General features: G+C 46.5%; 42 protein-coding genes (1 of these 42 cut by a window edge). 21 read left to right on the top strand and 21 right to left on the bottom strand.

Going from position 1 to position 57,671, the window contains the following annotated elements; translation table 11 throughout:
* Positions 1-44: 44 nt before the first annotated feature.
* Positions 45-3,644 (bottom strand): S-layer homology domain-containing protein, encoded by a 3,600-nt coding sequence (locus MHI38_RS22335; protein WP_341181711.1) that lies wholly within the window; start codon positions 3,642-3,644, stop codon positions 45-47.
* Positions 3,645-4,299: 655 nt separating this feature from the next.
* Positions 4,300-5,805, bottom strand: a complete 1,506-nt coding sequence (gene arfA, locus MHI38_RS22330; RefSeq protein ID WP_341181710.1) for an arabinosylfuranosidase ArfA — start codon at positions 5,803-5,805, stop codon at positions 4,300-4,302.
* 181 nt (positions 5,806-5,986) lie between these two features.
* On the opposite strand from arfA, the gene MHI38_RS22325 reads away from it, so the two are divergent.
* Positions 5,987-6,907: an ArsR/SmtB family transcription factor gene (locus tag MHI38_RS22325; protein ID WP_420874687.1), complete on the top strand. Its 921-nt coding sequence runs from the start codon at positions 5,987-5,989 to the stop codon at positions 6,905-6,907.
* A 77-nt stretch (positions 6,908-6,984) separates the two neighbouring features.
* Here MHI38_RS22325 and MHI38_RS22320 read toward each other — a convergent pair whose 3' ends face one another.
* The 4 genes from MHI38_RS22320 to MHI38_RS22305 form a co-directional block, all read right to left on the bottom strand.
* Complete coding sequence (locus MHI38_RS22320; protein ID WP_341181709.1) at positions 6,985-7,812, bottom strand: C40 family peptidase; 828 nt, start codon at positions 7,810-7,812, stop codon at positions 6,985-6,987.
* Between the two features lie 542 nt (positions 7,813-8,354).
* Positions 8,355-11,630, bottom strand: a complete 3,276-nt coding sequence (locus MHI38_RS22315) for a glycoside hydrolase family 48 protein (protein ID WP_341181708.1) — start codon at positions 11,628-11,630, stop codon at positions 8,355-8,357.
* Between the two features lie 96 nt (positions 11,631-11,726).
* Positions 11,727-14,648 (bottom strand): glycoside hydrolase family 9 protein, encoded by a 2,922-nt coding sequence (locus MHI38_RS22310; RefSeq protein ID WP_341181707.1) that lies wholly within the window; start codon positions 14,646-14,648, stop codon positions 11,727-11,729.
* Between the two features lie 337 nt (positions 14,649-14,985).
* Positions 14,986-16,722: a methyl-accepting chemotaxis protein gene (locus tag MHI38_RS22305; RefSeq protein ID WP_341181706.1), complete on the bottom strand. Its 1,737-nt coding sequence runs from the start codon at positions 16,720-16,722 to the stop codon at positions 14,986-14,988.
* Positions 16,723-17,089: 367 nt separating this feature from the next.
* On the opposite strand from MHI38_RS22305, the gene MHI38_RS22300 reads away from it, so the two are divergent.
* Positions 17,090-18,118, top strand: coding sequence for an LCP family protein (locus MHI38_RS22300; protein ID WP_341181705.1), 1,029 nt, complete (start codon positions 17,090-17,092; stop codon positions 18,116-18,118).
* Between the two features lie 112 nt (positions 18,119-18,230).
* A complete protein-coding gene (locus tag MHI38_RS22295; RefSeq protein WP_341181704.1) occupies positions 18,231-19,472 on the top strand; it encodes an acyltransferase in 1,242 nt (413 codons plus the stop codon).
* Positions 19,473-19,561: 89 nt separating this feature from the next.
* Here the strand turns inward: MHI38_RS22295 and MHI38_RS22290 are convergent, their stop codons facing one another.
* The gene (locus tag MHI38_RS22290; protein ID WP_341181703.1) at positions 19,562-20,296 is read right to left on the bottom strand and encodes a hypothetical protein; all 735 of its coding nucleotides are present in this window, start codon (positions 20,294-20,296) and stop codon (positions 19,562-19,564) included.
* 216 nt (positions 20,297-20,512) lie between these two features.
* On the opposite strand from MHI38_RS22290, the gene MHI38_RS22285 reads away from it, so the two are divergent.
* Positions 20,513-21,490, top strand: coding sequence for a hypothetical protein (locus MHI38_RS22285; protein WP_341181702.1), 978 nt, complete (start codon positions 20,513-20,515; stop codon positions 21,488-21,490).
* Between the two features lie 7 nt (positions 21,491-21,497).
* A complete protein-coding gene (locus MHI38_RS22280) occupies positions 21,498-21,761 on the top strand; it encodes an NHLP leader peptide family RiPP precursor (RefSeq protein WP_253496596.1) in 264 nt (87 codons plus the stop codon).
* Between the two features lie 60 nt (positions 21,762-21,821).
* Here the strand turns inward: MHI38_RS22280 and MHI38_RS22275 are convergent, their stop codons facing one another.
* Together MHI38_RS22275 and MHI38_RS22270 are read right to left on the bottom strand one after the other, a co-directional pair.
* Positions 21,822-23,723 (bottom strand): HAMP domain-containing sensor histidine kinase, encoded by a 1,902-nt coding sequence (locus MHI38_RS22275; protein ID WP_341181701.1) that lies wholly within the window; start codon positions 23,721-23,723, stop codon positions 21,822-21,824.
* Positions 23,724-23,876: 153 nt separating this feature from the next.
* Positions 23,877-24,158, bottom strand: coding sequence for a hypothetical protein (locus MHI38_RS22270; protein ID WP_090917871.1), 282 nt, complete (start codon positions 24,156-24,158; stop codon positions 23,877-23,879).
* A gap of 146 nt (positions 24,159-24,304) precedes the next feature.
* Between MHI38_RS22270 and MHI38_RS22265 the strand changes: the two genes are divergently transcribed.
* The 3 genes from MHI38_RS22265 (at position 24,305) to MHI38_RS22255 (ending at position 25,192) form a co-directional block, all read left to right on the top strand.
* Positions 24,305-24,466 carry a hypothetical protein gene (locus MHI38_RS22265; RefSeq protein WP_017690239.1) on the top strand — a complete coding sequence of 54 codons (162 nt, stop codon included), beginning with the start codon at positions 24,305-24,307 and terminating at the stop codon, positions 24,464-24,466.
* Positions 24,467-24,600: 134 nt separating this feature from the next.
* Positions 24,601-24,972, top strand: coding sequence for a hypothetical protein (locus MHI38_RS22260; RefSeq protein WP_341181700.1), 372 nt, complete (start codon positions 24,601-24,603; stop codon positions 24,970-24,972).
* 43 nt (positions 24,973-25,015) lie between these two features.
* Complete coding sequence (locus MHI38_RS22255) at positions 25,016-25,192, top strand: hypothetical protein (RefSeq protein ID WP_186809741.1); 177 nt, start codon at positions 25,016-25,018, stop codon at positions 25,190-25,192.
* A gap of 255 nt (positions 25,193-25,447) precedes the next feature.
* On the opposite strand, the gene MHI38_RS22250 is transcribed toward MHI38_RS22255, so the two are convergent.
* Positions 25,448-26,659 (bottom strand): MFS transporter, encoded by a 1,212-nt coding sequence (locus MHI38_RS22250; protein ID WP_341181699.1) that lies wholly within the window; start codon positions 26,657-26,659, stop codon positions 25,448-25,450.
* 257 nt (positions 26,660-26,916) lie between these two features.
* On the opposite strand from MHI38_RS22250, the gene MHI38_RS22245 reads away from it, so the two are divergent.
* The 3 genes from MHI38_RS22245 to MHI38_RS22235 all read left to right on the top strand — a co-directional run bounded on the left by MHI38_RS22245 (position 26,917) and on the right by MHI38_RS22235 (position 29,311).
* Positions 26,917-27,579, top strand: a complete 663-nt coding sequence (locus MHI38_RS22245) for a peptidylprolyl isomerase (protein WP_154960560.1) — start codon at positions 26,917-26,919, stop codon at positions 27,577-27,579.
* Positions 27,580-28,012: 433 nt separating this feature from the next.
* The gene (locus MHI38_RS22240) at positions 28,013-28,279 is read left to right on the top strand and encodes a YqkE family protein (protein ID WP_341181698.1); all 267 of its coding nucleotides are present in this window, start codon (positions 28,013-28,015) and stop codon (positions 28,277-28,279) included.
* A 237-nt stretch (positions 28,280-28,516) separates the two neighbouring features.
* Positions 28,517-29,311: an SDR family oxidoreductase gene (locus MHI38_RS22235; RefSeq protein WP_154890757.1), complete on the top strand. Its 795-nt coding sequence runs from the start codon at positions 28,517-28,519 to the stop codon at positions 29,309-29,311.
* A gap of 107 nt (positions 29,312-29,418) precedes the next feature.
* Here MHI38_RS22235 and MHI38_RS22230 read toward each other — a convergent pair whose 3' ends face one another.
* Entirely contained in the window at positions 29,419-30,195 is a 777-nt protein-coding gene (locus tag MHI38_RS22230) for a YwaF family protein (protein WP_341181697.1), read from the bottom strand.
* A gap of 309 nt (positions 30,196-30,504) precedes the next feature.
* Here MHI38_RS22230 and MHI38_RS22225 point away from each other — a divergent pair, with 309 nt between their 5' ends.
* Positions 30,505-31,479 carry a ring-cleaving dioxygenase gene (locus tag MHI38_RS22225; RefSeq protein ID WP_341181696.1) on the top strand — a complete coding sequence of 325 codons (975 nt, stop codon included), beginning with the start codon at positions 30,505-30,507 and terminating at the stop codon, positions 31,477-31,479.
* A gap of 148 nt (positions 31,480-31,627) precedes the next feature.
* Here MHI38_RS22225 and MHI38_RS22220 read toward each other — a convergent pair whose 3' ends face one another.
* The 3 genes from MHI38_RS22220 to MHI38_RS22210 form a co-directional block, all read right to left on the bottom strand.
* The gene (locus MHI38_RS22220) at positions 31,628-32,335 is read right to left on the bottom strand and encodes a stalk domain-containing protein (protein ID WP_154960564.1); all 708 of its coding nucleotides are present in this window, start codon (positions 32,333-32,335) and stop codon (positions 31,628-31,630) included.
* A gap of 244 nt (positions 32,336-32,579) precedes the next feature.
* Entirely contained in the window at positions 32,580-33,425 is an 846-nt protein-coding gene (locus MHI38_RS22215) for a hypothetical protein (protein ID WP_341181695.1), read from the bottom strand.
* Positions 33,426-33,648: 223 nt separating this feature from the next.
* The gene (locus MHI38_RS22210) at positions 33,649-34,926 is read right to left on the bottom strand and encodes a methyl-accepting chemotaxis protein (protein ID WP_341181694.1); all 1,278 of its coding nucleotides are present in this window, start codon (positions 34,924-34,926) and stop codon (positions 33,649-33,651) included.
* Positions 34,927-35,260: 334 nt separating this feature from the next.
* On the opposite strand from MHI38_RS22210, the gene MHI38_RS22205 reads away from it, so the two are divergent.
* On the top strand, positions 35,261-36,694 hold the full coding sequence (locus MHI38_RS22205) for an aspartate ammonia-lyase (protein WP_154960566.1): 1,434 nt from the start codon (positions 35,261-35,263) through the stop codon (positions 36,692-36,694).
* A gap of 155 nt (positions 36,695-36,849) precedes the next feature.
* Here the strand turns inward: MHI38_RS22205 and rpoN are convergent, their stop codons facing one another.
* Both rpoN and pruA read right to left on the bottom strand, forming a co-directional pair.
* Positions 36,850-38,154, bottom strand: coding sequence for an RNA polymerase factor sigma-54 (gene rpoN, locus MHI38_RS22200; RefSeq protein ID WP_154960567.1), 1,305 nt, complete (start codon positions 38,152-38,154; stop codon positions 36,850-36,852).
* A gap of 122 nt (positions 38,155-38,276) precedes the next feature.
* The gene (gene pruA, locus MHI38_RS22195) at positions 38,277-39,824 is read right to left on the bottom strand and encodes an L-glutamate gamma-semialdehyde dehydrogenase (protein WP_341181693.1); all 1,548 of its coding nucleotides are present in this window, start codon (positions 39,822-39,824) and stop codon (positions 38,277-38,279) included.
* A 485-nt stretch (positions 39,825-40,309) separates the two neighbouring features.
* On the opposite strand from pruA, the gene MHI38_RS22190 reads away from it, so the two are divergent.
* On the top strand, positions 40,310-41,233 hold the full coding sequence (locus tag MHI38_RS22190) for a proline dehydrogenase family protein (RefSeq protein WP_090917839.1): 924 nt from the start codon (positions 40,310-40,312) through the stop codon (positions 41,231-41,233).
* Positions 41,234-41,744: 511 nt separating this feature from the next.
* Positions 41,745-43,685 (top strand): sigma-54 interaction domain-containing protein, encoded by a 1,941-nt coding sequence (locus MHI38_RS22185; protein ID WP_341181692.1) that lies wholly within the window; start codon positions 41,745-41,747, stop codon positions 43,683-43,685.
* Between the two features lie 573 nt (positions 43,686-44,258).
* On the opposite strand, the gene MHI38_RS22180 is transcribed toward MHI38_RS22185, so the two are convergent.
* Positions 44,259-46,331, bottom strand: a complete 2,073-nt coding sequence (locus tag MHI38_RS22180; RefSeq protein ID WP_341181691.1) for an nSTAND1 domain-containing NTPase — start codon at positions 46,329-46,331, stop codon at positions 44,259-44,261.
* A gap of 302 nt (positions 46,332-46,633) precedes the next feature.
* On the opposite strand from MHI38_RS22180, the gene MHI38_RS22175 reads away from it, so the two are divergent.
* Complete coding sequence (locus tag MHI38_RS22175) at positions 46,634-46,921, top strand: hypothetical protein (RefSeq protein ID WP_154960572.1); 288 nt, start codon at positions 46,634-46,636, stop codon at positions 46,919-46,921.
* A 55-nt stretch (positions 46,922-46,976) separates the two neighbouring features.
* On the opposite strand, the gene MHI38_RS22170 is transcribed toward MHI38_RS22175, so the two are convergent.
* Complete coding sequence (locus MHI38_RS22170) at positions 46,977-48,647, bottom strand: PucR family transcriptional regulator (RefSeq protein WP_341181690.1); 1,671 nt, start codon at positions 48,645-48,647, stop codon at positions 46,977-46,979.
* 189 nt (positions 48,648-48,836) lie between these two features.
* Here MHI38_RS22170 and ald point away from each other — a divergent pair, with 189 nt between their 5' ends.
* A complete protein-coding gene (gene ald / locus MHI38_RS22165; RefSeq protein WP_154960574.1) occupies positions 48,837-49,970 on the top strand; it encodes an alanine dehydrogenase in 1,134 nt (377 codons plus the stop codon).
* Positions 49,971-50,127: 157 nt separating this feature from the next.
* Here the strand turns inward: ald and MHI38_RS22160 are convergent, their stop codons facing one another.
* Complete coding sequence (locus MHI38_RS22160; RefSeq protein ID WP_090917829.1) at positions 50,128-51,045, bottom strand: RecB family exonuclease; 918 nt, start codon at positions 51,043-51,045, stop codon at positions 50,128-50,130.
* Positions 51,046-51,756: 711 nt separating this feature from the next.
* Here MHI38_RS22160 and MHI38_RS22155 point away from each other — a divergent pair.
* Positions 51,757-52,440, top strand: coding sequence for a serine/threonine protein kinase (locus MHI38_RS22155; protein ID WP_341181689.1), 684 nt, complete (start codon positions 51,757-51,759; stop codon positions 52,438-52,440).
* Positions 52,441-52,587: 147 nt separating this feature from the next.
* On the opposite strand, the gene MHI38_RS22150 is transcribed toward MHI38_RS22155, so the two are convergent.
* The gene (locus MHI38_RS22150) at positions 52,588-53,484 is read right to left on the bottom strand and encodes a helix-turn-helix transcriptional regulator (RefSeq protein WP_341181688.1); all 897 of its coding nucleotides are present in this window, start codon (positions 53,482-53,484) and stop codon (positions 52,588-52,590) included.
* Between the two features lie 130 nt (positions 53,485-53,614).
* Between MHI38_RS22150 and MHI38_RS22145 the strand changes: the two genes are divergently transcribed.
* From MHI38_RS22145 to MHI38_RS22135, 3 genes are all read left to right on the top strand, one after another.
* Positions 53,615-54,502: a sugar phosphate isomerase/epimerase family protein gene (locus MHI38_RS22145; RefSeq protein WP_341181687.1), complete on the top strand. Its 888-nt coding sequence runs from the start codon at positions 53,615-53,617 to the stop codon at positions 54,500-54,502.
* A 151-nt stretch (positions 54,503-54,653) separates the two neighbouring features.
* Positions 54,654-55,721 carry a Gfo/Idh/MocA family protein gene (locus MHI38_RS22140; RefSeq protein ID WP_341181686.1) on the top strand — a complete coding sequence of 356 codons (1,068 nt, stop codon included), beginning with the start codon at positions 54,654-54,656 and terminating at the stop codon, positions 55,719-55,721.
* A 22-nt stretch (positions 55,722-55,743) separates the two neighbouring features.
* Positions 55,744-56,289, top strand: a complete 546-nt coding sequence (locus MHI38_RS22135; RefSeq protein ID WP_341181685.1) for a GNAT family N-acetyltransferase — start codon at positions 55,744-55,746, stop codon at positions 56,287-56,289.
* Positions 56,290-56,352: 63 nt separating this feature from the next.
* Here the strand turns inward: MHI38_RS22135 and MHI38_RS22130 are convergent, their stop codons facing one another.
* Positions 56,353-57,671 carry the 3' portion of a glycoside hydrolase family 125 protein gene (locus MHI38_RS22130; RefSeq protein WP_341181684.1) on the bottom strand. The gene runs 1 nt beyond the window's last position, so 1,319 of the gene's 1,320 nt are visible here — the last part of the coding sequence; the start codon is cut by the window's right edge — 2 of its three bases fall inside, at positions 57,670-57,671; its stop codon occupies positions 56,353-56,355.

Here is a 57,671-nt window from a genome sequence, read left to right as displayed (position 1 = left end):
TAAGTTAAGTTAAGTTAAGTTAATTACTCTGGTTTACATGTTGCTCAAATCAGATTAGCCTTGGCAAGCAAACGTGCGACCATTTGAGCCACCTCGGCACGGGTAACGAATGCATCAGGCGCCAAATCAGTTCTGCCTCGACCAGTGATCACACCTGCTTCAATCATCTGCGCTGCACTCTTGACGGCCCAGGAAGATATGCCTTTTTCAAGCCCGTGATCCGCAAGAATCTGTTGAGCCTGTGCCTCTGATATCGTTGCGGATGGTGTTGCCAGTTCCAATGCTCTGGCTAATAAAACCATAGCTTCTTCCCGGGTCATATTACGATCAGGTTTAAAGCTTCCATCTGCATAACCGTTAACCAGATTATACTCATGGGCGCTACCAATCGCAGCTGAATACCACGCTTTCTGAGGTACATCAGAGAACATATTATTCACGGCTGTTGGTGCAATTCCCAGCGCTCGTGTAATGATCGTGGCAAACTCGGCACGGGTCATTTGCTGATCTGGACTATAGTTTCCATCACCTGTTCCCTCAATGATCATTCTGGAACCCATATCATTTACGGTGTTCTGTCCCCAGTGTCCAACCATATCCTTGAATTGAACGGGATTCAGAATCAGGGCATACGTGCTGTTGCTCAGACTGTTGATTACCGCTACATAGCGTCCGTCTCTGAGCGAAATACGAGTAGGTACATGCCGTACGGTTCCGTCCGGGTTAACAACTACACCTGTAGTAATACCGGAATTGGTTTTACCATTTTCAAGAGTGATTGTTCGCTCGACATACGTGTTAAATTGATGGATATCTACGGATTGATCGCCGTACACTCCCCTCACTGCGAATTCAACGGGTGCACCTTCAACTGTAAATTGATTTTGTTGCGCAGCGCGATTTACAGCATCATTTGCCGCCTGAGCAGGTTTGCCTATCTCCACTTGTACCTTCATGCTCTGCAAGGCAGTTCCCTCGCCAAAACCTTTAACAAGTGAATCAAGTGAAATCTGGCTGACAGGAAGGCTGTATGTTGCAAAATCCGTCTGTAACTTCAGAACCGCGCGGGATGCTTGCATCTCTTGGATCATGGAGCTGTCCAGTTCACCAACCAACACATCTGCGCCAGAAGGCACCAGAATGGTAACTACAGCACCTGAACCTTCGGTAGCCAACTTCTGTTTTAATTTTTCTGGATCCATGCTAACCTTGCTTACAATTTGACCCTCTTTGGTCGTTTGAGTTAAGAAGCCGATCTGTTCGGATACACCATTAACCAAAACATTGATGCCTTGATTGATGCCCGGCTGAGGTGTCGATGATGTACCACCGGTCGTTACCCCACCTGAACCAGAGCTGTTGTCTGAACCACCTCCGCTTGAAGGCAACGCAGGAATAACGGTATTTGAAGGAGTAGATGCGAGACTGCTACCTACTACATTAATCGCTTTAACCGCAAACGTATAACTTACGCCATTGGTCAGACCTGTTATGGTCATTGGGCTTGAAGTTCCTTTTACCTGAATATTATCTGGGGAAGCTGTCACTTCATATTCAGTGATCGGGCTGCCTCCATCCTCACGTGGAACATCAAAGGTGATCGTCGCCTGACCATTGCCTGCGATTGCTTTTACATTCCTTGGCGCATGAGGAACGGTAGGAATCTTCAACCAAGGTGTTGCTTCACTAACCACACCATTTATGCGCTGCACTACGTAATACTCGCCGCCTGCTGGCAGATTGTCAAATCGCATTTTGCCGTCGGATTGCAGTTCAGGCGCATTCGAAACCGGTATACCGTTCGTTAGATATAAGCTGACCGTCGCTCCTTCATAAACCTGATCGACATCCAGATATCCAACACCTACACTCCCTACAGGTTTCCTCAATTGAACACCGACAAAAACGGAATTATCACTTTCTTCACCGTCTATGGTTTGTGTTACATAGTACTCTCTATTATCAGGTATTACATTTTCAAAACGATATGTGCTTCCTGTAACGGGTTCGGAGGTAGCTTTCAATATGCCGTTGCCCTCTACCAGATAGAGCTTCAATACAGCTCCAGTGGTGAATCCGCTTACGTCAATATATTCCGTTCCTGTTACTACTGTCGGACTGCCAGGCTTGGAGATGGAAAGTTCGACGTTGCTGGTGGATTCACTTACTACACCGTTGATCTGCTGTACAGCATAATATTCGGTTCGTTTCTCCAACCCTGTAAAAATTACTTTTTCTGACTGTCCCATGCCTGCTGTCTCTGATGAAACCAATCCCCCAGTTCCTTTGTATAAAGAAACGGTTGCACCTGGATATACATTGCTGACCGTGACCGAAGTGGAATCAGCACTAGCTTGAGGTTTTCGCAAAATAGAATTGGTAAAGTCCGAATTCGTGCTTACCTCTCCGTTAACCGTCTGAGTAATGTAGTATCCTCCTCCGGATTGAGGTACAACGGACTGAAACAGGTATGTGCTCTGTGTTACAGGAGGCGACGTGGCTTCAAGTGAGCCATTCGATGCGCGGTACAGTTTCAGGATCGCTCCGGATGTAAAACCGCTGACCTCAATGCTTTCCTCCTTGCCTTCAGCTACAGGTTGCCCGGGAATATTTGGTGATACGTAAACGACATCAGAATCCCTGACAACTTCATTGATGGTTTGCTTCGCAAAGTAGTAGGAACGACTGTTCAGATTAGAAAAAATAATCGTTCCATCCTGTTCATCAGGTGTGTCAGAAAATAAAGTTCCATCCTGATTGTGCAGCGTAACGGCTGCTCCTGGATAAATGTTGCTGACTTTGATTGAATTAGCATCCACGATGACTTGTGGCTTTCGCAAAATGGAATTCGTAAAATCGGAATTTTTACTTTCTACGTTATTTAACGTTTGCGTTACATAATAGCCTAACTTTTGAGGCACCACGGCCTTAAACGTATACGTAACATCCGTCACGGAAGGTGAAGTAGATATTAATTCACCATTACTCACCTGATACAGCTTTAGAATAGCACCCTCATGAAAGTTGCTGACTACAATCTGTTCGGGTTCCAGTTCCAGTTTGGCTTCCGCTGTAGGCCTTTCTGGAGTTACAGTGACTTGGTTCGAGCCTGTACTAACGACTTCATTAAATTTCTGAACAACATAGTAACCTGTTCCTGCTGTCACGTTTTTGAACAGCACCGTGTTAGGGGATTGTACTTCAGCAGTGATGCCAACAGGTGTCCCGTTGGATTCATACAGTTTCACTTCCGCTCCAGGATAAACATCGGTAACCTTGACTTGCTCCACATCACCTTCCGCTTGAGGGATACGGAGACTGGAATTAACAAATACTGAGCCATCACTTACTGCACCGCCCACCGTTTGAGTGACATAGTACTGCTCATGATCAGGGACGACTTGCTCAAACAAATATGTGCCTGTAACGGGTGGAGACGTAGCTACCAGTCCCCCGCCATTGACCCGGTAGAGCTTCAGTACAGCATCGGCTTCAAAGCCGGTAACCTCAATGCTTTCTACTTTAGAAGTAACTATTGGCGCAGCTGGAGCGGCGAGTACCACAGGCACTCTCCCCCACATCGTCAGAACCAAACTCACAATCAAGCAGATTGCTGTAACCCTCAAAACCAACCTTCGCTCCATAGCATCGCTCTCCCTTTTCACCTGTGTATACTCCGGGACGCTTTAACGCGGAACACCCCCGTATTGCCGATAACGTCTGGAATATAATGCTATACTATCATAGAAAATATAATATAAGTTGATATTTTTCGACTTTATTCGCTAAAAATTTCAATTTCTAATTTATATTAGATAAACCTGATTCTCCGCACTCATCATTTGTATAATGTAACTTAATTGCTGGTCTTTCTAACGATCACAGTAGACCCTATTTGGAGTGTTTTCGCCACTTTAAAATTCTAACGATCACAGTGGACCCTATTTCAGCGAAATGCCCACTTTTCCCTGGAATTTTACCCCTTTTTACTAAAATAACGTCTCTCATGATCGTTAGAATTAAAATGTGGCGTTAAATGCCTAAATAAGGTTTCCTGTGATCGTTAGCGCAATTGGACAGCGAAAAGGGACTCTACTGGGGAACTCTTCTGAAAAAAAACGGTATGCGAATATTCGCATACCGTTTTTTAATGCACGTCGGCCTTACTTACCCACTTCAAACTTACTCTATTTCAGGTTGAGCCTACCGAAAACACTCGTATTGCTTCAACCTTATCTCACGCCAGCCTTAGCATCAATTCAGTGGCTTGCATACCATCATAAAGCCACTGCCTGCCTCTTATTGCACCTTCAAACGAATCACGTTCCAGGATGCTTTCGCCAGACTCGCGGTGATGAGCGTATCGGATACTACTGCTCCTCCACGATTATGCGGAACAACATTGTTAGGCTGTGCAGCTGTGTTAACCGCTTTGAGATCGTCCGCTTCCAGAACGATGTGCTCGATCAGAGTGCATTTGCCAAAACTGCGCAGATCCACTTCAAGCGGCAGAGATTCTTGCAAGTGACGATTGACCGCAAACACAGTTACTTCTCCCTGCTCTTCGTTATGCACCGCAATACCTTCCAGATAAGGAACATCTGTAATTTCTTTCGTATCGTATTTCGGTGATTGAATCAGAGGCACAAGCGCTGTGCCACGGCCATATACAGATGCATGCATGAACGGATAGAAGATGCTCTGTCTCCATGATGCTCCGCCCGTTTCGGTCATAATCGGAGCAATTACGTTAACGAGTTGAGCCAGACACGCCATTTTAACCCGATCCGCATGTTTAAGCATACTGATCAGCATACAACCCACCAAGAGTGCATCCTCGTGATTATAAATATCCTCCAGCTGCGGCGGAGCAATCTGCCATGCGTCCATTTTGGAATCATTCTCATGGGAGTGATACCAGACGTTCCACTCATCAAAGGACAGATACATCGTCTTTTTACTGCGTTTCTTCGCTTTGATATAATCACATGTCGCTTTCACCGTATCGATGAACCGATCCATCTCCAACGAGCGTGCCAGGAAGGTTGGCGTATCATCCTCCGGATTACCATAATACTGGTGCAGAGACAGATACTCCACATGATCATACGTATGATCCAGTACTGTTGCTTCCCAGTCCGGGAAAGAAGGCATGCCCAGGTTCGAGCTCCCACACGCGACGAGTTCAATCGTTGGGTCCGTCCACTTCATGACTTTGGCTGCCTCAACGGCAGTACGTCCATATTCTTCAGCAGTCTTATGCCCAATCTGCCAAGGTCCGTCCATTTCGTTGCCCAGACACCATGTTTTGATCCCGTGAGGTTGCTTGTATCCATGTTTAATCCGAAGATCGCTGTAATACGAACCTTCCGGGTGGTTGCTGTACTCCACGATATTACGGGCAGCATCCGCACCGCGTGTTCCAAGGTTAACCGCCATCATCACTTCGGAGTTAGCCTGTTTAGCCCAATCCACAAATTCGTTAAAACCAAATTCATTGGTTTCAATCGTTCGCCATGCCAGATCCAGCCTGCGCTTCCGCTCAGATACCGGACCTACGCTATCCTCCCAATTGTAACCGGATACAAAATTACCACCTGGATAACGTACAATCGGCACATGAAGCTCCTTCACCATTTCCAGTACATCTGTACGGAACCCCTGCTCATTGGCTGAAGCATGCCCCGGCTCATAAATTCCGCCATATACAGCACGTCCCAGATGCTCAATGAATGAGCCATACAAACGCTTATCCACTTCACCAATTGTAAAATCTTTATCTACCGTCATTTTCGCTTTTTCCATGAATGATCTCATCTCCCTAAGATTAATATAAAAATTAATTGATATTCTATGGATCAACGTTCATATTTATATTAAAATCTATAACAGCACATAATTCAACCCGAAATTTGAAAAATGTTATTCTTTTCGTTGAATTTATGTTTAACTTAATTCTATAAACGAAATTGGAGGAACATCTGTGATTAGAGCAAATACCGATGCCGAATGGCTCCCTTTATATGAAGCACTTGCCAGTGAAGTTCGGCTACAGATTATCCGCCTTGTGGCTGAGACACCAATGAATGTGAAAGATATAGCGGCATCCCTCGGACTGAGTAGCGCAATTGTTACCATGCATGTCCGCAAACTTCAAGATGTCGGCATTATTCAGTCCAAAATGGTACGCAAGGATGGCGGTACACATAAAATGAACAGCCTGGCTGTCGACTGGATTGGCATCTCCATGCCTCAAGAAACCGGAACATCCCGCAAGTTTCACGAGGTTTCCATCCCTGTTGGGCACTACACGCATTTTGACGTATATCCTACCTGCGGTTTAGCGACATCTGACCATGTCATTGGACAATATGATGATCCTCGTTATTTTTTGGACCCGGACCGGATGCATGCTCATATCTTGTGGATGGGACGCGGATTTGTCGAGTATAAAATTCCAAACTACGTGTTAACCGGGCAGCAGATTGACGCCATTGAGCTGTCACTGGAGATCGGTTCAGAAGCCCCTTCCGTTAATCCAAACTGGCCTTCAGATATTACGTTCACATTGAACGGTATTCGTTTAGGGGAATGGACCAGCCCCGGTGACTCCGGCAATGGACGCGGCATATTCACGCCTGACTGGTGGAGTGATATCGTTAATCAGTATGGCATGCTTAAAGTGTTACGCATAACCCATGAAGGCACGTTTATCGATGGACAGCTTCTGTCGAGCATCACACTCGCTGATATTCCAGTGGAACGCAATCAGTGGACGTTGCGCCTTTCTGTGGAGGAAGATGCACGTCACGTCGGCGGAATGACCCTGTATGGTGAAGGATTTGGTAACTACAATCAAGACATTTTGTTCCGATTGTTCTATCACGATGGAATAGCACCTTTGTAAAATAAAGCACAAAAAAACACCTTTCATTTGCCAAAATAACGGTCAAATGAAAGGTGTTTTAATTTTATATCACTGTCCTACAACGCACTGCCTCCGAACAAGAAGCGGGATTCCCAGTGCTTGCCGGCAATATCACTTACTGTCACACCGCCGCCAGCATTGGAGTATGTATGCAGTATTTTACCATTCCCCAAATAAATACCCGTATGTGTAATCGTCGCCTGAGATTTGTTCACGCCACTGTAGGCTGATGCAGAAGTGCCTTTGTAAGACATAAAGTACATCAGATCACCACGTTTCAGGTTTTTCCAATTCGTTGTGACTGTACCTTTCTTCTTCACATAATCTCCTTGTTGGCGTGAGTCTGCCGGAAGTGTAATGCCAAGTCCGTCAATAAAAGCCCGCCTTACAAAGCTGGAACAGTCAAACGTTGCCACACTATCACGATCCGATGCGTATTTGTAAGGTGTCCCCATATACTTCATTCCAGCCGCAATAACCTTCTCTACTGCAACACTTCCCTGACTTGTTGAGCCCTGACTAGAACCCGAGCCACTTGAACCGCTAGTCGTGCCCGTATTGCCTGTTGTTGATCCACCGCTTATCGCTTGTGTGTATTTGGATGAAGACGAGATATAACCTGTCCGATTAGAAGCATCTTTGATTTTATACCAATCCGATCCGGATTGCTCAAGCACAGTTAATGTTTCTCCTTTGGAAACCATACGAATGACTTTACCAGATGACGTTGGTGAGGTTCGAAGGTTTACACCCCAGATGACTTCTACTTTCGATTGATCTGCCGCTGCTGCGGATACCTGTCCTGTGAGCGCTGCCGTTGTAAGACTTCCCATCAGCATTGCTGCTGTTACACTTGCCGTAACAATGGTATTCTTCCAGTTCATGATGTCGTGTCCCTCCGGATATTACAAAATTTTAACCAAGAAGCCATCTTCCCGGCTCGCCTTATTGTAAACGGGCATTCTCTAACGTTCATCAGCCCAAAGTCCTGCAAGGGTTGAGACAAGTGTGAGCACTAAGGATCAGGGAAAACGTTCTTCGGCTGGAAAAATAGAGCATGTCCTACACGGAATGAACGGTTAATTTTTTGTAACTAATTGATACACCTTAGATTTCCACGTTTTGGTCAGGCAGACCTTTGCTACATGCGCATGCAACCTATGCACTAGATTTTAATATTTCTCCTCATCTAACTGGAAAACATTACTACGTTTCATTTCGTTTCAATCTGGAATCCTTCTTTCACAAATGAAAATAAATGGATTTAAATCGATATGCACGTGAAAAAACCGGAGATTTCTCCCCGGCCTTTCATCGGAAGTATAATCAACAGCAGATTGGAATAAAAGATCAGGCTTTCCGTTCCCGGCCCCAATTCCTGAAACTAACCCTTTCCCTTCATTCCATGCTCTGCTTGCTGATTCAATTATGGCTCCATTCCCCATACCTTCACGCCATCCTGGTATGCTGTTACTTTTGTCCATGCACCAAATGCGGTTTGTGTAGCGTCGAAGGAGTAATCATTCGATTGATCAAAATTCGTCCAGTTGTTTTTGGAGGAACGTGTTTGAATGATTCCTGTCTCAGCCCCAGCGGCCAGACTACCTGCCCCGGCAGTGAAGCTGATCTCCAGATACGTATCTGCCGTACCTTTTGCCGGCTCCACAGCTACAAATTTGCCCTGCACATTGGCACTGCCAACCTGTGCATAGTCACACCAGAAGCTCAGATCAGCGGCACTATCTTTCGTAAAGTAATAACGAAGTTTCACTTTGCTCAGATCGACGGCCGTCGTACCTGTATTCTTCACATTGAATTGTGGTGTAAGCGAGTTGCCTGAAGCACCCGAGCCTCCATTGCGATACTGCACTTCAAGTGTTCCGGTTGAAATTGGAGCAGCCATCGGTGTCACCACAACCACATTCGAGTTCGTCTGTCCATCGGCATTGATGGCAACCACTCTGTAGTTATAGGCCGTACCATTCACTGCTGTTGCATCGGTATACGTCAGTGCCGTCAGCCCTGTCGCAAGATTGGCATACGCACCTGTACCTGTGGAACGCTGCACGTTATAGGTTGCCGCTCCGGTTGAAGCCGTCCAGTTCAGCACAGCTTTTGCATCCCCTGCTGTTCCACTCAGGGTAAAGGCTCCTGGTATAGCTACTCCAGCCTGCGGTGTTGCTGTAACCTGCGCAGATGGCGCGGACTCACCAGCACTATTTACAGCAGTAATGACATAATAGTATGCTTTTCCATTCGTCAGTCCGGTGTCTGTAAACGTAGAACCGCTAACGCCAGTTGCTACAGAAGTGTACGGGCCACCGTTCACTTCAGCACGTTTTACGGTATAGGAAGTTGCTCTCGCCGCAGCATTCCAGTTCAAGACCACTTGTTTGTCACCGCCTGCAGCAGTTACACCTGCAGGAGCGGCAGGTGCTTCCACGCCTGGTGTTTCGCTGTCACCAAGGAGACGGTCGAACTCTCCATAAGCGGTGGCCATATCAACCTGTGACCAGAAACGGTGATACGTAAAGGTCGGTGCACCATTTTCCCACTGCTTCGTGGTCGGGTTGTAAGATGTTTTGTACTTGTTCTCCAGATAAGCCCAAGCCGGATCTTGCTTGATTGCAGGACGCAGATCGGAGTATCCGATGTACACGCCATTCCCGCCTTTTGCCGGATCGGAAGGTACACCTGCGGTGCCTGGAATCGTATTACCTTGACCGAACGTACCCGTCCAGTTCGCCGGCAGATAGATCTCTTTCGCGAAGTAACGGAAGTAATCTTTACGCTCTTCCTCTGTCACAATACCTACACCATCATTGTAATCCCAAGCTGTATCGAGCAACGTCTGAGCCAAGTCTTTGGCTTCCTGACCTTTCACACTGAGCGTACCGTTCTCTGCCTCAGTTCCAGCTGCGAAGAACGTCAATGCTTTGATATAACTTCCCAGTACCCCTGTATCCTGTACTGGATCTTTAGTAATGGCATGGAAGTTTGGATTATTTGTATAGGTGCTGAATCCATTCCATTTATCCGGCTGTCCTTGCCATTCCTGACCACCTGGAATCCAGAACTCGCCTGGAGCCGGAGTTGTTGCTACCTGAACATTTTTTCCACCGAGAATACGCTGTCCTGCAGCATTCAAATAGTAGCCTTGAGCATCCGTTACAGGGCGCTCACCAGCAAACACATAATCTTTGGTCCAGTCCACCCATTTTGTAATGACCTGTTTAGCCATTTTGAAGTTCTCAGAGGTCAAGTCACCGCTCTCTGCCAAGATGTAATACATCTCCGCCACACGCTCCAGCGGCCATGCCTGGAATCCGAACCACGTGTTGGAGTCCGGGTCGCGATATACTGGTGCTTCCTGATAAGCCATATCATAGAACGTGCTCACACCTGCCGGGTAAGATGCGTAGGAACCACCAATGCTGTTGGTTGCCCCGCCGCCAACTGCACCTTCATGGGATTGCAGCCATGTGTAGAATTCGAGCTGACGTTTTAACGTCGCATTCCAGTCCGCTTTGGCTGTAGGTGACTCTGGAATCAAGCCGCCTGCCGGATCAGACAGGGCATATGCTGCAACCGGGTTTTGATAGGCTTGGTGCGTGTGACTTGCCCCAATACGCCATGCCCAATCCCCGCCTTGACCCAATCCACCGCCCCATGACGTATACCAAGCCATGAGATACATGTTGGAGTCTTTACCTGTACCTGGGGTTGGTGTACCGTTCTTCGCACTTCCAACCTTCTGGAAATACTTGTCGTACATCCCGTACCGCAGATAATCACCCATCTTTTTGGCTTTATCAAGATACTCCGTATTGTTATAGCCCATCTCTTTCGCCCAGTACAGTACCTGTACTGCACGCGCATCCGCATCCGTTGCATTGGTATAACGCCACTGTGCCGATGGTGCCTGATTTTCCTTCGTAAACAGACTCATGAACCCTTCGCCTGCTTTACCAAATGATTTATCATCCTGGGATGGATGAGGAACAGCCTCCCACACGGACTCCTGCTCCCCACGCTGGAACGTATTCACATACGTTGTTGTATGAGAAGGATTCAGCAGATTTCCGTATCCATACCAGTCATCCACGTCGATCAGCCAGTGCATCAGATATGTCTGATTATTACCATAGGTTGCCTTGAGCTCGGCATCGAGTGGGTCCTTACCTGCTGCATACTGACCATTCAGATTGGAAGGATACTGGTCAGGGAATGGTTTTTCCGCTGCATATGTTGCAGGACTGTTTGGATTATAGAAACTCATCGTTGGTTGCTCTTCCTTGCCGTCCCCTTCATTCACCGGAATAATGTACTTCTCCATGTTATCCCAGGCTGCTTCCAGTTTGCTCCAATCGCCCGTGTAGTGACCATACATCGTTTCTAGCCACAACCAGTAACTGTACGCCTCCGACGTAGACATATGTCCATAATCCGGTGCCTCACTCAGCAACGTTTCAATGGAGTGATAAGGAATCCCTTCTGGAGAAAAGTATCCGTTCGCCGGGTCTTTTAATTGACCGTATAATTGCAAAAAGCGAGCTTCATTCACTCCATCGGCCTGAATTTCAATCGCCTGATCGGCAGCATGTGCCGTTTCAGGACCAGCCCAGAGTCCCGTGTATCCCGTCAGCATGACGGTTCCTGCCAGCATGGCAGTTAAACTCTTTTTTGCAGCTGTTTTCAACATGAATATATACCTCCCTGGAATAGTGGAAATTTAATATCGATGCTGCTGGTCTGCCCATGCTGTTCTTTGGCCTCTTGCCTGTCAAAGTTCTTTGATTTACGGCTCCAGCCCCCATACTTGGGTACTGCCTTGATACGCGGTCACTTTGTTCCATGCAGCAAAAGCAGTCTTGGAACCATCATAGGAGTAGTCATTGCTCTGATCGAAGTTACTCCAGTTATTTTTTGAAAAACGTCCCTGAATCACGCCCGTTTCTGCTCCGGCTGCCAAACTTCCCGCTCCAGAGGTAAAACTGATCTCCAGGTACGTATCCGCCGTTCCTTTTGCCGGATTCACGTTCACAAACTTGCCTTGCACATTGGCTGTACCCACCACGGCGTAATCACACCAGAAGGTCAGATCCTCTGTGCCATCTTTGGTAAAGTAGTACCGGATTTTCACCGTGCTCAAATCAATAGGCTGTGTGCCTGTGTTCTTCACATTAAACTGAGGGGTTACCGCATTGCTGGAATTCCCGGACCCTCCACTTCGATACTGCACTTCCAGCGTACCCGTTGACACAGGCGGTCCCGAAGGTGTCAGTACAACCACGTTAGATAACGATTGCCCACTTGCGTTTACGGCAACAACCCGGTAATTATACGAAGTTCCATTAAGCGCTGTCGTGTCCGTGTAGGTCAACACAGTCAGCCCGGTCGCTACATCCGCAAACGTACCATTGGCAGCGGCACGTTGTACCTTATAGCTGGCAGCTCCAGATGCCGCTGTCCATGACAACACCGTTTGATTGTTGCCAGCTGTTCCACTTAAAGTAAGAGCTCCTGGCACAGTTGAACCGGCCTGCGGCGTCCCGAGCACTTGAACAGAAGCTGGCGATTCGCCGGCTGCGTTTACAGCGGTCACCACGTAATAATACGCCTTGCCATTCGTCAATCCTGTGTTGGTGTAAGTCAATCCATTCACACCTGTCGCAACGGTTGTGTACGGGCCACCACTAACCTCGGCACGCTTCACCGTGTATGATACAGCCCCAGCGGAGGCAGTCCAGCTCAGCGTCACCTGATTGTTGCCAGGCGAAGCTTGCACTCCAGTAGGAGCGACTGGCACGGTCACGGGTGTAACACCCGGCTCCTGTCCATATACCTTCACTCCAGCATCATATACAGGAATGTGTGCACTTTTTACCGGAGTTCCTGTCGTCAGGTTCTGGTAGGAAGGATCATTCGCCGGATTCCATGCCCCTTGCGGTCCGGTAATCCGGAACTGAACTTCCTTGCGATAATTCCCCTCTCCGCCTGGATAAATTTTGGTATTACTGAAGTCTGCTGTAACGGCGTAGATCCGCTTGGCGGCATCCACGACGACAGGTTGAGAAACGGTTGCACCTTCAGTAGAGGATACTGTGACTTGAACATCGGATACGGTGCGTCCCGCAGCATACACTTCACTCAAATCGAGGAAATATTTGAAGGAAAGCTTATCTCCCATCCGTGCAGGCCAACCTGAGCGGTTGTTAAGCAATGCACGGATTTCCGTATAATTGGAGCCTGATGACCGCACGGCAGCCTCTACAAAGTACTCGTCACCTTTGACTTCAGGAGCAGGGAAATTCGCCAGAGGTTGATGATTCTGTCCATAGAGCAGATTCATCTTGGCGAGTGCACCCGTGAAGCCCGCATTATAATCCGTCGCCACCTCATTGCTCACATAGTCCGAGATATCGTCCGTATACTGATCTGACGCATTTGGTCCTCCCACCATGGCGCCGTATAAAATATGACGGTGATTTGCCGGAATATCTTCATTGTTCATCCATGAACTATGAGCGGTACGATGATGCGGATGCTGTGGCGGATTTTTTCCGTATCCGACAACATAGCTGCTCTGACGAGGATTATCTCCTAAAATGTAATTCATCTGTGAAGTCGCAAAATTTTGATATCTGGATTTTTTCACAGGGTCACTAACCCAATCGGAGTACACGAATGCAATGAATGCTGCATTGGCTGTATATCGGAGTGAACCCCACTGATCCAGCCAGGCCAATCCGCCTGGGGTGTAAGTCACACGCCCTCCATTCGTGCCAACCGTCCAGTAATCGAGATTGCGCTCGGTTGATTGGATGAACTTTGTTGCCTCCGGCATATTCAAACTGGAGGTAATCCGGGCCAGCAGAATCTGGGCACCGTAATGTTTACTATCCCAGCCCTGTGTCCAGGTATAGGGCCAGTTCGCCGAGCCTCCGCTTGTAGACCACCGGTCTGCAGCTGCCATCGCCTTGGACAAGTAAGCGTTGTCATTAGTAGCTAAATAAAGCCATGCTCCGCCCCATGCAAGCTCATCCTCATATCCCGTCCACGAATTATAAAATGCAGCAGCATCGGTAATACAATCGGTGTATTTTCCCCGATATGTATCTGCGAAGTTGTACAGTTCTTTCGCGTGCTGAAGCATCTTCGCCGAGTAGGTTGGATCATCATCCGCAAATACGATGGACGCCGCCGCCAGTGCAGCAGCTGTTTCTGCTGCCAGATCACTTCCCGGACAGGAAGCATCGATCTTGAAGGAAGGCCGGTTCATCTGCATCACCTCTGCAGGTCCCCACCAAGCATGATCGATATTGCCACCCCCGACTTGCCCCCATAATTCATTTGGCTTCGTATGCGCTTTCATAAAATAGTCGGTTGCCCACCGGATATTGTCCTTGATCTCCTCTAATTGCCCAGCTTGCTCATAGCCATCGGCATACTCGACGACAGACCATGCCAGCATCGTTGCAGAAGCTGCCATTGGAAAACCGAATTTCACATGATCTCCGGCATCATACCAGCCTCCAGTGAGATCCACACCGACATCGGCGCCATCCTGCATCCCCGAGTCGCCCCGCCATTCAACCCGGTTATTGGCAGGCAACGGGCCTGAGCGTTGCGCTTCATAGAAATATATGGCCTTCTGTAGTGCTTCGGCATAGTTATGATCTCCGGCGGCCGCATCCGCCTGACGTAATCCTGTATTCATAGAAAAGCTCCCTGCGAGAAGTCCTGCCGATAACGTTACCATAGCAACGCGTCTCCACCAGCGCCCTTTCATAAATCATGTTCATCTCCTTTTCTCGAAAGTTCCAGATGAATGCTTCCCAATATTCTGAGTGACCTCGCTCCTCTCCATGGTGGTAACTCGATGTAATTTCCACCATTAATTACCATTATAGTCGTTTGTTTGACTTGAAATATCAACATTGGTGACTTCTGAAATAACATTGTTGTGACTTGATCAGCGTGATATGACAAAAAAGCTGTTTCTACACCGGACATGCCGGGAAGAAACAGCCTTTTTGACGATCTGCTTTTGCAATCTATACTTTGAATTTGTTCACTTGTCCCTGCAATTCCTCCGCCATTTTGGATAATAATCCAGCCGAAGAAGCAATCTCTTCCATCGAAGCCAGTTGCTCTTCGGTTGCAGCAGATACGTTGTGTACAGAACCCGCGGCTTCCGAAGCAATATTGGAGATTTGACCCACGTAACTTACAACCTCATTTGTGCTAGCTGACATCTCCTCAGAACCGGCAGATACTTCTTGAATCTCACCAGCGACCTTGTTGGCAGCGTCCGAAATCTGTTCGAAGGCTTGACCCGCTGCAGCAACCAGTTCAATGCCGGTTTCTGTTTCATTACTGTTTACTTTTACAGCTTGTACTGCATGATCCGTATCTTGCTGAATCAGTTGTACAATCTGTGTGATTTGCTGTGCAGAAGCGGAGGATTCTTCCGCCAGCTTGCGCACCTCTCCTGCAACGACAGCAAAGCCTCTACCGTGCTCCCCTGCTCTTGCGGCTTCAATCGCTGCATTCAAAGCGAGCAAATTGGTTTGACGGGCGATGTTATTGATCACTTCAGTGATCGTGCCAATCTCGGCAGAACGTTCGCCGAGTCCTGTAACCAGTTCTCTCAAGGAAGCGATGGAGTTACGAACCGATCCCATCTGTTCAACCGCTTGCTGAATGATTTTGTTTCCTTCCGATGATTGATTCGCCGCATCCACAGCGGATACGGATACACTTTGAGCCAGTTCGGCAATCTGTTCTGAACCCAAAGCCATCTCATTCATCGCCTGCGAAGAACGCTTCACGATATCAACCTGATTCGATGTTCCTACAGACAACTCTTCCACGGTTTCAGTAATTTGCTCTGAAGCTTTTGCGTTTTGCTCTGCACTTGCGAGAAGCTCTTCCGATGATGCCGCAACTTGCTCCGAGGTTTCGGATACGGATTGAATCATCGAACGCAGATTTTGACTCATTGTATTGAAGGAGCCTGCCAGGACACCAAGCTCATCTCTATTTTTAAGTGTAATCGCCTCACCCGTCAGATCACCTTCAGCGATCGCCGAAGCAGCTTCACTCATCTTTTTAACCGGACGAGAGATCATACTCGCGATGAAAAGTGCAATGAATAAGGATAACAACGTTGCAACGATCGCTACAATTAAAATGATTGTAAATGCGTTCTCAGCAAGCTTGACAGATCCGGCAGAAATTTCTTTCGCCCCCGCATTACCTAGATCGATTAATTTCACAATATTATCGTTAGCTGTATACCACAATGGATAGGCTGCCGTATGTAGCTTGCTAGACGTTTCATAATCATTTTTGAGACCATATTCGATGAATTCAGGCATTTTTTGCAAATAAGAATCATAATTCGTAGAAAACTGTTCGTACAGTTGCTCTGCTTCAGGATTACCCTTGATTAAAGTAAGCAATTGTTTGCGCTCATCTTCCATTTTAGCAAGCAGTACTTTTAAAGCTTCATTCAGTTTCTCCGTTTCACTTGGGTTCTGTTCTACTATGATCGCTAGTCCCAGTCTTTCGACATCAGATATATCACCGTTCATAATTCCAAGCAAGGTTACACTTGGCATCCAAGTCTTATCAATCTGTCTTGATTTGTCAGCCATCGTAAATACTTGCGTTAGCGTGTACACGCTAACAAAGATAAGCAAAGCCAAAACAATCAAAAAGCCGGTTAATAATTTGCTACGAATTGAAAATTTCACTTTCCCCGATGCGTTCCTTCGCATTTTTCCCATGTTCCCACTCCTCCAACTTTCCCCAATAAACTAGTACATCTATATAATATATCGACATAGATATTCTTCGAGTGAATATATGAAATCTTAGTTTTAAGGAAATTTCTCTTAACAATGAAATAAGTATATTTAACAAACCATAATTTCAATTAGTTGATGGAAGTCGATATCCATTGCCTGTGGAAGGTCGTAAATTTTTCAAGGAGAGTGGCGAAACTTCTTAATGAGTGTACCAACCTCAACAAGCAAACTATTCGTAAAACAATATTGAATTTAAATGTATTTTCGGAATCAATGAGGACATTTCACTTTCTTTTTGTTAAACTAGTTTGGGGATCTATCAGTTCTACATAAGAAAGGTGAGATTATGTTTAAAAAATGGTTATGGGGTACAGCCCTGACCTTGGCACTTGTGGTAACAGGAGTCATTGTCTACTACGGATATTCAATCGTTCATTTTGCCAATAGCATTTCGACCGCCGCATCCGGCGATTCACCTGCTTCAAACCTTGATTCAAGCCACACGGAAAGCTCGGATACACCCAAGGTCGTCATTCCGAAATGGGATGGCAAAGAGAGAGTAAATATCTTGTTAATTGGCGGTGACTCCAGAGGGGATGACGCAGGACGTTCAGATTCGGTGATGGTCGCTTCGATTGATCCGGTTTCCAAAAAGGCCCACCTGTTCTCCGTACTTCGTGACACATATGTTGCGATTCCAGGCCATGGCAAAAGCCGCCTTAACGCCGCCTATTCCTTCGGGGGAGCCGAATTAACCAAACAGACGGTCAGCGATCTGCTCGGTATACCGATTCAGCATTATGTCTACACGGACTTTACAGGCTTCATGGCTCTCGTTGATGCGCTGGATGGTATCGATATTGATGTGGAAAAAGATATGTACTACACAAGCAAAGCGGATAAACACATGTATGATATTGATTTAAAAAAAGGGCTGCAACATATGGATGGCAAGACAGCCCTCCAGTATGTTCGTTTCCGGCATGATGCAACCTCCGATTTCACACGTACAGAGCGGCAGCGCATCTTTATGACCGACCTTGCCAAGAAGATGCAGAGCACCACTTCGCTCTTTAAAATCCCTGAGATGCTGGAAGCCATTGCTCCTTATATCAAAACAGATCTAAGCCCAACCCAAATGCTGAAGCTCGCTTCACTTGGCTTTGATATTCGTGTGAACGAGATTGATCAGCAACAGATTCCACCGAACAAGTTGCTTACAAATGAGCGGGCTGGATCTGCTCAGGTATTAGGTGTGAATGTGCCCAAGCTTCAAGCTTACATTCAGAAGTTATTTGAAGAAGATAACCAGTCTTCCTCTGATAGCTCAGTAACTGGAGAATCAAATGAGGAACTATCACATAATCACCAGTAAAAAGACGGCTTAGGCCGTCTTTTTTGATTCCTTTTTTCGCCATTTAATGCAGCCTTAATGTTTGGAGGGTAGTCTTATATGATGACCCTGGCTACATAAGGGAGGAATGGAAATGAAAAAGCCGAAAATAGCCGAATGGACCGAACTTCGCGGATTAGCTTTTCTGGCTATCGTCATGCAGCATAACATTGCTGAATACATCTATCGGCCAGATATTGAGCAACCTGATTCCGTGATGCTGACCATGATTTATCATTTGACAAGGTTTGGCACACCTACTTTTGTATTTCTGTCGGGTGTGTTGTTGTTCTATCACCATCGCCATACGAAGCCGGATTATCCCCGCTTCATCGGGAAGCGATTTGGTGATATTTATATGCCTTTCTTCATATGGACGCTCATCTACTGGTTAGCTGTACGTGTGTTTACTCCTACGTTCTGGACTTCCGGTATGCCGGATCTGGGAAGCTTTGTACATGAGTTATTTATACCGCAGACAGGATATCACCTGTGGTTTGTGCTGATGGTGTTCCAATTTTATATCCTGTTTCCTTTATTTCTCGCGGTGGCTCATGCTGTTCGTAAAAGGCTCGATAACCTCAAGCGTTTTACGCCGAAACAGGTGACGTTAACCATCATACTCGTTGCAGCACTATTTTATCTCTGGCTTATGAAATGGTCTTATTATGATATGGCTGACTGGACACAATGGTGGCCAGAGCCCTGGTCTAGCATGCTGGAATATCGTTCATATTCATGGCTCATGTATTGGTTCTACTTTTTCCTTGGCGCGGTATGCGCCTGGACGGTGGAAAGCTGGAGGAATTGGACGATGAGAATGCTCCCTTGCATGATTGCGGTCTTTGTCGCGATGTATATCTGGATGGGGTACGCTGTACTGCGCGGGTCAGAAGATACGATGAACCTCAATATCTCTACGTACCTAAAACCTAGTACGTTCATCAGTATTATGGCTCAGATGTTAATGCTCTACGGTTTCCTTGTTCTGCTACATGGTAAAAACCTATGGTTTCAGCGTCTTCTCACTTGGATTGGACGCTACTCCTTCGGCGGTTATCTAGTCCATGCCTTGGTGATTTATGCCATCGCATATGTTACCAGACCATTACACCTTAGCGGGTGGCATCTGCCTGTAACGATAATCTCATTCATAGTCACCGTTGTGACCGCTCTTGGCATTAGCTGGACACTGTCTAAATTGCCAGGATCTCGTTTCATGGTTGGATTGACACGTAGCAAGGCTCGGCAAGCTTCTGCTTTTAGTGATCCATTAGCGGGTTCTGGAAGACGCACCCCGAATCAAAATTCGCCCCTTAGGCCCTCAGACGTGTAAAACAAAGAGCGTTCTCCCCTGCGGAGGACGCTCTTGAATTTCTTCCTCATATTGCTCAGTAGATCAGTCATCTTGTTCTATGAAGTTGATCATTTCACTTCGGTTGAGGTGGATCGGCCAGGCACGTGTCCCGGATGAACTGGAATGGAATGACTGTCCCGTTTTTGATGAACGAACCTTTGCAGATCACCTGTTAATTGTTCTTTTAACTGATTCACCAGCTGTGTTTCACTGATGCCCTTCGCTTGCGCAATTTCAACCAAAGACTTACCCGCATGCAGTTGTTCTTGCAATTGTTCAGGTGTAATCCCGATATATTTCGCTATTGCCCCTTTATCTACCATCGGATGTTTTCCATGGTGCGTAAATTCACGTCGTAATTCGGCAAGCGGGGTATTCACTACTTTTTTTAACTTCACATCCATATTGGCTTTCGCTGCTGCAGCTTGTTCCTTGGTGAGACAACCTTCTTTCACGGCCAGATCCAAGCGCTCTGACAGCGTGGGCTTTAATTTTTGCAGTAACTGTTCCTCACTGAATCCTTTGCGTTCCTTCGCGATCTGGGTTAAGGTCTTGCCAAGTTGCATCTGCTGCTTCAAATCACGGAGTCCAATTCCGAGCAAATCGGCTGTTTCTCCGATCATAAACAGGCCATGGCCTGCCTGCATACAAGGCTTTTGGTTTCCACCGGCAGATTCAGCCAGGTTTTCATCTTGCTGCTCCGCAGGAGAAGCGGGATCAGCTAAAGCCATCTGGCCTGGTGCAACAGCAAAAATGATAACAGCCGCGCTGGCAGCCAGCCATGATTTCCAATTTATCTTCATTCTTTATCCACCTTTCTTTGTCTCGATATCCTCTGCCTTCTTAGTCTGAACCCAAATTGCAACTTTTTATGCTATAAAATCCAAAATGTCATCAAATTTCTCACAAATGATCACAAAAAATCCTATTTTTTTCAACTAACTTAAGCTATACTGTATTTAACTTCTTGATCTTACTGCATATTCCAACATTTAATGCAGGAGGGACGTTTTCATATCATGCATCGAGAATGGCTAGATCCGTATATGCTTGACGTGAAGGCCGTGTTTGATTCCGTTGAAGAGCGTCTTCGGCAATACCCTGATTCACTGGCAGGGCATGCGCTTGAACAACTCCGTTTGCTCAACCCCTTCAGGGGAGAGCCGGGACACAGTTGCATCGGTTACATCACTCCGCTATGGATGCAGTACACAGAGGGACTCCCGTCCGATCAAGCTCATCAACTTAGCACAGCTTGCCTGTTACACATGATGTATTTTCTTAATCTGGATGATGTCATGGATGAGCCAACTGAGGATGCGGTGCTGAAGTTATCTCTTGGGAATCTTTGCTATGTGGATGCCCTTCAAGTCTATAACGCATTATTTGAACCCTCTTCTGTCTTCTGGAACCATTTCAGACACGTTATTCAGGACTGGGCAGTAAGCGTAAATGGTGAATTACGTGTGGATTATTTTCAGCATAACCCACTTCTCATCGCCCAGAAAGCTTCACCAACGCAATTAGGAGTCATTGGTTCCTTGATTTTACTAGAGCAACCGGCTCGAATCTCTTCGGTCTGCGGTGCACTGAATATCGTTCTCATGACTCTACAGATGACAGATGACTTTACAGACACGAAAATGGATGCTGTAAACGGCAACTACAATAGCTACCTCTCTCACCTATCCACAGCTCTCCAACAGGAATATCCGACGAGTCATGTACTTAACGAATCTATACACCACAATGTCTATAACTCACAACTGATGAACAGTTATGCAGACGTAGCTCAACACTTCAATGACATCATTGCATCTTCTAACTTGGAGTTTCCACAATTCATTGCCCTGAATTCTTATCTGTGCAACTCATTGGTACAAGCAATTCAGGAAATAGAACAACGTAAAAAAAGACTTTACCGAGGTGGGTTTCACTACTGGATCAGCGAACCACAATCCGGGCCTTCTAATACGGGACAAGCCGATTCAGTTTAATTTAAATATGAAGGGAATGTTGACGATGATGGTGTCAGAAAAAACGTTGCATGAGGATATTATTGAGAAAGCTTGGACAGATGAACACTTCAGACAACAACTCCATTCTAATCCTAAGCAGGCACTTCGCGAGGCGTTTGGTATTACGATTCCTGATCATATCAAGATTCGCACAGTCGAGGAGCAACAAAATGATTATGTTCTGGTCATTCCACCTAACCCTTCCAAAGTCAATTATGACGTCAATTGCGGACCGTGGAGATCGTTTTAATCTTAGCTAAATAAAAAAATCAGGGGTAGAACATTAAACTGGATATCCTCCCCGAGTCCATCATTTAACGAACTCGGGAAAAGATACAACAGCTTCTGTTCCTACCCCTTTTGTGCTTGTAAAACTGATCTGTCCATTCATCGCTTCCACGATGCGGAAGGTAACCATCATACCTAGCCCAGTGCCTTTGATTTTATTAGAGAAATACGGTTCTCCCAGTCGGGACAAGGCTTCCTCACTCATCCCTTCACCATTATCTCTGACATGCACTTTAACTTTGCCATCCTGTGAGTATGCCCAGATATCAATCTGACCTTGTCCTCCCTGAAACGCCTCAATACTATTTTTAATAATGTTGATAAAGGCCTGCTTGAACTTCGAAGAATTTCCTCGAATATAAATATTAGGCGGGATATCCGTTGTAATTTTTCCACCTTCCAGATTGGCCATCGGTACCAGTATACCTTCGATATGATCAAATTCATCTGAAATATTCAATGAAATAATGTGATCAAATTCCGGTTTTGCAAAAGTCAGAAAATCCGTAATAATACCGGAAGCCCGGTCGAGTTCTTCCAATGCAATACGTACATATCCTTTGTTCTTGTTATCTTCCTGCTCTGTCATAAGTTGAAGAAACCCTCTCGTCACCTGAAGCGGGTTACGTACCTCGTGAGCAACTGAAGCGGCAAGTTCGCTAATGATTTCCATTTTTTCAGATCGCTGCAACTCGTTGTTGAATAGTTCCAGTTCCTTGGAGTACTCTAACACTTTGTTATGTTTTTCAGCAAACCGGCTACCAAGAATAGCAATCAATGAGATGACAAATGCAACCATCGACCACTTCCACCAGAGCAGGTGATATGCCCCGCTTCGCTGATAGTACCAAAGAAGTTCCATGACACTAATCAACGAAAAGGTGCCGAAACCAACTGCTAACAGGATCGCTTCACGGTTACGTTGTAGCGCCCGGGCTATCGTACCAACCAGCAGGATGGTCAGCACAATAACCAGTATAAAGCCCACCACATGCTGTACAAGAAGACTGTACAATAGATCCCATTGCCCACCCGATACTACATATACAAACAATGAAAACACAGAAACGATGGAATAGGCCCATTGAGCCTTCCTTAATTTGGTGAATATCCCGTGTACACCGGGGCCAATAACTTGTTCAAAGAAATAACAAAGTGCAGGCATTCCGAGTAACATGGCCAAATCAAACAGAATAGAATACAGGTCCCCATACACTTGATAGAAAGTGTACAAGAATTGAGAATAAGTGATCACCATTGTCCCGATGGAACCCATCACGACACACAGTGATATCCATAGTCCTTTATGAAACTGACCCAGAAAAAATGTGCAACTCAGCATAATAAGCGAGGTAAATACAAAAGTTGAACCCAAAATGATATCCATTAACCCATTATGGAGATACTTCTCCTGCAACATGGCATATGGCCCGACCTGGACATCACCTTGAATGCCCAACCATCCTCTCTCATTTTGCGCCCAAACATAGAGTGTACTACCCGAATTTTCTGCAGATAGCGGTAAAAAAACGGCATTATTGTCGTAATTATAATGGTAATTCTCATATACTTTCCGATCTTCAAGATAGATCACAATATGAGTGCCTTTAATATTTTCGAAACGAATCGCTGAACTTCCGTCATGCAAACGGGGAATTGTCAAACGTGTCCACAAAGAACCTGATGGTTCTTTCGTACTGTCTACAATTCGCTCAACACTACGTTTCTCCCATATTTCATCCTGGCCCATAACCTCACTAATGAAGCCCTGATCTCCAGCGTTCCCCCATTTCACTTCCCATCCTGTAATGGCTACAGGCTGCCGAATCTCTTCTGGTGCGGCAAGCACGAGTCCATGCGGCATACACAGAATCGTGCATATCGTCATCCACAAGATGATAATAGCTTTGGGCACATTTCTCATTCACAGCACCTCAAAGTTTTTATTTTCGCTTCTTCATTTCTCCCTCACCCTATCAATTCGCCACCGTTTATCATGTCACCTTCTTACACAAATTTAAAATTCACATATAAGTAGATTTATAGTCTTTTTTCCATTTTATTGTTATAAAAGCCGTTAATTTCGCAAGTCCTCAAACTGGTTTTCGATCATTTCACGTTCCTTCTGTTCCACTTTCGTACGAAACTCCAACCACTGCTCCGTTTCTTCATCATCGTAAATGGTCCATATATCAGAGAACAAAAAATCACGTAACTGAACAACCTGTCCAGACCATATACCGCCAACCCAGAACAATCCATCCGGACGACGAATGACTGTACGAGAAAATCCAGGTGTGGACGCTTTCTGTCCGATCCGAATACGTGTGATCATATTGCCTAATGTGTACCAGTCCACGTTGCACCCCTCCTTGAGTAGTCATGCTTCATCATAACATAGGAAAAACAAGAAATGCTGGAAAAACGGCTGGCGCGATTCAATCCAGTGGATCATGTGTAATGGTTTTTCAAAGCAAAACTCACTTAAACAAGGAGATGATTATGATGAATGAGCCTCACCGCACGGTAGAAGTTGAACATAAGGATGTACAACACAAATCGGATTCAAGTATGGTCGCCTCTACATTTATTAAATATGCCGCATATATCATTATCTTTTTTGGATTTCTCTACTTCCTTGTGAAATATGTATTCCCGAAATTTTAACGAATTCCTGACATAATCTGGTCTGTTTACGGGGACAATATCATGCTTGGAATGACGATAAAATGCTGAAATGATGGCATTACCTTGTTTGAATTCGTTGTACTATAAACAAATTATGAAAGGAAGTGCTGATGATGTCTGATAAACCCATTAGCAACGTGGAAAGTGAACGCTATTATGACCGTTACCAGAGGTCCCGTGATATTCCGCCTGAAACCGAAGTACCCGAAGGCGACATGGATACCTTTGATGAAGTTTCTGGGCGTCGCATTGAAATTGAAATGGAAGAATCGGAGCTTCCACCTGCATCTGCTGTAGACGAAGAAGGTTTGGAATCCCGCTTGGCGGAAACTCCACTGGAATCCGTACCCGATGCAGATCTGGTGCAACCGGGCAGCCCGGTTGATCCTGCCGCACCCGACCCCGATGCCCTGCATGGTACAGATCTGTTAAACGGGGCTGGAGCTGACGCTAAACCACAGCAGAATATCTTGCCTCCGCGTTAGTAGATGTCTTGTTTTGCGTATTCTGACAATAGGAGGTGCTGACATGACCAAAAACAATGAGGAAGAACAGGTTAAAGAAAATAAGAACCTTGTTACCGAGCGGGATATCGATCCTGATTTTGGCCTCTTTACAGAAGATTCTTTTCCTGATGCACTGGAAGATGAAGATCAGCGCGATGCGGTCAAACATGCCATTCCCGACGAACAGACCTCCGAGTAACCTCATGAACTGATTTGCAGATCGGTATGCGTAAACGTTGCGCTGAATGTAATAAAGTGATGCTGGAAGCCCCCTCAACAAGGGGTTTCTTTTATTTTCTCTTCAAAGCTTGCTCTAGCTTACACAGAAAAGAAGATGACAATTGCATTTCCAGCGTCATCTTCTTCCCATACTTTTAACGTTTCTTTCAAAAACCTGAATCCAAAATCTATAGCTAAACGCAGTTCTCTCCAGTCACCATTGCCATTGCAAGGTTCACTTCTCCACTGGCTTAGCCACTCCGGGGAGCTTGTGCTCCAACCTGGACCACTTGACCACAATAGCAGTAGCCAGAAGCGCAAGGCCATTAATGATAAATATCCAGCGAATCGGCAGCCAGCCGCCAAGGACACCGCCGATAATCGGCCCTGCCATCGTTCCGATCTGGGCTGCGGACTGGTTCAGACTAAATGCACGTCCCCGAAATGCCGGTTCAGTCACCTGTACAATCATCGCATTGATCGCAGGAAACACGGCCGCAAAAAAGAGTCCGTAGACAAATCTCAAAATGCCAAATGCAACGTAACCTGTTGTAAAAAACTGCAACAGATTGCCCACCGCGCCGCCAATGAGTCCGATTACCAGCACTTTTCCAAAACCGATCCTTGATCCAAGCTTGCCCCAGCGCGGAGCCATAATGACCGTCGCAACCCCTACCGCCGAGAAAATAATCCCTGAGCTTAAGGAAGCCCGATCAGGCTGAACTCCCATCTCCATGACATATACCGTTAATAGCGGCTCCAGAATCATGACAGACAAAGTACAGATGCCCATCATACCAAGCACGGTGACAAACACACGATTCGCTCTCGCTTCACGGATATCATCCATAACATGCGAACGTGCCTTGTTACGATTAAAATTCTCTTCCTTGACCCAGAAGGTTGCAATGATTGCGGACACCAGCACGACTATCGCCGAAAATAGAAACGCACTGCGGTTGCCATAATAGTGGCTGACAAACCCGCCGATCAGCGGACCGATAATCCCCCCTGTAGCTCCAGCAGTGGACATAATGCCCAAAGCATATCCAGTCTTCTCTTCAGGTGTGTTCGTGCCCACAAGAGCAATCGCCGCAGGAACAAATCCGGCAAGCAATCCTTGGAACAGTCGAACCACAATCAGTGAATACGGATCTTGTACAAAAAAATTAATCAGATACAGGACAGCCAAGCTGTACCCTGAACGAATTAACATCGGCTTGCGCCCATATTTATCGGCTAATGATCCCCAGAAGGGTGATACAATAGCGCTTGCAAGAAAAGTAATGCCAAAAGAAAGTCCTGACCAGAATTCCAGATGATTGCGAACACCCAGATCACTGCTTAGAAATAAGGGAAGAAACGGAATCGAAATGGAATACGCCGTACTGCAAAAAAAGACACCGATCCATAAAATGATCAGATTACGCTTCCACGAGAAGTTCATATACCCGCCCGTCCTTTCCGTAACTGACGCCGGGACTGCCGTGTTTGGAGCGGACGGATCAGACCCGTACGTCCCCCTGATGCGGAAGCATTTTCCTTATTTTACACCCATGCTCTCATGATGACCATCCCCAGTTCACCGAATTAACATGGCTTGCATTGCCATTCTGAGCCAAGAAACGGTATGATAGTTGAAGAATTCACCAAACTATATTGGATGAAACTCGTTATAACAACGAACCAAGGAGGAACATATTCATGTCTTTACGGTGGAAAAAAACAACCGCAGTCTCGCTTGTGTTTGCGATGCTGTTGATCGTTATGAGCGGATGCGTACGCCCGGCAAGCAATGCTACGCAAACTCCGGTTCCAGCACCACCAGAGGGTGCTAATCCTGTAGCCACGATTGAGATGCAGAACGGACAGAAGATCGTCATTGAGTTGTATCCTGAGATCGCCCCCAATACGGTGTACAATTTCATCTCCCTGGCGAACAAAGGCTTTTATGATGGCCTGATCTTCCATCGGGTTATTCCGGGCTTTATGATTCAAGGCGGTGATCCGAACGGCAATGGTTCAGGCGGACCAGGTTATGCGATCAAAGGTGAATTCACCTCTAACGGTCATAAAAACCATCTGAAGCATACCCGTGGGATACTCTCCATGGCACGCAAATCTGACAATCTCGATTCTGCCGGATCTCAGTTCTTCATTATGCTGGCTGATGCTGATTATTTGGATAACTCTTATGCGACTTTTGGTAAAGTGACCGAAGGAATGGACGTAGTTGATGGAATTGCAGCACAGCAAATTGGCGAAGGTGACAAGCCGGTTACGGACCAAGTCATGAAGAAAGTAACCGTTGATACACACGGACTGGAATATCCTGAACCTGTGAAGATTACAGAGGAGAAAAAGTAACCCTCTTCTAAGAACAAACAAAAGCTCTGTCCTGTGCATTTGGCGCAGAACAGAGCTTATTTAATGATAACGTTTACATAAATGACTGGTTCAAAACTCTTTTTCGGTCTCGGATAACACCTCAATGTATCCATCCCAATAAATTCAGCCACCCGATAACCGCAATCCACAGTGGGAAACTAAAAGCCATCCCCCATGCAAGCCCTTTCAACAAACTACGGTTTGCCTCCATGAACAACGACTCCTTTCTTCAGGGAATAGTCGTAGTATCGGTACCATTATATGGTTTTATACCTGTCTTCATTCGCCGTGACATGCCCTTTTTCCTGCATGTGCTCTGCAACTTCATGGAATGCGCAACACGAACCTGATATACTATGACTACAATAATGATATGGATGATGATTCATGTTTTTGAAAGGAGATTTTCCAAGTGGCTAAATCCAAAAGACATACTCCAGCACCCAAGGCTCAGAATCAAAATCAGGACCAACCGACCACGCTGAAAGATTTACTGAGCAGTGATGTGCTCGAGAAACTGAAAGCGCAAGCTGACGAAGCCAAAGCTGCTGAAGCACAGCGCAAAGAGCAGGAGCGTTTACAGGCAGAGGAAGCTCGTAAGGCGGAACAGAAGCGCCGGGACAATGACTTTGAGTATCTGCTGAACAATAGCTCCATGGACTGGAAGAAACATAAGTAACCAAGAGATTAAGTGGTCACATCAAGCTGTCCATACATCCTATGATACAAGTTATACGAATGAAACGTATGAAGCTAATCTTACTTCATGAGATTATTTTCATACTATAATTTCTGAACAAAGCAGGGCCCAGCTGAGGCCCTGTTTTTAATATGAGCACATATGATTCACCTCCCCCATGTCGGGTATTTAGAAGTAGAGTGTTCAAGGACAATTCATACATGGAGGGATCAATGAATGGCTGAACAACGTTTGGAAGGTAAAGTAGCAATTGTTACTGGAGGCGGCTCCGGTATTGGTCAGGCCTCTGCCATTCGATTCGCCGAGCAAGGGGCCAAAGTATACATGTTAGATCGTACACCCGAGAACGCAGAGGAAACGAAACAGATCATCGAAAAAGCCGGGGGCGAAGCTTATGTGATTGAATGTGATATCTCCAAGCCGGAACATGTAGAGAAAGCTATCAACCAGGCGGCAACCGAAGCAGGCAAGCTGGATATCGTTTTTGCTAATGCAGGAATTAATGGCGCCATGGCTCCAATTGAAACGATGAAAATCGAAGATTGGGATCAGACGATGGAGATTAACATGCGTGGCACGTTTGCAACAGTGAAGTATGCCATCCCTCATCTGAAAGAGCGCGGCGGCAGTATTATCATTACGAGTTCCATTAATGGCAACCGGGTATTCTCCGGCATCGGATTTTCTGCATACGCTTCCAGCAAAGCAGGTCAAACGGCTTTCACCAAAATGGCGGCACTGGAGCTGGCTCGTTACAAGATTCGTGTCAACGCCGTCTGCCCAGGAGCGATCGATACCAACATTGATGACAATACGTATCCATCGGATGATCTGAAAGATGTTCAGATTCCAGTGGAGTTTCCTGAGGGACATGAGCACCCACTCAAAGGTGAACCAGGAACATCGGAGCAAGTCGCCAATCTGGTACTGTTCCTCGCTTCAGATGAAGCCTCACATGTAACAGGCACACGTATCTACGTGGATGGTGCCGAATCCCTTCTGCGTGGATGAGCTTATTTACACCCCACTCCGATGACAGAAATATAACAAACCCGCAAATTTTCTGGATGATCAGAATGTTTGCGGGTTATCTTAATTAAAACTCGGATTCAGGAAACTTAGTTTTTGGAATACGTCTGCGGCTGCTTTTCCTTTTTGCCACTGATACGTTTCAGCCACTCAGGAATCGCAAAGAGCATAAGGTACAACAAGGAGAATAACACCAGAGCCAGAATCTCTTCTCCGAGAATGTAGACCGGATAAGGCCCAAGCATATCTAACACAGACGGTGTGCCCGGTTTATGTCTCAGGAACATATAATTCGCATCGAGCAACACATCCAAACCGTATACCATGAGCGCAGCAATGTTTACAAATATCATGGAGCCTGCAACAGATCTCCATCCAGGACGAAATTGTTCCACCCAAGTCATATAGAGAAGAGCAAGAATGATCATCGCATGTGCAACAAAGAATTGAATGAAGCGGAAATGAGCAAAAGCATAACCAAGATTCGGCGTAATTATAGCCATCAGAGCACCTGCAATACCTGAAAAAAGCAAGGCAGAAAATAACCATTTTTGGCGTGTCAGTAATAACAACGCTGATAATAATAACGACAGACTGCACAGCTCCAGCGGTAGCGATGTCTGCAGACTCCAAATTCCTCCATACACATACCAGATTTGCAGTACAATCTCACAACTTACCATGAATCCTGCCAAACCGATGCGTACGGTCCTGCCTGAACGTTCAGACATGAAACGAAGACGATGCCTAAAAAGAAATAACAGAATAACAAGTACAAAAATAATGATCATCGATGCAATATGTGAAGTCGAGAATGCCGCAAAAGGCTCTGCATCATACGGGTCAAGCCAAGGTGGATAGGCCATGCCTTTTCTTCTCTCCTTTTCCGGTTAACAGAGGTAACTTCTTATAACGCGATTGGTAACTTTTTTCATTCTGCCACTGATCACTATACCTGTCCAGCTTCATTCAAATAAGTATTGTATTTTAAATATCTTTATGTTAAGATAAAACCAAGAAATAAACATACAAAAAGTTAGTAACTTTAATATTGAATTGATACTAGTCGAACTTAACTCCTTACCCTGACTTGTTATTTAAAACATTAGCGATCTAGTACATTTAAGGAACGTTCATAAGACTTCAACTTTATCTCTATCTAGGAGGAACATATTATGTTAATCAAAGGACTTCACCACGTATCCGCGCTTACCGCGCATGCCGATCAAAACTACCGTTTCTATACGGACATCATAGGCCTTCGTCTGATCAAAAAAACGGTCAATCAGGATGACGTTTCGGTCTATCACCTGTTCTATGGAGATGAGAAAGGAAATCCCGGCACAGAGCTCACCTTCTTCGAAATTCCAATGGCTGGACGCACACGTGAAGGTGTAAACAGCATCTCTGCCACCTCACTTCGTGTGCCAAGTGATGCAGCTCTTGCGTATTGGGCACAGCGCTTCGATGAATATGAAGTAACTCACGGCGAGATTGTGCAACGTGGAGGCCGTGCAACACTGGCATTTACAGACTTTGAAGGTATGCGGCTGATTCTCGTTTCTGATGAACATAACTCGGGTGTCGCCGGGGGTAAACCTTGGGATCGAAGCCCTGTGCCAGCGGAGTATGGCATCATTGGACTCGGCCCAATTCATCTGACTGTGCGGGATGCGTCACTCACTACACCTGTTCTCACCGAATTGCTTGGGTTTAGAGCAAAAGGCAGCTACCCCGCGTTTACTCCAGGTCAACCTGATGTACTTGTGTTTGAATCTGGTGAAGGTGGTAGCGGTTCAGAAGTTCATTTGGAGGAACGCAATGATCTAGAGCAAGAACGGCCAGGACGCGGCAGTGTTCACCACGTGGCCTTCCGTGTAGACAATGAGGAAGAATTAAGACAATGGGTTGACCGAGTACATCAGTTCCGATTCCCAAGCTCCGGTTTTGTAGATCGCTTCTACTTCCGTTCCCTGTACTTCCGTGAAGCTAACGGCATTCTGTTTGAGCTTGCGACAGATGGCCCGGGATTTGATACGGATGAGGACTTCGCCACACTTGGAGAATCACTGGCGTTACCTCCATTCCTGGAAGGACGCCGTGCTGAGATCGAAGCAAACCTGAAACCGCTGGATACCATGATCCGCTAATGTTCGTGACTATCGGGTAAGTCACCATTGAATCTTCAATGAAATGAAAATAAAACGATGATCACCACACAACTCTGTATTCAAAACTTGAGTCAGAGGATGCCTGGTGAATCATCGTTTTTTATTAGCTAGTTTAACGTAGTCTGTCTTATTTGGTCAGATACGATGTTGTAAGCGGTACAAACAAGGCTGAACCTGGATCTTCGGATACAATCTCGACATATACAGCGTCTGTGCCTTTAACATCCACATCAAGACTCATCATACCGCTTTCCGGAGTGATGTTAAATTTTTTAAGCGTCGCGAGATCCTGATCATAAATATGAATCTCCTGATTTCCTTTGAGCGCGGCAAGTTCCAAGTGCAGAGAAGAATACTTTTTACCCGTATTGATCTGGATATCTTTTCCCTGCTTCGCAGGGTCATTATGCAGATAGACATCCTTGTAATCCTTGCCTTTGTATGTGGTATCCTTAGGATCTTTGGTGTGCCAAGCGGTAGAACCCAGTACGGATGTTCCAAGTGCACTCAGCGTTACTTTTCCGTTGGTTACGGGCGCAGATCCATTCGTTCCACCGATGAGGACGGATGAAGTTGCACCGTCATAATTGATCTCTGTTCCAAGCAACGTACCTACTGCACGAACCGGCAGATATGTGGTTCCGTTATATGTGATCGGAAGTACCGTCTTGCCATTGGCATCCTTGGCTGTCACTGTCTCACCATTTAATTTCAGGGTGATTTTGCTGTTGAGATATGCTTTGATTTGCTCCAAACCTGTAGCTGCCAGTGCACCTGTACCAATACCGAGTGTCAATGTGCCCACCATCAAACCAAGTACGACCTTTTTCTTCATCAAATTCCCTCCCAGACGTTTAAATGAGTTGTCCTTTATACATTTAAACGACTAAAGCGTGAATGTCAATTGTTTTCAGCATTTTTCCGCAACTTTTTTTATTTCCAGACAGCACAAAATGAGGCTGTAGTCACTCCTTTTTTTTCAGCCCCATCCAATGGTCACGCTTGCCATGGCATGTCCTATATTTTATTTGGTATTTACATCTAAGACCTCGTGCTGCAGCACAAGAACGCCCTTTAGCTCAATCAAATGATTCATAGTACTCTTCTTCGTATACTTCCGTATTATATTTCAAGTCGTTCGCTTTCCACTCTCCATTCTGAAACACATAAGAAAACGTTAAATCGCCCGCATAAACCCCTTCGCCATATGCACCCGATGTAGAGACAACAAGCTTGTTATCCTCCACGCTATAATAAGTTACACGACCAAATTGTAACTTCTCATGATACAGAACATCTCCTGCTCCCTTCTCCACATTAGAGGACTCGGCTGGAACCCCATTTAAAGTCACCCCAATCTCGATCTGGTCGGAGGTTACCGTAACTTTGGAATCCACATGTTCTTTCACAATCTCATCCAGAGTCTGCATTTTCATTACATCCAGCGAAAGCGGATCAAGAATGTGTGCCTGACCCAGATAAATTCCGGTGCCGTGTCCTTCTGAATACAACACCACAATCTCTTTTTTACCATCACCGTTTAAATCCAGTTCATGTACTTCTGGTTTGTACGATCCCCCCTCTGCTCTCCAATCACTAAATTCACGTTTTTTGCCGTTTGCCTCAACCACGAGGCCATTATATATATATCCCGAGCCCCCAATACTCATTGGGTACACTCGAACATCCTTATTTTCTGGAGCTACGGAAACATCATCTGCTTTAATCGGCATCATATCTTTGTTGCTGTTCAGTGCATCATTCATTCGATCTATATAGGAAGCCTCGACCGCTGTGGCCTGGCTGGATGATTCATCTATATTAAGCTGTTGTTGCGACTCATTTGTCGTTTTGGCAGTTGAAGTTACTGAAAGTGTGGCCACCGCCAAAATAATCATCAGCAGGATACCTGTCCAAGTTTTCAATATACTGGGCTCCTTCTTCTGTTGTGATAATCCTATTATATCTTCATTTATCGCCCGCGCGTTGCAATTTTGTTAATCTTTCTTAAAAATTCTTTACAAATCTTCAATCACACGAAAAAACGTTCGTCTTTTACCATAATAAGCTAGGGCTTGCCTGAAAAACTGATTAGCTTTCAAGATACGCCCTAATTTCCCGGAAAATAAAAAACACTCCGGAAGCAGCTCAAGACTGCATCCGGAATGCTTTAGTTTTATCGAGTAATCGATCTGTTAACTGTCTCAACTCTTCTGCAGAAGAGGATATCTCCTCCATGATTGCGGTCTCCTCATGCGCGGCATCCATGATGCGCTTCGCTTCATCAGAGAAGGATCCGGCTTTCCCCTGGATCTTCTTCACATGACCATGCGTTTTCTCCACACGCCCTGTCTGCTCAGCAATTTTGGAACCAATATCATGAGCGCCTTGCATAAACACTTCAACCGTACCTGTCAATTCAAGCAACGTCTGATCAACGGAAACCGTTCGTTCTGATTCGTTCACAACAAGTCCATGCTGTTCATGGCTCAGCTCCACGGTTTCCCGAATTCGTTGTTGTACACGACTGATCAGTTCATTAATGCGATGAACGGAATCTTTACTCTCATCAGCAAGTTTGCGAATCTGCTGCGCTACAACGGCAAATCCTGCGCCCTCTTCTCCTGCACGCGCCGCTTCAATAGAAGCATTTAATGCGAGTAACCCTGTTTCTTCAGCAATATTTTTGACCGATTGCGTAATCGCTTCAATATCGGAAGCTTCCTTCTCCAAGAGCAACATAATATCACGGGAACGATTGTGAGACTCGGCCAGTTCATCCATGCCTTTCATCAATGATGAGAAGGTTTCTTTGGTATGATCCACCGAACGTTCCATCTTACCAGACAATTCGGTCATACCTAGAGACTGATGTTGCATTTTCTGAAAATCATTCAACATCTCATCGGCGGTAATCAGGGAATGCTGGGAAGTCACTTTCTGATCCTCTACGCCAACCGCAATATGATCCACGGCCTCAGACATCATCTCGATCTGTTCTGCAGCCTGCGTAATGGCTTCGCTCAATGACTGTGCGTTCTGAGAGGTTGTCCGCGTACTTTCCGCAATATCGTTCACGATACTTCTCAGATTAGAAACCATTACGTTGAACGCATCATATAATACAGTAAGCTCATCTTGTGTACGGCGCTGCGGAATCTCCGTGGTGAGATCACCGGAAGATACCTGCTGCGCTGCACGAGACAGCTGAACAATCGGACGAGTCAGATAGCGGGAAGCAATCCAGCCGAGAATCCCGTTCCAACATACTCCCATAAGCAAAATGATAGATATGTACAGCCAGTTTGGCATATCAAGCGAAATCCAATCTTTTACAAAGAAAATAAAAAAGCCGCTAGTTCCGTAAGTAATAATTGAAATTAGTACCAGACCTGCGACAGTCTTCGCCCCTAAAGTCCATTTCATGTTCGCACCCCGTAGTTCTTTTTTCCTATTTTACCAATCTTGTACCAAATTTCATGTGACATATATCACTGAAAACGCTCTATTTACCTTTTGCATATCGTTCATGCATGACTTTCATACCATAAAGCTCATAATGAATAAGACAAGCTTAGGTACCCCTCCCTTGTAGCTGTAATTCATGATATGAAATTTTAAATTCCCCAATTTAAATTATTATCGGTTTCAATGAAAGAATCATTTAGCTTGGCATCTATTTTGCTTAAATGATATACTGAGTGCGCTTCAGCAACGCTGGAGCCGAACTATTTTTATGATGCCACTGGAGGCGAACGAGATGTCTACTATGTCCACACGGACGGAGAAAGATTTTATCGGCGAAAAAGAAATTCCAGCTTATGCGTATTATGGAATTCAGACGGTGCGGGCTGTAGAGAACTTCCCGATTACCGGTGTTCCGGTTCACCGCGAACTGATTACAGCACTGGCTGCTGTTAAAAAAGCGGCAGCGATGGCGAACATGGAACTGAAAATGCTCCCAAACAAGATTGGGGAAGTCATCATCATGGCAGCGGATGAAATGATGAAAGGCCATCATCTCGATCATTTTATTGTAGACTCCATTCAGGGTGGTGCAGGCACCTCCATGAATATGAATATCAACGAAATTTTGGCCAATCGCGGACTTGAACTGTTAACGAAAAACAAGGGAGACTACTTCCACTGTAATCCGAACAACCACGTAAACATGTCTCAGTCTACCAATGACGTTGTGCCAACAGCCTTACGCATTGCGGCTTATCAGCTCTCCGAGACCCTGCTAGGCACGATGAAAAAACTACAGGAAGCCTTTCACAAAAAAGAGATTGAGTTCAACGATGTTGTCAAAGTAGGACGTACACATCTACAGGACGCCGTGCCTATCCGACTTGGACAAGAGTTCGGTGCTTATGCGCGCGTGATTGGACGGGATATTGAACGTCTTCAATTCGCCAATAAACGTATGCTTATGATCAACATGGGTGCAACAGCTGTAGGTACAGGACTCAATGCCAAACCGGAATATATCGTCAAGGTTACCGAGTATCTGTCTGAGGTGACTGGCCTGCCGCTACAGACCGCAGATGATTTGGTTGACGCGACACAGAATACAGACGCGTACCTGGAACTCTCAGCTGCACTGAAAGTATGTGCCGTCAGCCTGTCCAAAATCTGTAATGACATCCGCATGATGGCTTCAGGCCCGCGTGCCGGACTTAATGAACTGCTTCTGCCGCCACGTCAGCCTGGATCTTCCATTATGCCAGGGAAAGTCAATCCGGTCATGGCAGAGGTAATCAATCAGGTTTCCTTCCAGGTCATGGGAAATGATCACACGATTTGCATGGCTTGTGAAGCCGGACAATTCGAGCTGAATGTGATGGGACCGGTTATTGCATTCAACCTGTTACAATCACTGAAAATCATGAATAATGGTATTGATGTCTTCACACGGTATGCTGTGGAAGAGATGGAGGCCAATCGTGAGCGCTGCGAGTTAATTATGAAACAAAGCTTCAGTGTCGTGACTGCTCTGAACCCGCATCTTGGTTATAACGTAGCGGCTTCAATTGTAAAAGAAGCATTGAAAACTGGCATGACCCTGCAGGAAATCATCTTGGAGCGAGGTTTGCTGACTCCAGAAGAATTGGAAGAGATTCTACATCCAGAACAGATGACCACGCCGGGGATTGCCGGAGAACATTTCCTGCGTAACATGGAGCGCATGTAAACACACTCATCTTATGAGTTCAGATTGAAAATTCTAAAGAAGCCCCGTTATCCGTTAGTCAACGGATAACGGGGCTATTTGAAGTATAATTCGATGCGATAAATTTCAGACTTATAAAGAGTCGTTCAGACTTAACGTGATAAGACGTATACACTTCAAGCCCAGCGTTTTCGTTCCAGGGATGACAGAATTCGAAGCTCCTCCCTGTATTTCGCAACGGTTCTTCGAGAAATGATGATGCCCTCGCCTTCAAGGAGAGCAGATAATTGGCTATCTGAGTACGGCTTGTTTAGTTGCTCGGTTCGAATGATTTCCTTCAGCCGCCGTTTGACAGCCGATGCAGACGTCTGCTCTCCAGACACGGTCGTAATACCGGAATCGAAAAAAGCCTTAACCTCGTAAACCCCATACGGAGTGTATATATATTTTCCGTTCACGGCCCGACTAACTGTTGATTCATGCATCTGTACTTTCTCAGCAATCGCAACCAGATTAAGCGGCACCAGTGCAGCGGGGCCCTCACTTAAAAAGCGCTTTTGCTCTTCCATAATGGCCGTCATCACACGTAACAATGTCCTGCGCCGCTGTTGCACACCGCGTATAACGGCTCTCGCCTCAGCTGCCCGAGTCACCCAGATCTCACCGGGAGACGACTCCTGTATCCAGTTGTTGCAAGCTTCATTTACGGTTACGCGCGGATTGCCTGTTGCAAGCAGCTTGAGCACCATTTCCCCATGAACCATATCCACAGTAGCATCGGGGACGATATAATGTGCACGTTCATTACAGCCTATCGATCGACAAGGCTTAGGGTCAAGACGAGTAATATACTCGTATGCTGCTTGTGCTTCCCGCGAAGTTATACCATACTTGCCTGCTGTCCGCCCGGGATGAAAAGGAACCAACGCCTCCAGCCCTGCCCGCACAATACGCTCGGCATAAGGAATCGCTGCTGGGTCACGCTGAATCTGCAACAGCAAACATTCTTGCAGATTTCGCGCCCCTACACCCGGAGGGTCCAGGGACTGCAACAAATCAATTCCTGCGTTCAGTTCGCTCATGGACAATCCGAGCTCAACCTGTACTTCAGATAGCTCAACCTTCAAGTAACCATCAGCATTCACACATCCAGCCAAATAGACCGCCACTTTCTCCAGCCTATGCGGAATTTTCATCGTGCGAATTTGCGAAGCAAGGATTTGTTCCAGCGTAGGCGCTGTTCCTTTGGCTTGAAGCAGAGGGTCATAGGAAGGATACACCTGCTGATTGTTTCTTCTTGATGGCTTAAAAGAATAAACGGACTGCTCTTCCAGTTCAAGAAGCGGATTATCCGCTGCGACATCCTGCAAATAACGAATCAGTTCCTGACCGGACAAGGTCAGCAAATGAAAGGACTGCTTCATTTCCGGCGTGATGGACAGCCGGAAGCGCTGTTCCTGCACCAACTGAACACCTAACATCCGATGCCCTCCTTATGTCAAGCTGGATACTATTCATTGCAACACTGGGATTTGCAGGAATAATACCATACAGTTCAGCCCTTGTCAGCATGTCAATACATACATGCGGTCTCAAACGTCATTTAATATTTTTCAGACACCAGCTTCGCTTGGGTAAACAGCAACAGATAATCCCTGCCTCCTGCTTTGGAATCGGTACCCGACATATTAAATCCACCAAATGGATGTGTCCCTACCAAAGCTCCCGTACACTTGCGGTTGAAATACAGATTACCTGCGAAATACTCCCGTCTTGCCTGCTCCAGATGTGCCCGGTTGCGCGAGATAACCGCACCTGTCAGACCATAATCTGTATTGTTGGCAATCTCCAGCGCATCCTGGAATGAATCGGCTTTGATGAAAGCCAGGACCGGGCCGAAAATCTCCTCTTGCGAAATCCGGGCATGCGGTTCCACATCCGCAATAATGGTCGGCTCGATGAAAAATCCTGCCGGATCTCCGGTACCTCCCCCATGAACCAGACGTCCCTCCCCTTTGCCAATTTCGATATATTCGGTGATCTTTGCATAAGCCTTATCGTCAATGACAGGGCCCATGTAATTTCCCACTTCAAGCGGACTGCCCATCGTCAGCTTCTTCGTACGCTCCAGCACCTTTTGTAATACTTCATCATATACATCCTTATGGATAATGGCACGGGAGCACGCTGAACATTTTTGTCCCGAGAAACCAAAAGCCGAAGCTGTGATCGACTCGGCTGCCAGTTCCAGATCACTGTCACTGTCAACCACAATGGAATCCTTACCACCCATCTCGGCGATCACACGTTTGATCCACTTCTGACCCGGAGCGGTGCGTGCAGCACGTTCATTGATCCGCAGACCGACATCGCGGGAACCTGTGAAACTGATAAAACGTGTCAGTGCATGATCTACAAGATAATCCCCTACCTCACTGCCTGGCCCTGGCAAGAAGTTGACTACCCCATCTGGCAGACCCACTTCTTCCAGCAATTCTACGAACTTTGCAGCGATGACCGGTGTAGTGCTTGCCGGTTTTAGCACCACCGTGTTGCCTGAAACTAGCGCAGCCGAGGTCATGCCTGCCATAATCGCCAGCGGGAAATTCCACGGCGGAATCACCACACCAACACCAAGCGGAATGTAAGTCAGTTCATTATCTTCACCAGCAATCCGTACAAGTGGCTGCGGCTCACTAAGACGCTGCATTTCCCTTGCATAGAACTCCATAAAATCAATCGCTTCAGCCGTATCTGCATCTGCTTCAGGCCAGGTTTTGCCCGCCTCATAGACCATCCAGGCGGAGAATTCATGCTTGCGGCGGCGCATGATTGCCGCTGCTTTGTAGAGATAACGGGCCCGTTCATTCGGGTCCGTATGTTTCCAGGTATGGAACGTTTCCGCAGCCGTTTGGATGGCCTTCTCGGCCAGCTCCCGATCCGCTTGATGAATCGTTCCAATCACCTGGTCCTTAGCAGCCGGGTTAACGGAGGTTAACGTGCGGTTGCTCGTTATTTTTTTCTCACCGATAATCATCGGATATTCCTGTCCCAGTTCGGATTTCACCTTATGGAGCGCTTCCTCAAAGGCTTCCCGGTTCGCTTGCACCGTAAAAGCTGTAAATGGTTCGTTAACAAAAGGGATATTCATCAATGATTCCTCCTTCAGGATGTGGTTTCTACTCACTTTATAAGTCTCACAAAGATAATTTACACGAGCACTCCGAGGACAGAATAACCTTCCATTCGCTGTTATCCCCAGATTTTTTGGATTCCCTTCTCCTAAGGGAAAAATCCGGTGATAAGCGTATGCTTCCGATGCAGCTTTCTTTCAGAAAGCTTTTAAGCGACCACTTCGCTTTTCCAGGTTTTTTCTGTCCTCTCCGTTATTTGTGTAAAAAAATGTTCAACTTATATCGATCGCTGCTCGGATTCACGCAGCACTTACGTCTCATTCAAATATATGAAGCAAGAAGCGTGCCAACTCCGCTTGAGAATGAAATATTTTTTTGTTTCACGGAGATAAAAATGTTCATAAAAATAATTAGGGTATCAGCAATCGCATTCAACAGATTTTGGCACGATTTTTGCTAGATATGTAAATATACAATCATGAATGTTTAGGGAGGAACCACGATGAGTGTCGGAACGGAACTATATCGCAAAACGTTGTTAACCGTAGCTGGCAATAAAGCCGTAGAGAACCTGTCTCTCAAATACGGCAAAAAGCTGGCTGGCAAGTTCATAGCTGGTAATACGCTGGAAGAGGCGCTGGAAGAAATTCGCGTTTTAAATAGCAAAGGCATTATGGCAACACTGGATCATCTGGGAGAGGGCATCACCCATCTGCGCGAGGCGGCACTTTACAGGGATGAATACGTGAGGTTAGTTGAAGGTATAGCGCATAGCGGTGTGGACTCCAATGTTTCACTGAAACCGACCCAGATGGGGCTGGCACTTGATCCGGAAGAAGGGTACCAGAATATTCGTGCGGTCGCCGCCCGAGCGAAGGAACATGAATTGTTCGTCCGGATTGATATGGAGGACAGTCCGTTCACCCAAGCAACCATTGATATCGTACGTAGACTGCATGCGGAAGGGCTGGATAACTCAGGTACCGTATTGCAGGCTTATCTGCATCGAACGGAAGAGGATACCCGCGATATGATTCGGGAAGGTATTCGGCTGCGTTTGGTCAAAGGAGCGTATAAAGAACCTGCAAGCGTCGCATATCAAAATACGTCCGAGGTCATTCACCAGTTCAAAACGATGATTCGTCATCATCTGGATCAAGGTGTTTATACCGCTGTGGCCTCCCATGATGATCACATCATTAACTGGACGAAACAATACGCGAAGGATCGGGATATCTCTCCTGAAGCCTTTGAATTCCAGATGTTATACGGTCTGCGTATGAGTGAACAGGAGCGTCTGGCACAAGAAGGTTATCGCATCCGTTGTTATGTCCCTTATGGCACGATGTGGTACCCGTACTATACCCGCCGTCTGGCAGAGAAACCTGCGAATCTCTGGATGGTTGTGAAGAACATGTTTCGCTAGAATTGATGTAAGAGATAGCCCTTCACGCCATGCAACCCAGTCATTCTGGAGTGCATGGTTTTTCCTTTTTCCAATGATGCAGCACTGCCAAACTTAAACGTTCACTCTAAACAAGAATATATGTCTAAAAAATAAGAATACACAAAATTTAATGTACAAAATTTTAGACAAATTCTACACTAATAATCTTGTATCTTACCCTCATATCGATCTCCATCTTTACATATTTTCTTATACTTATACATTTTGACAAATAATGAGCGTGATATAAATTGACACAAAAATAAATAAAAAAACCTGAAATAAGTTAAAAACTGTAGCTAAATCAACATTTTTTCATATCTTCAATTAAAGAAAACGTATACATAAAAACTACAAAACGGGTGAGCGTTATTAAAACAAAACAATCGAACAAGAGATGTCAAAAAATATATACACAACTCTGTTGGAGCGATATAATAGTACTAATTCCAATCACTTTAATCCGTATGTTGTAATCGAGGTGATCCTGATGAGACATTTACTACCTACTCTAAAAGAACTGATACGAACAGACATGCACATTTACGATGAATCCTCCGTTCAGGAAAAGCTTCTTCCACGCCCGTATACGGATTCAGATATCAACGTAACTCGACCTGTTTTTGTGCGTTCTGGTACAGGGAGCGCTTATCTCTATTGCTCCTTCCTGGATCAACCAAACTTGCCTGATGAGAAAGGCCTGCCTTCCACATCTTCTGCTAAATCAACAGAACCCGACCCTTTTCCGGTTACCTCATCGTTCTTTGTCCCTGTCCCTTTGATCTCACTTTCTATGGAACTGGCACAAATGATTCCTTTGTTTGCCAAGAACTCTATTCTCATCGTCAAAAATGATCGTGACGAATGGACCGGCTATATCATGGCATCTGATGTCATGAACTCACTTCATCAATCCTACCGACTGATGGAAGCATATCTGGAAACTACGCTTGAGACAGCCGGTTCCGCACTATCTTTAATCGATGAAGAAGCCAAGGTGGCGTACTGGACATCCGGTGCGGAGAATATATTTTCTATTCGCAAAACCGATATTATCGGTCAGCCTGCCGCCAACTTTTTCCCACCCGAAAGACTTCAATCACTCAAAACGTTATACACCGGTGAATCGGTCTACCGCAAACAGCATCAACCCAGGTCTGATCTGTTCGCCCTAATCAATGCCCGCCCTGTCAGGCTGGATGGTCGTATTGTTGGTGCAGTTGCTGCGGAGGTCGATATCACAACTGAAATTCGTCTGCACCAGGAATTATTGCATATGTCCTCCAAAATTCAGCATTTGGAAAAAGCCGTTGCCCGGCTTCATCCTGAGACCGATCCTTTTGCGCGTATCAAAGGTAGCAGTCCAATTATACGGCAATGTCTGGAGACTATTCGCAAGATTAGCACCACCCCTGCTACGGTACTCATTATGGGGGAAAGTGGCACGGGCAAGGAACTCTTCGCAAAAGCCATCCATGATCTTCGTGAACCGGAGACTGCTCCTTTTATCGCGATTAACTGCGGGGCCATTCCCGCTTCATTGTTTGAGAGCGAGTTGTTTGGCTACGAGAAAGGCGCTTTCTCCGGGGCAGACCCTAAGGGGAAAAAGGGGAAAATCGAGCTGGCGGAGGGTGGCACTCTTTTTCTGGATGAGATTGGGGAGATGCCTTTTGAACTGCAAGTCAAGCTGCTTCGTGTGTTGCAGGAACGAAGTTATTTTCCGGTTGGGGGTACCCGCACCAAACAAGCTAACTGCCGAATCATTGCTGCAACCAATCAAGACCTTCCTGCCATGATTACGCGTAATCAATTCCGGGAGGATCTCTACTATCGACTGAATGTTATCAATCTGATTATTCCGCCGCTCCGGCTGCGTAAAGAAGATATCTATGAGCTCACCCAGACTTTTCTGCAAGAATTCTCGCTACTCTACAATCGTCATATTGAAGTGATTCCTCCAGAATTGTTCAAACATTTATTCGAGTACGATTGGCCGGGGAATGTCCGGGAACTGCGCAACGTAATTGAGCGCCTGACGATTCTAACGATGGATGGTGAGATCAAGCCGGAATACTTGCCTGATTCGCTGACATCAGCGAAAGTAAACGTACCTTCTGAGCCGGAACAGACAGTAGCCAACCTCAAGTCTGCGGGAAAAGAAGTAGCCCATGACCCCAATGTGACAGACTCTCAACAAGAGAGTCACGGACATGACCATCTTGCAGGGGTTGCTCGGGAAGCGGCTAACCCAAGTGTTACATTCCCCGAACAAAGTTCGGGCTCCTCTTATCAGCAACAGATGGATGCGTATGAGGCTCGGCTTTTGCTTCAATACCTGAAGGCCGCAGGCGGCAACAAACGAACACTCGCCAAACAACTTGGCATCTCCAGAGCTACACTCTACAACCGTATGAATCGGCTTGGTATATAACCTATAACTCCCGCGATGATTACCGCTTGCTTTTACAGTTGAACATAATGCACGGCTAGCAAACGAAGAACATTCCACCCTTGCCGTTGCAGGCGATAGAATACAGAGAATTTGAGTAAAAATCAGAGAAAGCTCAGCGCCGAGAGCAGAAACCACCAAATAAGGTTTCTGGCGACTCTAACGATCACCACAAGCCTTGTTTGCCCATTTAGGCGTGGTTTCAAAATCTAACGATCTCCAGTGACGCTATTCAGCTAATGTCCTGCTGAAAATGGGATGAAATGGGTAAATTGCTCGAAATAGCGTCCGTACGGATCGTTAGAATTTCAACATGGCGATTTTGGGCAAAATAAGGTTTCTCCTGATCGTTAGAGTTTGCGGGGATGCTACTTATGAACAGCTAGATGAATCAGCTAGAAAAACCCGCAGTTACGGATCTTTCCCGTTTTACTGCGGGTTTATTGTTTATTGGTTGTTGCTTTTCATTTTTGTTTTGGTTTTCATTTTTGCCTTGTTCTTGTTATTTCAACCGATGGCTTCTGCTATTTCTGTGCGACCATCTTTCTTCACCCTTTACAATATTCTCGCTAAACGAATCAGTGCAGTTCTAATATGACGATAAAAAGTAGCCCTGCTCATCGAACACACCTGCGCTGCGGCAGTCGGATTGCCAGCATGGGTCCAGTAAGCCGCATGTAACAGTTTCTGATCCTGGGGAGACACTCCATGTATCCTGCCTTCCAACAGATCCAGAACATATAATTGTAACTGAATGCCGTCCCTCACACCTGTAATTCTGTCTGCGTACTCTTGTAACTCTCCCGGTGAGCGAAGGTGTCCGAGCATTTTACGAACTTCCTGTTCAGACCAAACCCTGTTATTGGATCCCGTTATCTGGGGCTTTATTGCATTAGCCGGGGGGTCTGGATGCAAAAGGGACATCACCCAGGCACCGAATTGTCCGCTACGCAGATCAAGTTCCAGCACATCCGCCTGATCTGCATATCGATCACACGCACGTGTGGACGTTCTCCGCATCTGAAAGCCGATACTCCGCAGAAACAGCTTCAGATGTGGATTGGTCGCAACAAGAATGGCTCTCGCCCCATCTCCCAGGAGCGACAAACGATCCAGTGTCATATATCCGACAAGTTCCTCACGTGTATATCCAGGCACATCATCTCTCGCCGCAGCCAGCAATGCGAAGTGTGTATCACTCTCATCCGGATCATTCTGTAATTCCTCTGGCGTAAAGCACTCTTTCATCTCATTCGGAAAATATTTCAAAAGTAAATCACTGATCTCCCGATGCACCAGCACGGTAATAAACATCGCAATCGTTTCGCCTTTCATATCCCGCTTTATTACAATACCTTCAGGATATCGGAGAGCCAGTTCATCCAGGAAGGGGCCATAGTTCACGGCCTGCCAGGGCTCAACGCTATATTCACACCATTGCCCTAGCAGCTTGTGTAGGGAAGGTAGGTCAGCCTGCTTCATTGGTTCAAGCGGTGAGAATAAAGAATCGCGTGAGACGTCAGCATACTTGCGAAACTGGAGCATAGATTCCTGACAGAGTAACAGCATCTTTCTCGCAATTTGACGCTTCCCAAGTGCACATGCCTGTTCATGGAGTGGTTTCAGCAACTCTGCAATCCGAATCCGCATAGACTGCATACGATGCGGCTCACGTTGCCGGAAATCCCGCATCAAATGTACCCGGGCCATATCGTGCAAGGCCAGACCGTCCGGCGCGGAACGAATGAAAGACATCCGTCTCAGCATGTGATATTCTTCCTGTTTAACGGGTACATTCAGGACCGTGGATAAGAGTTCCTGGTTTGCTGTCTCCAGCAAGGTTAACACCTCCACCATCGGATGCAGACGTGGCGTGGTGAGTTCAAGTAACAGCCGGGCACTGATCATATGTGACAGTTCAGCCCACTCGGCATGAGGAAGATTCCGCTCCTGATCAGCCGCTTCCACTGCAAGAGCAAGTCCCAGCGGATGTCCATCCGTCATTCTAGTAATGACTCCAGCCATACTCGGCTTTAATGAACCTGCGGTTGCAATATACTCCGTAATCTCATCCGCGGTAAAATGTTGCAGCTGCAATTGAACCAGATGCTGATACAGCCGGGGATGCGTTCGCCATGTTGCTGAAAGCTCTGAACGAGATGCAAGTATGATGAGTATCCCACTTAGATGAAGTTTCGCTATGAAAACTTCCATAAACCAGCTCTCGAGCAATGCAAGTTCCTCGTAGTTATCTACTGCAATAACGAGCCGTTTCTCTCTGGGCATGCTTTTCAACAACGATAGCAGAATGTTGCCCTGGCTATTCAACAGCCCAAGTTCCAGTCCCAGTGTTGAACTAAAATAATCCATAAACACGGAGGGCGTTGTGCCACATGCCCGTCCATCCATCCATATAGCGGTTGCTTCCTGCTCTCTAGCGATGGACAGCATTTCTGAAAGTAACGAAGACTTCCCAATACCACCCATACCCGTAACTGAAAATATAGTCATAGGCGCTTCATCATTTTCAAACCACTGCTCCAGGATCATTAGCTCTCTGGCTCGACCAACGAAACGCTTTTCGTCCCTGGCAACCTTCTGCTTTCGAGATTCACTTCCGTTCCCCATATATATCCCCCGTACTAGATACTGGTACTTTTACTGTAGCTTACTTTTATATAAAAATGAGACTATATTGAGACGCGCAATCGCTTCCGAAATGTTAGAATCTTGATAAAAGCCAATTTATAGAAAAAGGCAAATCTGTGCCTCTTCTACATTTATCGAACCACGCCGTTTATGGATATCACAAAACGCAACACTCCGCCAATCACCCTGAGCAAGCCTGCACACACGATTTTACCGACTTGGTTTCATGCTTTCCTTTCGTATCCTACTCCAGCCCGATAATTCAGGAAAGGCGGATTTGTGTGAAAAAACATCTCGACATTTCTCATTTGAGCGGACAACTTGGCATCCATTCCAGTAAGCTTCAGGCATGGTTAAACCTTACCGGTTTAACTGTTGCAGATCCACAAGACAGACGGGAACGAAGGTCTGAGCGTATGACATTTCCATATCGCCTTGTAACACCTACCTCACCACTTCAGGCTCCCTCTTCCCGTGCATTCGAACGCTATCGGAGCCGTTTCTCCAATACAGGGTCCCGTCGCCGGTCTCGTGCCTTACGAGGTATACGACGGATCAACAAGCTGTAAATGAGCAAAAAAACACCTTCTATTCAAGCAATGCCCATATCCAAAAACGTTGCTGTCATGACAATTGTCCATCTCCACCTTCAATCATGGCATTAGCTAACAATGCCATCTCCAAGCACACACGTTTTCCCTGTTGCATATAACCTGGTCCCAGCAGTTCTTCCAGTTTCTCCAGTCGGTTATACAAAGTCTGCCGATGAACGAACAGCTGGGCGGCCGCATCCCTTTTGCACCCGAAATTCGCCAGATAGGCATCCAATGTTTCGACCAATCGCAACTGATGGCTTCGATCATGCTCTATAAGCACACCCAGATGATCGCTCGCAAAGGATTGCAGGAAAGAAAGCGGCATGGCTTTTAACATTTGATATATACCCATACGATCGTAAAAGTGAACATGTTTCATTAATTTGACAGACCTCGCCACTTCAATAACCTGGACCGCTTCCTGAAGGCTATCGTTCAGAAGGGTTAGTTGATTTCGAAGTTTGCCGAAGCCCGCATGAATTTCGACTTGTTTCAGATTCGAGCGAGCGAACCGTTTCATATCCTGAGTGATGCTCTCTAACATTTGGATCAGTGGCTGTTCAGAGACAGTTTGTGTTTCTTCCTTGGCACAACAGAGGTAGATTTGATTATTTTTCAGCATGATGAGGCTGGTTAGATGATTTTTCTTCAGAAGTGAGCGAAGCAATACGAGAATGTCCTGATGATTCGCCTCCATTCGCTCCCGGCCCGTCCCCTTCATGCGATGTTCAATCTGCAATAGACCTCCCGCGAACCAGTATTGTCCCTTCACTAACAAGCGAAGCCCCATACGTGTTCTAGCCTGTTCCTCCTGCTGAATGTGGCCATTCATCAAATCCTGAATCAATTCATTCTGGTTGCGTACCATCTTCTCTTCAAGAAATTGTGAACGAAGCGTAAGCGTAGCTGCAGCTTTGGCTGTGTAATCAAGCAACAGCTTGAGATATTCTACCGTTGCCGACGGGTGCACAATCATACCTATGGCTGAAAATACTTGGCCAAAACAAACCACGGGATAACAGAGCAAAGCCCTCTCCTCATCCATATGAAACCACAGCTCCGTATCGGAGTCGTTCAGATTTAGCCGTTCCACTTCCTGGCTGTACCAGCTATAGATGGCCTGCTCCATGTCTGGAGCGAGTTCTGGCACAAAACTCCCGGCCTCCATCGACGAGATGTATACCACAGGTTTTGCCGCATAGGCATGTAGCAGGTCGAGAACCGCCGACATATCTGTACGCTGCAACGTGCGTTGCTGAAGCTCACGGGAATACGTCTCCAGGCTCTTTAATAGCTGGTGTTGGTGGTTAATAAGTAGAGAATGGATATCTTGCGTAATCTCAACAAAACGCACGGGTTGTTCAAATACGATGAGTGGAAACTGATACTGGTTTGCCAGTTCGATCAACGACTCTGGTATCGCATGTATGCTGGTGCCAAACTCGACACATAATCCAGCTGCATCACGGTTGATCAGCTGCATCAGATAAGCTTCACGCCCTTCTTCAGACTGAAGCCATAGACCCGTGGATAAAATAAGATCATGTGGGCTTACAAAAGGGGACACATTGGTAATTTCCAACACATGAACCCAGCCTACCTGACGTTCCAACCCTTCTCTCCCTGCCGCAAGCCGTGCTTGACTAAATACCGGACGTTGCAGGATATCTCTGACAGTAAAAACACGGTCGTTTCGCAAAGTCGATCCCTCTTAGTGTTATTTTTTCTTACATTATAATCCAAAGACATGTGTCCTGAACAGTCTATTTCGACGAATTGTTGAGTCTTGATCCTAAAAATTAGACATTGTGTAAGGTGCAAAACGACGCATGGAGTCATAAACTTGTAGTATAAGCTAACAACCAAAAAATGGACGAGGTGCATGGCTATGAGAATCGGGATTCCCAAAGAAATCAAAAACAATGAAAATCGTGTAGCGATGACTCCTGCCGGGACAGCTGATTTTGTGACAGCCGGGCATCAGGTCTTTATCGAACAAGGTGCGGGACTTGGCAGTGGGTTTACGGATAAAGAGTATGTTAAAGCTGGCGCCCTGATTGTTGAAGAAGCCGCTCAGGTATGGCAGGATGCCGAGCTCATCCTTAAAGTGAAAGAACCTCTTGCCAGTGAATATGGTTATTTTCGCCCCGGGCTGATTTTGTTCACCTACCTGCACCTCGCCGCAGAGCCGGCTCTCGCCAAAGCACTGGTCGAAAAACAGGTGACTGCCCTTGCGTATGAAACCTTGGAAGTCGGCGGCTCTCTCCCGCTGCTCACACCTATGAGTGAGGTGGCAGGTCGAATGGCTGCGCAGATCGGTGCGCAGCTTCTGGAGAAAACAGAAGGCGGCAAAGGCATTCTGTTATCCGGCGTGCCTGGCGTAAGCCGCGGCAAGGTTGTCATTATTGGCGGCGGTACGGTAGGTACCAATGCGGCCAAAATTGCACTTGGTCTGGGGGCGGATGTCACGATTCTGGATCTGAATCTGAATCGGTTGCGCCAGCTTGACGATATTTTTGGCAATCAGATCCAGACGCTGGTATCCAGCCCTTCCAATATTGCGTCCGCCGTCACCGGGGCGGACCTGCTGATCTGTGCGGTGCTGATTCCAGGCGCCAAAGCGCCAACACTTGTCAGCGAGCAGGTTGTGAAGACCATGGCACCCGGGTCGGTCATTGTGGATGTGGCGATTGATCAAGGCGGGATCGTCGAGACCATTGATCATATCACCACCCACGATGAACCCACCTATGTGAAACATGGTGTCGTGCATTATGCGGTGGCGAACATGCCTGGCGCCGTACCGCGCACGTCCACGGTGGCGCTGACCAATGCCACCATGCCTTATGCGCTGCAACTGGCGAACCATGGTGCAGCCACCGCGATTCGCGGTAGTTCGTCCATTCGCAGCGCGGTGAATGCGCTGAATGGACATATCACGTATGAGGCGGTTGCCCGTGACCTCGGGCACGCCTACGTACCTGCAGGACAGGCGCTGGAAGATGCCGCCGCTGTCCAATAAATCTTCTGGCCGTTCCACCTGGAAGCAAATTGTCCAGCCTGTGGAACGCACACAAGCGCAGTGCCAATGGAGGATTCCTCCGGCCACTGCGCTTCTTTTTTTGACATACAGGACGCATATTAGGATGGATTATAGTACAGGTTACGCTCCAAGTTCATTAAACCACTCGTTCACTGCATACCTCACGAAAGTTGCAATCCCGGCATGCACGGTGCGAAGGCATTGGGGTGAAATAGGACATGTCCTTTGGACGGTTGTAATACTCATCGGCCACACAGGAGCGCATTTCCTCGATGTAGCGCCCTACGTTCTCCTCCACCTTGCGAATGTCCTCTTCGGTTGCAGCAAACTCTTTGTGTTTGCCAGTCAACAGATACTCCACCCGGATTTCAATCTGCTCCAGTGGAACCTGGTAATGCTCTCTTACATAGGAAGCGTATAAAATTAACTGATCGGAGAAGTCATCCTCCTTGCCCGTCTTCCAGTCCACAATGACAATATTGCCGTTGCTGCGTCGGTATAATAAGTCCATTTTCACATACACACGCGTATCATGCAGCTGCATCGTATCCCATTTCTCAATCTCCAGAATCGTTGTACTTGCACGGGACAAATCTTCCCACGTCAGCGTCTGATACAAGTTGCCTACACAGGCTCCTGCGCGTTCTTTAATGGTTGCGACCCGGTCGTTCAGTGTATCATCGCCATAATAAATTTCCGACAACATCGTATGATTTTTCGGATTGAGTCGCCATTGCTCCGGATTCATCGACTCTTTGTATGCCTGATTCAGCAGATCACGTATCGTCTTCTCCAAAAAAACTTCACGTGGCTTCGGTTTTCCCTCTTCTCTGCTTCGTACCGCCGACTCACACATCCGGTGTGCAAGATCACCAAATACCAGATAAAGATTACTCAGTTGCTTCAGACGATACAAGCGTACCTGCATCTCATCCGCTGATTCTGTTTTCCAGCCGTTGTGGGCACCATAATAATGATAATAATATTTGCGCAGGCACTCATCGAACATACTCGCCCGCGACTGCGAATAAGACCACTGCGGGTATTGTGCCATATGATAATCTGCCTTTCTGTATATCGGATCTACTCATACCAATGCTGCGTGCCGTACTGTAGGGACGTATCGTAGGACTGATCTGTAAAACATAACATCCGAACTCACTCTATATATCTACCTTTAGCATACATCTGGCTGAACAATCCTTTTATTGCTCACAGTATAAAGCCCTGGCCGTCATGCCGCAACCCGGCTTCCGTTATTTTCTTGTGTACGCAACCGTTTGAGGAACGATACGTATCGTTTATATAGTTACATCAGGATGAAGAGAAGTGCCGCTCGTCTTCATAAAAAGGAGAGCATCCCAACCATTGCGAGGCGTTAGAATGTAGAGGTTATCTCGTGCGGAGGCAAGAGGTTATGACGCATAGGCGGCAGAATATTGAGGTGAGATTTTTCAGCAAAATTCTCTCTGGCGACGCTAACGATCACCACAGACCTTATTTGTCCATTTTGATGGAGTTTCAAAATCTAACGATCACCAGAGACGCTATTTAGCTAAATTTCAGCTGAAAACGGGATAAAACAGACGAATTTCGCAAAATAGCGTTCCTACGGATCGTTAGAATTTGAACGTGGCTGTTTGGGGCGAAATAAGCTTTCTCGTGATCGTTAGAAAAAGTTGAATTCGAGCACGAACGGTATTAACCTATTACGTAAATAACTACGGAAAATATGTACGGGCATATCCAAAAGGAGGCGCCACCCATGAAGCAGCCGGATTGGTTCCAGGCAGAAGTAGCATTACAACAAATTCAAGTCATCGGAAGCGATCGGAATGAGCTGGTGAATATCATCGGCGAGGCAGCAGGAGTGAACTGCATTGGTATTGGAACGGATGCGGCTGTATTTACGTATGACCAGCTGCCACAGTATGCCTTCAAAGTATATTCGGATCATGCTTTAAATAAATTAAATAATGAAAAACAGGTCTACGCCCAGCTTCAGGGCCTACCTTACTTCCCAACGTATTATGGCAGCGGCCGAAATATACTGGTCATCAGTTACGAACCTGGAGACACTTTACTTGAATGTTTGGAAAAAGGAATTCCCGTCCCCGAGCAGGTCATGCTCGATGTAGACGCAGCGCGAGAAGCGGTTCGTCGCCTTGGACTGAATCCACGCGACATCCATCTCAAAAATGTGCTTCTCCAGAATGGACGCGGCAAAGTGCTCGACGTATCGGAGTATATTCAAGAGGGAGACGATCATCGCTGGGAGCATCTCGTATGGGCCTATCACAACATCTATCCACGTATTAAAGGTACGCCCATCTCCCCACGGATGCTACAAACGATCAAATGGGCATATAATCAGCTGGATCAGGCTAATCTCAAAATGGAAGATCTCTCAAAGAAAGCTAATCGACTGTTCTCCAGATTTCTGAAATAGACCGCACTGCAGCAAGCGATGAATCCAACCCTTCCCCCAACCACCCGGATTTAGCCGATAATGGGCTAGATCAGGGTGGTTTTTGACTTCACATTCCTTTTCTTCAAGCCTTCTCCCCTTTCAACAGTATCTTCCTCCCCTTCCCACTCACCCTTCCTTCATTCCCCGTGCCTGCGAAGGCGTCATGCCCTTGTACTGCTTGAATAATTTTGTAAAATAGTTCGCATTCTCACATCCCACCTGAGCGGCAATTTCCGTAACTGTGAGGTTGCTGCCTTGCAGTAAGCGCTCAGCCTCACTCATTCTGCATCCGTTTACGTATTCTACGAGCGTACGTCCGGTCAGCTTTTTGAACATTTTGCAGAAATGATATACGTTCAACCCCACTTGGCTTGCCGCTTCACCAACCGACAATTTATCCTGGGGATCAGCCTCAATCTGTGCAATCAACTGTTTGAACCGCTCGCGGTTAGGAAAATACACTGCATTCGCTCGATCCCGCAACTGATGCGGCATAAACGTCCGGGCCATCAACGTAAACAACGCATGCAGCTTGGACTTCACTACAAGCTGGTACGCCGGAGGTTGCGCCGCCATCTCTTCCACCGCTTCATTTAATAAAGAATAATACCCGGCACAGGCCGCATTCTCTGCGGCTGGTTTGACCGGAAACCGCACACTGCCTTCCAGATAAGGCGCAACATACTGCTCATGCACTGGATCGCTCGCAAAATCCTGAAATAACGCACGATTGACCACAACCGAGTCATAATGCACATCTCCTTCATCCAACGCGTATCCAACATGCAGGGCACCACCCGGAATGATAATAACCTCTCCAGCCTCAATTTCATAAGGTCGGCTATCAATATGAAATACCGCTCTCCCCTTACGCATAATGATCCATTCAAAGTGCTCATGCCAGTGCAGATATAATATACATTCTTCCGTTTTTTTCGCAGAACAACGATTTTGGAACAACTGAAACGGATGGGATTTATGATCAATTCGCGTGTCTTCATGAAGCGCTTTCAAGTCTAACATGGCTTTCTTCCCCCTCACCACAAAATCCGACTAATAAAGCACAAAATTGTTTAGAGCGTTCCCATAGATCCAAGGCTATAATGAGTGTGTCACGAAGTACTATAAGCCAATATTGGAGTGAATTACAACCATGAATCCATCCATTCGTATCGGAACCCTTGTAGGCGGCCATGATGCCGTTCGGGTCATTCCGCAGATTATGCAACATGGCTTCGAATCCTTTAACCTGACGTTCTGGCAAAGCACGGGCAACCTTGATCTTGCAGAAACCGCCAAGCGTGTCCGCGATATCGTTGACGAACAAGGCATCACCATTTCGGCTGTAAGTGTATTTGGTAATCCGCTCACCGGCACAGGGGATAACGCTGACACCTTGGCAAGCTGGGAGCGAGTCATTGACCACGCACAGCTTTTTGGGGCAGATATCGTTTCCGGCTTTACCGGACGTCTGACCAATCAACCGATTGACGAATCGATTCCACGGTTCAAGGAAGTGTTCGGTGAACTGGCACGACGGGCGGCAGACCGGGGTGTACGCATTGCTTTTGAAAATTGTGATATGGGTGGAACGTGGCAGACCGGCGACTGGAATATCGCTCACAACCCGACCGCTTGGGAACTGATGTTTAATGCCGTTCCTGATGAAAATGTGGGGCTGGAATGGGAACCCTGTCACCAGATGGTCAGCTTGATTGACCCGATTCCACAGCTTCGCAAATGGGCTCCGAAAGTGTTCCATGTCCATGGCAAAGACGCCACCATCGCCTGGGATATTGTCAAAGAACATGGTGTGCATGGACCGAATGAATTTGTCTGGCATCGCACCCCCGGCTTTGGGGACAGCAATTGGGCAGATATCATCACCATTTTACGCCAGAACGGTTACCAGGGCACGATCGACATTGAAGGCTGGCATGATCCGGTGTATCGGGACGAACTTGAGATGACCGGGCAAGTGCATGCATTGAATTACTTAAAACATTGCCGCGGGGGCAGCTTTGTGCCCAATCCGGTGTAAAGACATAACGGCATGAAGACTGAAAGACTCAGTTACTCATATGCCCATAAAATACAAATGCTCGTCACAATCACATGCACTTCTCGCATGGAACAATAACTTATAACATGGATGAATAACATCTATGCATCTATATGAGGGAGTTGAGCACATGACCTACCCTTATCGGGTTATCATCGCAGGTTGCGGGGCAATGGCAAACACTTGGGCGGACTATGCCAAAGAACGACCAGATACGGAAATCGTGGGACTCGTTGATCTCTACGAGGAAGCTGCGTCATCTTTTGCCAAGCGACACAATTTATCCTGTCCAACCTTTACTAATATTGGTGATGCCCTTGAAGCTATCGATGCCAACATCGTATTTGATGTGACCATCCCTTCCAGCCATTATCATATTGCGATGACCGCGCTACAGGCAGGTTGTCACGTCTTTGGCGAAAAACCGCTGGCAGAATCCTTCTCGGACTGTACGGACATTGTGCAAACCGCCCGCAGTACAGGACGTATTCAAGCGGTGATGCAGAATCGCAGGTTCGATCCTCGCATCCGTGCCTATCGGCAGCTCATTTCCAGCGGAACGATTGGACAGCCGGGATATGCAGGAGCGGACTTCTTTATCGGGGCACATTTTGGCGGTTTCCGCGACCTCATGGACAGCCCGCTTTTGCTGGATATGGCGATACATACCTTTGATCAGGCTCGTTATATCCTTGGTGCAGATCCGGTGTCGGTGTACTGTCACGAATTCAACCCTCCAGGTTCCTGGTATAAGGGCAATGCGATGGCGATATGTATTTTCGAGATGTCCGACGGATCTGTGTTCGATTATCGGGGGTCCTGGTGTACCGAGGGCGTGCCTACATCCTGGGAAGCAAACTGGCGTGTGACAGGTGAAAAAGGAACCGCCATCTGGGATGGTCATGACAACATCTATGCTGAAGTGGTCAACACACTCGCACTGGAGGCTGATGGCAAGCCATCTTTCCTCCAGCGCGCTGAACGAATCGAAGCGGAGCTGCCTGTAATGGACAAAACCGGACACCACGGCTGTCTTGAAGAGATGTTTGCTGCACTTGAAGAAAATCGACTGCCCGAAACGGACTGCAGTGACAACCAGTTCAGCATGGCTATGGTGCTCGCCTCCCTTGAAAGCGCACGTACCGGACAAAAGGTACGGATTGCAGATTTATTGAAAACAACAGGTGAGCCATCTTGAATGAGAAAGGAAGTGAGACTTATTGGATAGCGAAAGTGAAATTATTATTTCTCCATTAAATGCGGACTTAGTAGATGATATCCATACGACAAACGATGATTTTACGTTATTCGGTAAAATCATCCCCAGTTTACAAGCTGGACAATGGTCCTATGAAGAAGTTCTTTTTGATGAACCGAAAGAAACGCGTTTTCCGGATGACAACCTGGATTGGGACCAATATATCAACCAGGACGATAAAATGTTGTTTTTAGCGTATATGAATCAGGTTTGTATAGGACAGATTAGAATCATCAAAGATTGGAATCGTTTCTGTTATATTGAAAACATTGCGACGAAAAAAGAGTATAGAGGCAGCGGAGTCGGAAAGCTGCTCTTAAATAAAGCAGAAGAATGGGCAAAACAAAAAAATCTTATTGGAATGTCCCTCGAAGCACAAAATGATAATCTGGGTGCATGCCGATTTTATGTGAAACAGGGCTTCGTACTAGGTGGAGCCGACACACTCAAGCAGTCCTATACCCCTAATATTGATACCACTTTATACTGGTATAAGTTATTCAAGTAACGAAGGCTCCAGCAGCATAAGGAAAACAGCCGTTCCAACATTGGAACGGCTGTTTTTATTCACCTACAAAATACGCTTCTTCATCGCTTTGTACACCAATTGCGTAAACAAACTGTTGGACCATGCAAACCATGGACGCGTATACGTATCCGGATCATCGACATGAAAACCTTCGTGCATATACCCCGTTCCCGCGTCGGTGTTCTCCAGCAAATCAATCATGGCGAGCATCTCCGCGTCATTGTTTGCCGTCAGTCCTTGCATGGATAATGCCATATGCCAGATGTACCCTGGAGGGGTGTGCGGGCTGCCAATGCCTTTGGCCGCTGTTCCTTCATAGTAATACGGATTTTCTTTACTCAAAATAAAACGCCGTGTATTCTGATACACCACATCATCCACGGAAACATATCCGATATACGGAATCGACATCAGTCCTGGTGTGCCCGCATCATCCATTAGACAGACGTTGCCATACCCGTCCGTTTCATAAGCGTAAATCTGACCATACACCGGATGACGGTAGGTACCATACAGGGCAATGCCGTGCCGGATCTCCTCCTCCAGGCGCGCCATACGGCTCACCAGCTGTTCGTCACGGAACACCCATTTTGCAATCTTCCCCATCTGGCTCAGCGTCACCGCGGCGAACATATTGGACGGAATATTGTAGTGAAAATCACAGGCATCGTCGCTTGGGCGAAAGCCCGACCAGATCATGCCCGTATAATTTACTGGCATCCCCATTCCCTCGTTACGCAGTGTATCGTGCGCCGGGCAGTTACGCCGCATGAATCGATACGGGGATTGCTCTATATGCCGCTGTTCCGTTTCCCACAGGTGCACGATCTGCTCCATGACCTTTTTAAAACGTTCATCAAAGATGTCTGTAAGCTCAGTCTCACGCCAGTATGTATAGGCCAGCTTCATGGAGAAACACAACGAATCCAGTTCAAACTTCCGCTCCCATACCCAAGGTGACATTTCTGTCTCATCATTAGCGTCCCAGTGCCACCCATTGGCCGTTTCGTTAAAAGCGTTCGCATAGATGTCTATATCTGCATAGAACGTATGCCGTTTAATCAGCCCTCCGATAATCCGTTGCAACTGCGCGTCATGCTTCGCCAGCGGAACGTAATGGATCACTTGCTCCACCGAATCCCGGAGCCACATAGCGGGGATATCTCCCGTAATCACAAAGGTTGTACCGTCATCTAACAGCTTGGTGGTCGTTTCGAGCGTATTCGGAAAACAATTATGGAACTGAGCCAGCAGCTTCGGTCTGTGCTTCAAATGCTCATCCGCTTCAGCCAAAACATCACGAACAGCTTGGGGTAATTCCAACTCGGGCATCGGAATTTTAGGTAATCTGAACTGATCCA

The sequence above is a fragment of the Paenibacillus sp. FSL K6-1558 genome (assembly GCF_038002565.1).
Lineage (GTDB): Bacteria > Bacillota > Bacilli > Paenibacillales > Paenibacillaceae > Paenibacillus > Paenibacillus polysaccharolyticus.
This window is presented reverse-complemented; position numbering and strand designations above follow the sequence as displayed.

Coding starts and splice junctions, on each gene's coding strand:
- MHI38_RS22335 (WP_341181711.1), bottom strand. CDS start 3,644: ATGGAGCGAAGGTTGGTTTTGAGGGTTACAGCAATCTGCTTGATTGTG.
- arfA (WP_341181710.1), bottom strand. CDS start 5,805: ATGGAAAAAGCGAAAATGACGGTAGATAAAGATTTTACAATTGGTGAA.
- MHI38_RS22320 (WP_341181709.1), bottom strand. CDS start 7,812: ATGAACTGGAAGAATACCATTGTTACGGCAAGTGTAACAGCAGCAATG.
- MHI38_RS22315 (WP_341181708.1), bottom strand. CDS start 11,630: ATGTTGAAAACAGCTGCAAAAAAGAGTTTAACTGCCATGCTGGCAGGA.
- MHI38_RS22310 (WP_341181707.1), bottom strand. CDS start 14,648: ATGAATACAGGATTACGTCAGGCGGATGCGGCCGCCGGAGATCATAAC.
- MHI38_RS22305 (WP_341181706.1), bottom strand. CDS start 16,722: ATGGGAAAAATGCGAAGGAACGCATCGGGGAAAGTGAAATTTTCAATT.
- MHI38_RS22300 (WP_341181705.1), top strand. CDS start 17,090: ATGTTTAAAAAATGGTTATGGGGTACAGCCCTGACCTTGGCACTTGTG.
- MHI38_RS22295 (WP_341181704.1), top strand. CDS start 18,231: ATGAAAAAGCCGAAAATAGCCGAATGGACCGAACTTCGCGGATTAGCT.
- MHI38_RS22290 (WP_341181703.1), bottom strand. CDS start 20,296: ATGAAGATAAATTGGAAATCATGGCTGGCTGCCAGCGCGGCTGTTATC.
- MHI38_RS22285 (WP_341181702.1), top strand. CDS start 20,513: ATGCATCGAGAATGGCTAGATCCGTATATGCTTGACGTGAAGGCCGTG.
- MHI38_RS22280 (WP_253496596.1), top strand. CDS start 21,498: ATGAAGGGAATGTTGACGATGATGGTGTCAGAAAAAACGTTGCATGAG.
- MHI38_RS22275 (WP_341181701.1), bottom strand. CDS start 23,723: ATGAGAAATGTGCCCAAAGCTATTATCATCTTGTGGATGACGATATGC.
- MHI38_RS22265 (WP_017690239.1), top strand. CDS start 24,305: ATGAATGAGCCTCACCGCACGGTAGAAGTTGAACATAAGGATGTACAA.
- MHI38_RS22260 (WP_341181700.1), top strand. CDS start 24,601: ATGTCTGATAAACCCATTAGCAACGTGGAAAGTGAACGCTATTATGAC.
- MHI38_RS22255 (WP_186809741.1), top strand. CDS start 25,016: ATGACCAAAAACAATGAGGAAGAACAGGTTAAAGAAAATAAGAACCTT.
- MHI38_RS22250 (WP_341181699.1), bottom strand. CDS start 26,659: ATGAACTTCTCGTGGAAGCGTAATCTGATCATTTTATGGATCGGTGTC.
- MHI38_RS22245 (WP_154960560.1), top strand. CDS start 26,917: ATGTCTTTACGGTGGAAAAAAACAACCGCAGTCTCGCTTGTGTTTGCG.
- MHI38_RS22235 (WP_154890757.1), top strand. CDS start 28,517: ATGGCTGAACAACGTTTGGAAGGTAAAGTAGCAATTGTTACTGGAGGC.
- MHI38_RS22230 (WP_341181697.1), bottom strand. CDS start 30,195: ATGGCCTATCCACCTTGGCTTGACCCGTATGATGCAGAGCCTTTTGCG.
- MHI38_RS22225 (WP_341181696.1), top strand. CDS start 30,505: ATGTTAATCAAAGGACTTCACCACGTATCCGCGCTTACCGCGCATGCC.
- MHI38_RS22220 (WP_154960564.1), bottom strand. CDS start 32,335: ATGAAGAAAAAGGTCGTACTTGGTTTGATGGTGGGCACATTGACACTC.
- MHI38_RS22210 (WP_341181694.1), bottom strand. CDS start 34,926: ATGAAATGGACTTTAGGGGCGAAGACTGTCGCAGGTCTGGTACTAATT.
- MHI38_RS22205 (WP_154960566.1), top strand. CDS start 35,261: ATGTCTACTATGTCCACACGGACGGAGAAAGATTTTATCGGCGAAAAA.
- rpoN (WP_154960567.1), bottom strand. CDS start 38,154: ATGTTAGGTGTTCAGTTGGTGCAGGAACAGCGCTTCCGGCTGTCCATC.
- pruA (WP_341181693.1), bottom strand. CDS start 39,824: ATGAATATCCCTTTTGTTAACGAACCATTTACAGCTTTTACGGTGCAA.
- MHI38_RS22190 (WP_090917839.1), top strand. CDS start 40,310: ATGAGTGTCGGAACGGAACTATATCGCAAAACGTTGTTAACCGTAGCT.
- MHI38_RS22185 (WP_341181692.1), top strand. CDS start 41,745: ATGAGACATTTACTACCTACTCTAAAAGAACTGATACGAACAGACATG.
- MHI38_RS22180 (WP_341181691.1), bottom strand. CDS start 46,331: ATGGGGAACGGAAGTGAATCTCGAAAGCAGAAGGTTGCCAGGGACGAA.
- ald (WP_154960574.1), top strand. CDS start 48,837: ATGAGAATCGGGATTCCCAAAGAAATCAAAAACAATGAAAATCGTGTA.
- MHI38_RS22160 (WP_090917829.1), bottom strand. CDS start 51,045: ATGGCACAATACCCGCAGTGGTCTTATTCGCAGTCGCGGGCGAGTATG.
- MHI38_RS22155 (WP_341181689.1), top strand. CDS start 51,757: ATGAAGCAGCCGGATTGGTTCCAGGCAGAAGTAGCATTACAACAAATT.
- MHI38_RS22150 (WP_341181688.1), bottom strand. CDS start 53,484: ATGTTAGACTTGAAAGCGCTTCATGAAGACACGCGAATTGATCATAAA.
- MHI38_RS22145 (WP_341181687.1), top strand. CDS start 53,615: ATGAATCCATCCATTCGTATCGGAACCCTTGTAGGCGGCCATGATGCC.
- MHI38_RS22140 (WP_341181686.1), top strand. CDS start 54,654: ATGACCTACCCTTATCGGGTTATCATCGCAGGTTGCGGGGCAATGGCA.